The organism is Pseudomonas sp. Rh2 (genome assembly GCF_040762985.1).
GTDB classification, from domain to species: Bacteria; Pseudomonadota; Gammaproteobacteria; order Pseudomonadales; family Pseudomonadaceae; genus Aquipseudomonas; species Aquipseudomonas taiwanensis.
Window position 1 is genome coordinate 5,172,501 of sequence record NZ_CP142890.1, and the last position, 57,493, is coordinate 5,229,993.

Below are 57,493 nucleotides of genomic sequence, written 5' to 3' on the forward strand. Positions count from 1 at the left end.
GCGGTAGCCACGGCCATCGACCACCAGTTTGGCACCAGCGGCAACGCCGTCGTCGATATAACCGACCACCTTGTCGCGAGCCGCAGCGGTTACCAGCGGGCCCATGTCCAGACCGCAAGCAGTGCCGGCACCAATCTTCAGTGCCTTGATCTGCGGCTCCAGTTTGGCAATCAGCGCATCGGCCACCTGGTCACCCACGCAGACCGCGACCGAAATCGCCATGCAACGCTCGCCGCACGAACCATACGCCGCGCCCATAAGTGCACTGACCGCGTTGTCCAGGTCGGCATCCGGCATCAGTACCGCATGGTTCTTGGCTCCGCCCAGCGCCTGCACACGCTTGCCGCGCTTGGTGCCTTCAGCGTAGATGTACTCGGCGATCGGGGTCGAACCCACGAAGCTCAGCGCCTTGACCTCAGGCGCCTCGATCAGCGCATCCACGGCTTCCTTGTCACCGTGGACCACGTTGAGGATGCCTTTTGGCAAACCGGCCTCAAGCAGCAACTGGGCAATGAACAGCGTGGAACTCGGGTCGCGCTCGGAGGGTTTGAGGATGAATGCGTTACCGCAAGCGATGGCCAATGGATACATCCACAGCGGAACCATGGCCGGGAAGTTGAATGGGGTGATACCGGCAACCACACCCAGCGGCTGGAAGTCGGACCAGGCATCGATATTCGGGCCAACGTTGCGGCTGTACTCGCCTTTCAACACTTCAGGGGCAGCACAGGCGAACTCCACGTTCTCGATACCGCGCTTCAGTTCACCAGCGGCGTCTTCCAGGGTCTTGCCGTGCTCTTCGCTGATCATCTGCGAGATCTTGGCTTCGTTCTGCTCCAGCAACTGCTTGAAGCGGAACATGACCTGAGCACGCTTGGCAGGCGGGGTGTTGCGCCAGGCCGGGAAGGCAGCCTTGGCCGAATCGATGGCTTGCTGAACGGTTGCACGACTGGCCAGCTCGACCTTTCGAACTGCCTGGCCAGTGGACGGGTTGAACACATCGGCAGTGCGCTCGCCTTTAGTAACCAGCTCGCCGTGGATCAGGTGCTGAACAATGCTCATGCATAACTCCAGATAAAGAGGGTTGAGCCAGGCGCGTGCTGAGCACGCGCCCTACGTCAAAGTCGGAAAGGTCAGTCGATCTGGTTCAGGGCTTCGCCTACCGCATCGAACAGGCTGTCCAGCTCCTGCGGCTTGGTGTTGAAGGTTGGCCCGAACTGCAGGGTGTCGCCCCCGAAGCGCACATAGAAGCCGGCTTTCCACAGTTTCATCGCCGCCTCGTACGGACGGACGATGGCATCGCCATCACGGGCAGCGATCTGGATCGCGCCAGCCAGGCCGTAGTTGCGGATATCGACGATATTCTTGGTGCCCTTGACGCCATGCAGCAGCTTCTCGAAGTGCGGCGCCAGCTCGGCAGCCGATTGCACCAGGTTTTCCTTCTGCAGCAAGTCGAGCGCGGCGATACCGGCGGCACAGGCCACTGGATGAGCCGAGTAGGTGTAGCCGTGTGGGAATTCCACGGCGTATTCCGGGGTCGGCTGGTTCATGAAGGTCTGGTAGATCTCGCTGCTGGCGATCACCGCGCCCATCGGGATGGCACCATTGGTGACCTGCTTGGCGATGCACATCAGGTCAGGGGTCACGCCGAAGGCCTCGGAGCCGGTCATGGCGCCCATGCGGCCGAAGCCGGTGATCACTTCGTCGAAGATCAGCAGGATGTTGTGCTGGGTGCAGATTTCGCGCAGACGCTTGAGATACCCCTTCGGTGGCGGCAACACGCCAGCCGAACCGGCCAGGGGCTCGACGATGACTGCGGCGATGTTCGAGGCATCGTGCAGTTCGATCAGCTTGAGCATCTCGTCGGCCAGGGCGATTCCGCCCTCCTCCGGCAAGCCCTTGGAGAAGGCGTTGGCCGGCAGCACGGTGTGAGGCAGGTGGTCGACGTCCAGCAGCTGGCCGAACATCTTGCGGTTGCCGTTGACGCCACCGAGGCTGGTGCCAGCGATGTTCACACCATGGTAGCCACGGGCGCGGCCGATGATCTTGGTCTTGGTGGCCTGGCCCTTCAGGCGCCAGTAGGCACGTACCATCTTCAGCGCGGTGTCGCAGCACTCGGAACCGGAGTTGGTATAGAAGACATGGTTCAGGTCGCCCGGGGTCAGCTCGGCGATTTTCTCAGCCAACTGGAACGACAGCGGGTGCCCGAACTGAAACGCGGGGGAGTAATCCAGGGTGCCGAGCTGACGTGCGACCGCCTCGGTGATTTCCTGACGCGTGTGACCGGCGCCGCAGGTCCACAGGCCCGACAGGGCGTCGAAAATCTTGCGGCCCTTGTCATCGGTCAGGTAGTTGCCCGATGCAGCCACGATCAGACGCGGGTCGCGCTGGAAGTTGCGGTTGGCGGTGTAAGGCATCCAGTGCGCATCCAGCTTGAGCTGGCTGGCCATTCCTGCAGGGGCGGTTTCCGGCATGTTCATCGGCGGTTCCTCGAGAGACGATTAGGCAACGATGGATGTTGTTGCAGCTAAGTTGGCACGGCGATAAAGTCTGAAAAAGCCAACATTTCTAATCTTCAGATTGAACAAGACTAAACTTATGAGCCGACGTCCCGACCCTCTCGCACAAGTCAGCGATTTCGACATTCGTCTGCTGAAGATCTACCGCAGCGTAGTCGAGTGCGGTGGTTTCTCTGCCGCCGAGAACGTCTTGGGCATCGGGCGCTCGGCCATCAGCCAGCAGATGAACGATCTGGAGCAACGCCTGGGCTTGCGCCTGTGCCAGCGCGGACGCGCCGGCTTCTCGCTTACCGAGGAGGGACGCGAGGTGTATCACTCGGCGCTGCAGTTGCTCAGCGCCCTGGAGACCTTTCGTACCGAGGTCAACGGGTTGCACCAGCACCTGCGTGGCGAGCTGAACATCGGCCTGACCGACAACCTGGTGACCCTGCCGCACATGCGCATCACCCACGCCCTGGCAGAACTGAAGGACCGGGGCCCCGACGTGCGCATCAACATCCGTATGATCGCCCCCAGCCAGGTCGAGCAGGGTGTGCTCGACGGCAGCCTGCATGTCGGCGTGGTACCGCAGACCAGCCCTCTTTCAGGATTGGAATACGAACCCCTGTACAGCGAGCGTTCGCTGCTTTATTGCGCGGTGGGGCACCCACTGTTCTACGCCGATGACCAGCAAATCGACGACGCACGCCTCAACAGCCAGGAAGCTATCGCCCCTACGTTCCGCCTGCCAAGCGACATCCAGGCTCACTATCAGGCCCTGCACTGCACCGCTAGTGCATCGGATCGCGAAGGCATGGCCTTTCTGATCCTGACCGGACGCTACATCGGCTACCTGCCCGACCACTACGCCAGCTTCTGGGTCCAGCAGGGCCGACTGCGCGCGCTGAAACCCGGCCAACGCTTCTATGACCTGAGCCTGAGCTGGGTGACCCGCAAGGGACGCCGGCCGAATCTGGTACTGGAAAGCTTCCTCGAAAGCCTGGCAGCGACGCGCTGATGCCTGTCTCTGACGCTAACGCTTGTCAGTTCGGCGCAGGAAGGTAATCTTGTCCGACAGCCGCAGCCACTGACCCGTACGGAATCGTCCATGACCCTTGAAGTCCCTGCGCATCGCCTCTCTGCCTCAGGCAAGCCCGCTGGCCGCATCCGCCAGAAAAACGAACAGGCCATCATCCAGGCAGCCGAAGACGAATTCGCGCGCCATGGTTTCAAAGGCACCAGCATGAATACCATCGCGCTGAAAGCCGGGCTGCCCAAGGCTAACCTGCATTATTACTTCACCAACAAGCTTGGCCTTTATATCGCGGTGCTCAGCAACATCATCGAGTTGTGGGACAGCACCTTCAACGCCCTCAGCGTCGATGACGACCCGGCTGTGGCGCTGAGCCAGTACATCCGCACCAAGATGGAGTTCTCCCGGCGCAACCCACAAGCGTCGAGAATCTTCGCCATGGAAGTGATCAGCGGCGGTACTTGCCTCACCGAGTATTTCAGCGCCGACTACCGTGAGTGGTTCCGAGGCCGGGCCGCGGTGTTCCAGGCCTGGATCGACGCCGGCAAGATGGACCCGGTCGATCCGGTACACCTGATCTTCCTGCTGTGGGGCAGCACCCAGCACTATGCCGACTTCGCCACACAGATCTGCCAGGTCACCGGCCGCAGCCGCCTGACCAAGCAAGACATGGAAGACGCCAGCAACAACCTTATCCACATCATTCTCAAGGGCTGCGGCATCACGCCGAGCGCCTCATAGCCACTTATGCCTTCTACCCTGCTTGACCTCTGCGAGTTTCGCGAGGAAATCCGCAAGAGCCGCTTCATCACCCTCGCCGGCCCCATCTCTAGCCCCGCCGAGGCGATGAGTTTCATCGAACGCCACAGCGACCTGGCCGCCACCCACAACTGCTGGGCCTGGAAACTGGGCGCGCAATACCGCAGCAGCGACGACGGCGAACCTGGCGGCACGGCCGGGCGGCCGATCCTGGCGGCCATCGAGGCGCAGGACTGCGACCAAGTGGTGGTGCTGGTCATTCGGTGGTACGGCGGTATCCAGCTCGGCACAGGCGGCCTGGCCCGGGCCTACGGCGGAGGTGCCAACAAATGCTTGCAACAAGCGCCGAAAAGGTTGTTGGTCCAACGCAGTGAATACACCTGCAGTTGCACCTTCAGCGAGCTGGCCTTGGTGAAACTGCGCCTGGCCGAAGTGGATGGGCTGGTGCTGGACGAACAGTTCACCGCCAATGGAGTCGACCTGCGCATCGCCGCAGGCCAGGCACACATACCCACCTTGCAGCAGCAACTGGCAGACCTGAGCCGCGGCCGGATCATTCTGGAAATCGGCTGAAGCTTGCTCACAACAACTGTGGGCCTGCCTGTGGATAAGCTATGAGCACTCCCCGGCAGCGCCCGTTATCAAAGGGCTCCAGCGCTTTGATCATATTTTGATCACCGTTTGATGACAGCTGCAAACGTCTGAAGGGTCAAGACTTATCCCCAGCACTTTGCCACCGGTCTCGAATCATACCCCGATCGGTTGCACACATTAACTGTGGAGCAGCCTGTGGATAACCCGTTAGCCAATGAGTGCAGTGCCCGGCGGCACACGGCCTGGCAAAGGTGGCCATTTTTTAACCAAATTCAGATCGGGCAGCTTCTGCCCGGCTGAATTATGCTCAATATCCCTCTCCTCCAACGCTCAAGGAGTCCCCAATGTCCCTTCAAAAAACCGCCCTTGTCATTGGCGCTTCGCGTGGACTGGGCCTAGGCCTGGTACAGCGTCTGCACGAAAAGGGCTGGAAGGTCATCGCAACGGTGCGTGATCCGCAGAAGGCCGACACACTGCGCCAGGTGCCCGGCGTACGCATCGAACAACTGGAGATGAACGACACCACCCAGCTCGATGCGCTCAAGCAAAGCCTTCAGGGTGAGGTGTTCGATCTTGTATTCGTCAATGCGGGCGTCATGGGGCCTCTGCCCCAGGATGTGGACGGCGTGCAGGCAGCCGATGTTGGCGACCTGTTCATGACCAATGCCGTTGCGCCCATCCGTGTCGCCCGCCGTTTGGTTGGCCAAGTGCGCGAAGGGAGCGGTGTACTGGCCTTCATGAGTTCGATCCTGGGCAGCGTGACCATTCCCGATGGCAGCGAACTGTGCTTGTACAAGGCCAGCAAGGCTGCGCTGAATTCGATGATCAACAGCTTCCTGGTGGTCGAGGCGCAGCGTCCCGATCTTTGCGTGCTGGCCATGCATCCGGGCTGGGTAAAAACCGACATGGGTGGCGAAAACGCCGAAATCGACGTGCTGACCAGCACCCGTGGCATGGTCGAGCAAATCGAAGCTCAACGTGGCAATGCCGGTCTGCGCTTCATCAACTACAAAGGCGAGAGCCTGACCTGGTGAATTGAAAGCCGCGAGGCGAGGCAGTAGACTCGGAGCCTCGCCCACGCGGCGGACCTGGATCAGCAGACAGGGCAACACTGAGCTGGCTAACCTGAACCCACTTTCAGAGGAGCCGGCACCATGCCTGCGACCCGTATCTGGTTGAAATCCCCCCTTGCCATCTTCACCGCCAACACCCTCGACGCCCGCGGCGGACTGGTGATCGAAGACGGCCGTATCCGCGAACTCCTGGCCCTTGGTGAAAGCCCCAGCCAACCTTGCGAGCAGGTTTTCGACGCCCGCGAGCACGTCGTACTGCCCGGCCTGATCAATACCCACCACCACTTCTACCAAACCCTCACCCGGGCCTGGGCGCCAGTGGTGAACCAACCATTGTTCCCCTGGCTGAAGACCCTTTACCCGGTCTGGGCACGCTTGACACCGGCCAAGCTGGAACTGGCAAGCCAGGTAGCATTGGCAGAGTTGCTGCTGTCCGGTTGCACCACCGCGGCCGACCATCACTACCTGTTCCCCCAAGGCCTGGACAACGCCATCGACGTGCAGGTCGAGGCCGTGCGTAAGCTGGGCATGCGCGCCATGCTGACCCGAGGCTCAATGAGCCTGGGCGAAGCCGACGGGGGCCTGCCGCCTCAGCAGACGGTGCAACAAGGTGAAGTGATCCTGGCCGATAGCCAACGGCTTATCCACAGCTACCACGAGCGCGGTGACGGCGCGCAGATCCAGATCGCCCTGGCGCCTTGCTCGCCGTTCTCGGTCACCCCGGAAATCATGCGTGCCAGCGCAACCCTTGCCGAAGAGCTGGACGTGCGCCTGCACACGCACCTGGCCGAGACCCTCGACGAAGAAGACTTCTGCCTGCAGCGCTTTGGCCTGCGTACCGTCGACTACCTGGACAGCGTCGGCTGGCTCGGTCCACGCACCTGGCTGGCCCATGGTATTCATTTCAACGGCGATGAAATGGCCCGCCTGGGCGCTGCAGGCACCGGTATCTGCCACTGCCCCAGCTCGAACATGCGCCTGGCATCGGGCATCTGTCCGACCGTGGAGCTCGAGACCTCCGGTGCTCCGGTGGGCCTGGGCGTGGACGGATCGGCGTCCAACGATGCCTCGAACATGATCCTGGAAGCTCGCCAGGCGCTTTACCTGCAGCGCCTGCGCTACGGTGCCGAACAGATCACCCCCGAACGCGCCCTCGGCTGGGCCACCCAAGGCTCCGCACGCCTGCTGGGCCGCCAGGATATCGGTGAGCTGGCCCCCGGCAGACAGGCCGACCTGGCCCTGTTCAAACTCGATGAGCTGCGCTTCTCAGGCAGCCACGACCCGCTCTCGGCGCTGCTGCTCTGCGGCGCCGACCGTGCCGACCGGGTCATGGTCGGCGGCCAGTGGCGCGTCATCGACGGCCAGATCGAGGGCCTGGACATCCAGGGCCTCATCGCCGACCACCGCCAGGCAGCCGCCCAACTGATCGCTGGTTGAGGCAACACAGGCCTGGCTGGGCGCATTGCCCGGCCAGGCCCTGTAGAATGGCGGCAACCGTACCTGATTGAGATAACCCCCTATGTATGAATGGTTGAACGCCCTGCCCAAGGCCGAACTGCACCTGCACCTTGAAGGATCGCTGGAGCCCGAACTGCTGTTCGCCCTGGCCGAGCGCAACAAGATCGCCCTGCCCTGGGGGGATGTGGAGGCGCTGCGCAGTGCCTATGCCTTCAACAACCTGCAAGAATTCCTCGACCTCTATTACCAAGGCGCGGACGTGCTACGCACCGAACAGGACTTCTACGACCTGACCTGGGCTTACCTGCAACGCTGCAAAGCCCAGAACGTAATCCACACCGAGCCTTTCTTCGACCCACAGACCCACACCGACCGAGGTATCCCCTTCGAAGTGGTGCTCAATGGCATCAACCAGGCGCTCAAGGATGGCCGTGAGCAACTGGGGATTTCCAGCGGGCTGATCCTCAGCTTCCTGCGCCACCTCAGCGAGGAAGAAGCGCAAAAGACCCTCGACCAGGCCCTGCCATTCCGCGATGCGTTCATCGCTGTTGGCCTGGACAGCTCGGAGAAAGGCCACCCACCCAGCAAGTTCCAGCGCGTCTTCGACCGCGCCCGCGCCGAGGGCTTCTTGACCGTGGCACACGCAGGCGAGGAAGGCCCACCCGAGTACATCTGGGAAGCCATCGACCTGTTGAAGATCCAGCGTATCGACCATGGCGTACGCGCCATCGAGGACGAACGCCTGATGCAACGCATCATCGACGAACAGATTCCGCTCACCGTCTGCCCACTGTCGAACATCAAGCTTTGCGTGTTCGAACACATGGGCCAACACAACATCCTCGACATGCTGGAGCGCGGCGTGAAGGTCACGGTCAATTCGGATGACCCGGCCTACTTCGGCGGTTATGTCACCGAAAACTTCCATGCCCTGCACACACACTTGGGCATGACCGAAGACCAGGCCCGTCGCCTGGCGCAGAACAGCCTCGACGCCCGCCTCGTTCGCTGATCGACCACACCTGGCATTGCAGGTGGTTGATTACCCCACCTGCAACGTCTTCACCCGGGCGATCTGATTGATGTGCTGAATGCCCATGGCGGATATGTGCAACGCTCGTGTGCCTTTCGGCTCGCGAATCCACCCCGACTGCAGGAACAGCTTGAACATCGCCTGACCCAGGCTTCCGCCGATATGCGGCCCCTGGTCGCTCCATTCGTTGCAGTGACAGAGTGCGCTTGCGCGCTGCTGGCACGGCGCCAAGGCCTCGATATAGACGCCAATGGCGGCCAGTTCCGCCCGGCCCTGCTCGCTGACGAGCAACTGCTGCCCTGCCCCCTCCAGCCAGCCCGCGACCACCAGCCGATGGTACAGCTCGCTTGCCAGTTCTCCGCCAAGGTGATCGCCACAACGGCGTGCCCTGCGCATTGACAACGGTACCTGCAATGGCGCCGCCTTCGCCCCGGCGCCCCTGGCGCTTTCCAGTTGCACGCTGGCCAAGGCCTCGACCGCCGCCCCCACCTGAGGCGTCGCCAGCCGGAAATAGCGCTTGCGCCCCCTGGCTTCCAACCTGAGCAACCCTGCCGAGGACAACAGGGAAAGGTGCGCGCACGCCGAGGATGAGGTCAGCCCAGTCATCACTGCCAGCTCATCGGCTGGCCGCGGTATGCCGTCTATCAGCGCCCATAGCATGGCGCTGCGCTTAGGGTCTGCCATCAGGCCGGCGATCTGGCTTATGCTGCTGGCTGCTTTCATGTCCTGGTAACTCCCTGCAAGCTCACTTTGGTTTCCAATGGCCAACCGTGGCAACACGCATCACCAGCACTTCGTCTGCCCCCCCTGGCAGGGAAACATGACTCACTGCCGCTGGCCCCGCCGCCAGTATATGCCCGGCAAACACCCATTCAGGATTGCCAGGTACGGGGGCCGTGCCGTGGGTGCACCGACCCTGGAAACCCCTGGGTTATCCACAGCAGACCCGGCCAGCGCCTGATGGGGCGTGACAAAACCGCAAGCTAGAAGGATTACAGACGAAGCTGGAGGAAAGATCGCCCGCTGCCTTCGCAGATACTGCCGACAACAGGCTTCCCAAAGTAGCGCAAACAAAAGCGAAGGTTCGACATGATTCCAGGCATTGCACCTGGCATTGCAAGGGGCACGGAGGTGGCACCTCAGGACCGTCAGTCAGGACACCATAGCCGGTCATGGCATGCGCTCGGCACAGCGCTACACTGATCCGGCCCCCTCAGAGGTATGCCGCGATGAAGATTGTCGTCACTGCATCAAGCCGAAACCCCAACTGCCCTTGGCAGGTTCAACTCGATCAGCACAAGGTGAGTTTCCGCAGTGAAGCCGAGGCGCGTGCCTTCGTCGCCACGTTGGAAACCCGCCTGAAGGCACCTCACACGCTCATGCCGGACGCCTGGCCTGCAAGTACCGGGTCAGCAGCGCGACACTGACCACCAGTGCGCCACACAAGCTGATCACCATGGCCATCGGTACCGCGCTGCCATCATGCAACAGCCCGACCAGTGCCGCCGCGCCTGCGGCGACACTGAACTGCAAGCACCCCATCAGGGCCGAGGCGCTGCCTGCCCGCGCGCCCTGACCGTTCATGGCGCAAGCCGACGCATTGGGAATGATGCACCCCAGGCTGGCAATGCACACGAACAAAGGCACCAGCAGCGGCCACAACTGCGTCGGCCGCGTGGCCGCCACGCCCAGCAACACCAAACCTGCCGCCAGATACATCCAGACGGCGCGCACCAGCAGGAAGGCAGGACCACGCTTGGCCAGCAAGCGGGCATTGACCTGTGCAACCAGGATGAAGCCCGCGGCGTTGGCACCGAAGAACCAGCCGTAATGCTCGGCAGGCACGCCGTAGAGCTTGATGAATACGAACGGAGAACCTGCAATGTAGGCGAACATCCCAGCGATGGCGATGCCTCCCGTCAGGGCATGCCCCAGGAACACCCGGTCGCTGAGCAACCGGAAATACTGACGCAAGGCGCCAGACAGCGGCTGCCGGGGTATGTGCGCAGGCAGGCTTTCCGGCAGGCCCATGCCAACTGCCAGCAGGCAGGCCGCGCTGAACAGGCTCAAGGTCAGGAAGATTGACTGCCAGCCGGCAAGGTTCACCAGCACCCCACCGAGCATCGGCGCAAGGATCGGTGCCAGGCCCATGACCAACATCAACTGCGAGAACACCTTGGCCGACGCCACCGCATCGCACTTGTCGCTGACGATGGCGCGCGACAGGACCATACCGGCACAGCCCCCCAACGCTTGGACGAAACGCGCCAGGATCAGCGTGTCGAGGTTGGGCGCGAACGCGCAGGCCAAGGACGCAACGGTGAACAACGCCACACCGAACAGCAGCGGTTTGCGCCGGCCAAAGCGGTCGGCGATCGGGCCGTAGGCCAACTGGCCAATGGACAGCCCGAGGAAATAGGCCGCCAGGGTAGTCTGGACATGTTGTTCATCGGTGGCGAAAGCCTGCGCCATGGCCGGGAAGGCGGGCAGGTAGAAGTCGATCGCCAAGGGCCCGAACGCACTCAATGCGCCCAGGATCAGCACCATTCTCAGGTTCATCAGGAATCCATAGCAGGCTAAGCAAGCGCGTAAGTCTACCTGCTGCGGATGGCCTGAGTATGAAAACATTTGCAACAAAAACCCGGCGATTTGGCGTCGATTACTCTGTGTTGTCGCTGGCAGGCCGCCTCCAGGGTGGGGCGCGGTGCGCCCCCATCCTCACGCCATCTCGGCCTGATAACCCTCTTCGCGGATCGCTTGCAGAATCCGTTCGCTCCCCAGCTCGCTCTGCACACGCACCTGCTTGCCAGCCAGGTCGACTTCAACACGCGCCTGTGGGTCCTGTTCCTGCACCGCTCGGGTCACCGCTTTCACGCAGTGGCCGCAGGTCATGCCTTGTACGTTGAACACTTGCATCGAGGTTACCTCCTTTCAGGATTTGCCTCAGTTTCAACCTTGCCATCGGGTCAAGGTCAAGTTCTGCGGTAAACGGCCGGGCTGGAAATCTGCCTTGACCTCGGCCAAGCTGCGCCTTTGATGATTTGGCAAGTAGGAGATTTCTCATGTTCAGGGCAGCAGTGGGCGTTGTCGGGTTGCTGGGCGCATTGGCCGCCACGCCCCCCGCTTACGCCGAGGGCAACTCGGACTACAGCGTGTTGATCATTTCCCGCGAGCGCCTGGAGGTGGCCACCAGCTGCGAAATCGGCATCTACCTCAACGATCAGCTCTCTGGACGTGTATTCCAGGAACAATCGACCTCCTTCAACCTGCCACCCGGCCCGGTGGACGTGCGCTTGCGTCTGTTGCCAGGGCAAGCGCCTGGCTGCGCCCCGGGTATCGAGGACCAACGCAGCACCCGCTTGAACCTGCAGGCTGGGCAGATCAACAAATACCGCATCGCCATGGGGCACAATGGGCTTGAGTTGAAGCGAGCCGGCCTGGGCTATTGACCTTCCCCACGTGGCAAGGTTGATGCTGGAGGCCAGTCCAAGGAGTGAGCCATGCCCGCATCCACCACGTTCGACCTGCCGATCTCCGGCATGACCTGTGCCAGCTGTGCTGGCCGTGTCGAGCGCGCCCTGCGCAAAGTCGCTGGCGCTGAACAGGTCAGTGTCAACCTCGCCACCGAACAGGCCCGCGTCCTCGCGCCGGCCGACAGCCTGCACGCCCTGGTCGACGCCGTGCGCGAAGCAGGCTATGCCGTCCCTACCCGTACCGTAGAGCTGGAAATCAGCGGCATGACCTGCGCCAGTTGCGTAGGCCGTGTCGAGCGCGCCTTGGGCAAACTGCCAGGCGTCGAGGAGGTCAGCGTCAACCTGGCCAGTGAGCGAGCCCATCTGCGTGTGCTGCAGGCGCTGGATGATCGCCAACTGATCGAGGCGGTGGAGAAAGCCGGCTACAGTGCCCGCCTGCCCCAGGCCGGCGCGGATGAGCAGAGCGATGCGCTCCACACTCTGCGCAAGGAGCGTTTGGCGGTCGGCCTGGCACTATTGCTCGCCCTGCCCCTGGTAGTACCGATGCTGGTGCAGCCATTCGGCATTCACTGGATGCTGCCTGCCTGGGTGCAGTTCCTGCTCGCCACACCGGTGCAGTTCGTCCTCGGCGCACGTTTCTACGTAGCCGCCTGGAAAGCCGTTCGCGCCGGCACTGGCAACATGGACCTGCTGGTGGCGCTGGGCACCAGCGCCGGTTATGGGCTGAGCCTTTACCAGTGGGCGAATGCCTCGGGGGAAATGGCGCCGCATCTGTACTTCGAGGCCTCGGCGGTGGTGATTGCCCTGGTGCTGTTGGGCAAGTACCTGGAAAGCCGCGCCAAACGCCAGACCGCCAGCGCCATCCGCGCCCTCGAAGCCTTGCGCCCCGACCGCGCCGTACGATGGGTCGATGGCCTGGAGCAAGACGTGGCTATCGACCAGTTGCGCATCGACGACCTGGTCGTGGTCAAACCTGGCGAACGCTTCCCGGTCGATGGCCTGGTGGAGGACGGCAGCAGCCATGCCGACGAGGCCCTGATCAGTGGCGAAAGCCTGCCGGTGCCCAAACAGCCAGGCGATACAGTCACCGGAGGTGCCATCAACGGTGAAGGCCGCTTGCTGGTACGCACCCAGGCACTGGGCACGGAAACCGTACTGGCCCGGATCATCCGTCTGGTCGAAGACGCCCAGGCGGCCAAGGCCCCTATCCAGAAGCTGGTGGACCGCGTCAGCCAGGTGTTCGTCCCGGCGGTGCTGGTGCTGGCACTGATCACGCTGGTGGGCTGGTGGTTGGCCGGTGCGCCGCTGGAAACCGCGCTGATCAATGCCGTCGCGGTGCTGGTCATCGCCTGCCCTTGCGCCTTGGGCCTGGCCACGCCAGCGGCGATCATGGCCGGCACCGGTGTCGCTGCCCGAAATGGCATCCTGATCAAAGACGCCGAAGCCCTGGAGCGTGCCCATGCGGTCAACCGCGTGGTGTTCGACAAGACCGGCACCCTGACATCCGGCAGCCCCCGTGTCGTCCACAGCCAGGCGCTGGTCGGGGACAGCGCAGAACTGCACCGCCTGGCCGGCGCCCTGCAACGCGGCAGCGAACACCCCTTGGCCAAGGCTGTGCTGCAGGCCTGCGCCGAGCAGAATCTGGATGTTCCGACAGTGACCAACAGCCAGTCCCTGACCGGGCGCGGTATCGCCGGGCAGGTACAAGGCCGCGAACTGGCCCTGGGTAACCGACGCCTGCTCGATGAAAGCGGCCTGCAGCCCGGCGCACTGGCCACCCAGGCCCAGGCTTGGGAAACCGAAGGCCGTACCTTGTCGTGGCTCATCGAGCGCGGCGAACAGCCCCGTGTCATTGGCCTGTTCGCCTTCGGTGACAGCCTCAAGCCCGGCGCCGAACTGGCCGTCGCGGCCCTACGGGCACGCCACATCAGCAGCCATTTGCTGACCGGTGATAACCGTGGCAGCGCCAAAGTGGTCGCCGCTGCCCTTGGCATCGATGACGTTCACGCCGAAGTGCTGCCAGCCGACAAAGCCGCCACTGTCGCCGCACTCAAGCAGGATGGCGTGGTGGCGATGGTAGGCGATGGCATCAACGACGCGCCGGCCCTGGCCGCCGCCGATATCGGCATCGCCATGGGCGGTGGCACCGATGTCGCCATGCAGGCGGCCGGCATCACCTTGATGCGTGGCGACCCGCGCCTGGTGCCCGCTGCCCTGGAAATCAGCCGCAAGACCTACGCCAAGATTCGCCAGAACCTGTTCTGGGCCTTTATCTACAACCTCATCGGCATTCCGCTGGCAGCGCTGGGCTACCTCAATCCGGTACTGGCCGGCGCCGCCATGGCGCTGTCGAGCGTCAGCGTGGTCAGCAATGCCCTTTGGCTGAAAACCTGGAAACCCACCACCACCTCGCAGGAGGCCCCATGAACATCGGCCAGGCCGCCCGCCGCAGCGGGCTCAGCACCAAGATGATTCGCTACTACGAGTCCATCGGCCTGCTCAAGCCCGCTACCCGCAGCGACAGTGGCTATCGCCTGTACCACCAGGACGACCTGCACCGCCTGGCCTTCATCAAACGCTCACGCGACCTGGGCTTCTCGCTGGACGAAGTCGCCAAGCTGCTGACCCTGTGGCAAGACCGCCAACGCGCCAGTGCCGATGTGAAGGCCCTGGCCATGCAACACATCGACGAACTGAACCGCCGGATCGAAGAGTTGGTCAGCCTGCGCGATACCCTCGATGAGCTGGTCGCGCACTGCCAGGGCGACGACCGGCCAGACTGCCCAATACTCAAGGATCTGGCCAACGGTGGCGCTTGCTGCCCCTGAAAGCACACCGCTGCTGGCATTTTGGTATGCCATATTAGCCTAAACCCGACCGAATAGTCGCCAAATACGACTTTATCCAATAAATACGGGGGTTTCCCCTCAAAAAGCCGACGCTCCTGCCGATACAACGCTTACTGCCTCGTGTGTCGATAAAGAAAAAAATTCCGGGAGCGTCGATGAACATCAAACAGAAACTGACCTGGGCATTCGCGGTCATCGCCGCCTTGCCCATTGTGCTGGTAGCCACGTTAGTGGTCCTGAACCTGCGAGGCGAAGCCCGCGAAGGTTTCCTCGACGGCAGTAGCCGGGAAATCCGCCAGGTCAGCAATGCGATGAATATCTTCTTCCAGGGCATCGACCAAAACGTGGAGTTTCTGGCCGCGCAGCCCATGGTAGCCGCGACCGGTAACGAGCTGAACAAGTTCATGAGTGCCAATCCGTCCTATGAACTGGGTGCACAGGCGCAGCAGCTGCTCGACTTTTTCACCCGTCTGGCTGACGCTCACCCTGGCTACGCCTACATCTCCTACGGCGTCAGCGACGGCGGCTATGTCGGTTGGCCTGCCGGCCAGAAGTTCGTCAACTACGACCCACGCCCACGCCCGTGGTACCAGCAGGCCATGGCCAACCCCGGCAAGACCGTACGCACCGGGGCCTATTACTGGGCTCCCGACGATGCCGTGCTGGTCAGCACCGTACGCGCTGTCGCCAACAAACTGGGCAACCCAGGCGGTGTGGTCAACATCGACGTCTCGCTCAAAGGCCTGACCGAGATCGTCAAGCAGATCAAAGTGGGCGAAAGCGGTTACCTGATGCTGGTGGAAAGCAACGGTAACGTGATGGTCGACCCGCGCGATGCCAGCCACAACTTCAAGCAACTGGCCAGCTTTGGTGACGGCTACGCCGAACTGGCCAAGGCCGGCAAAGGCCTGGTGGAGATCGAGCTCAACGGCACCCGCTACATGGCCAACGTCTACCCGGACGAAAAGCTGGGCTGGACTTTCATCGGCCTGATCGAACAAAGCGAAGTGATGCAGACCACTACCCGCCTGACTTGGCTGATCGGCACCATCGCCCTGGTGCTGGCGGCGCTGTTCGCGGTCGTCGGCGCGGCGTTCGCCAAGCTCATCGTGCGCCCGATCAACAGCGTGACCAGCGGTCTGGAAGACATCGCCCAGGGCGAAGGCGACCTGACCCGGAACCTGGAAATCCGCGGCCGCGACGAAACCGCACAACTGGCCAGCTGGTTCAACCAGTTCCTCGGCGCGATCCGCAGCCTGATTCAGCACATCGGTGCCGCCGCCGCCAAGATTCTCAGCACCTCCAGCAGTTCCACCCGGGTTTCCAGCGACATGGCCGAAGCCGCCGGGCGCCAGCGTGAAGCCGTGGACATGGTGTCCACCGCCTTCCACGAAATGGTCGCGACCGCCAACGAAGTGGCCCGCTCGTGCAGCCAGGCCGCGCAATCGGCCGACAGCGGCCAGCAGCAAGCGCGTGAAGGCCAGCAGCAGATCGATGCGGCGGTGCACAGCGTCGATCGCCTGAGCCAGGAGATCGAGCAGTCGGCGCAGTCGATCCAGCAACTGGAGCGTGACAGCAACGCCATTCAGTCGATCCTCGGCACCATCCGCTCGATTGCCGAGCAGACCAACCTGCTGGCCCTTAACGCCGCCATCGAGGCCGCGCGTGCCGGCGAGCAGGGCCGTGGTTTCGCCGTGGTCGCCGACGAAGTACGGGCCCTGGCCAAGCGCACCGCCGATTCCACCGCTGAGATCGACGGCCTGCTGGGCAACCTGGCCAGCCGTACCGCCGAGGTGGCCGAGCAGATGCACGCCAGCCTGGAGGTGTCGCAGCAGTCGGTCAGCCGGATCGGGCTGGCCCGCGACAGCTTTGGCCAGATTCGCGAGTCGGTGGACATCATCCGCGACATGAATACCCAGATCGCGACGGCAGCGGAAGAGCAGCACCAAGTGGCAGAGGACATCAACCGCCACATCAGCCAGATCCATGGCGATGCGCAACTGGTGGCCGAGCTGGCCCAAGCCGCCCGTCAGGACTCCGAGAGCCTGGCCGGCCTTTCCAACGAGCTGGATGCGCTGGTACGCCGCTTCCGCACCTGACCGCTAGAGCCGCAACTCGCCGGGGGTCGACCCGAACAGCTGCTTGAAGGCGGCGATGTAGGCTGAGGTGGAGTCATAACCACAGCCCAGCGCCGCCTCGGTCACACTCTCTCCCGCTTCCAGCAGGGCCAGGGACGACAACAGGCGCATGCGCTGGCGCCAGTTGCGAAAGCTCAGGCCCGTCTCCCGCTGGAACAGGCGCATCAGGGTTTTCTCCGAACACGCCAGCTGTCTGGCCCATTCCTGCAGGGTCTGCGGCTGCTCGGGTGTGGCGATCAGGCCGTTGCACAAGGCCAGCAGCCCGGGATGACGCGGCAACGGCAGTGAGAACCCAACCTCAGGCAATGTACGCAACTGATCGAGTAGCACAGACACCAGCCGTGCTTCGGGACTGTCGCCTTCGGGGTAATCCACGGGGAACAGGCAGAACTGCTTGATGAGTTCACGCGCCAGCGGCGTCACTTCCAGGACCCGGCACTGCGTCGGCGCCCACGGGCAGGCATCGCGGCGCACATAAAGGCTGCGCATTTCAGCCTGCATCGAGGTAACGACTTCGTGTTCGGCATCAGCGGGAATCCACACGCCCCATTGCGGCGGCGCGAAATAGCTGCCATCCGCGGTGTAGACGCCGAGCACTCCGCTGATGGCATAGGAGAACTGCACCCAGTCATGGCGGTGCCGCGTGGTCCAGGAGCCGGCGCCAAGGCTTTCGGCACGGGCGTAGAGCGGCCTGGGCAGGTGATCCAGCACTGGGATGGGGCGTGGGTGTCCGATGGTCGGCATGTGGGTTTCTTGTAGTTCTGACCAGACAAGCCTAACACGGGACTATCGGGCTCATCGCCGGCCAGCCGGCGATGGGATGCCTGAACCGTGGGCTTGTCGTGCAAATGCTCAACGTTCGACGATGGCCGTGACCCCCTGCCCACCCGCCGCGCAGATCGAGATCAAGCCCCGGCCCTTGCCTGCCGTCGCCAGCAACTTGGCCATGTTGGCCAGAATCCGCCCGCCCGTCGCGGCGAAGGGGTGGCCGGCGGCCAACGAACTGCCCTTGACGTTGAGCTTGCTGCGGTCGATCGCCCCCAGCGGGCCATCGAGACCCAGTCGTTCACGGCAGTAGTCGGTGTCCTCCCAGGCCTTGAGCGTGCACAGCACCTGGGCGGCGAATGCCTCGTGAATTTCGTAGTAGTCGAAGTCCTGCAGGGTCAGGCCATTGCGCGCCAGCAGACGCGGCACGGCGTACGCTGGCGCCATCAGCAGCCCCTCCTTGCCAGTGACGAAGTCCACCGCGGCCGCCTCGCCATCGACGAGATACGCCAACACCGGGAGGCCTTGCGCCTGTGCCCACTCCTCGCTGCCCAGCAACACCAGCGAGGCGCCATCGGTCAGCGGGGTGGCATTACCCGGCGTCAGCGTGCCTTGGCCGCTTCGGTCGAACACCGGTTTCAGCGCACCGAGTTGTTCGAGCGTCAGGTCCCCACGCAGGTTGTTGTCGCGGGCCAGCCCCATGAACGGCGTCAGCAGATCATCCTGCCAACCTTCGGTATAGGACGCAGCCAGGCGCTGGTGACTGAGCAGCGCCAGTTCGTCCTGTTCGGCGCGGCCAATCTGCCAGGTCTGAGCCATGCGTTCGCAATGCTCGCCCATCGACAGGCCGGTGCGTGGCTCTTCGTTACGCGGCAGTTCTGGCTTCAGGTGGCCGGGGCGCAGCTTGAGGAACGGTTTGAGCCGCTCCCCCAGCGTCCTGCCCCGGTGAGCCTGCAGCAGAATCCGGCGCAAGCCTTCGCCGACGGCGATGGGCGCATCGGACGTGGTGTCCACCCCGCCGGCGATCGCGCTGTCGATCTGCCCCAAGGCAATCTTGTTGGCCACCAGCAACGCCGCCTCAAGGCCGGTGGCACAGGCTTGCTGGATGTCATAGGCAGGCGTCTGCGGCGACAGCCGTGAGCCCAGCACACACTCGCGGGTAAGGGCCATCTCGCGGGAGTGCTTCAGTACCGCCCCGGCAACGACCTCCCCCAGCTTCAATCCATGCAGCCGGTAGCGTTCGATCAGGCCTTCCAGAGTGATGGTGAGCATCGCCTGGTTGCTGGCATTGGCATAGGCACCGTTGGAGCGGGCGAAGGGAATTCGGTTGCCGCCCAGGATCGCGACCCGGCGAGTTGAACGCATGCGCATGTTCCTCCTGAAACAATTTGATCCGTACAGCCTAGGTGTTTTTACCGCATTCGAACGACCTTGCCACAAACTTGGTCCACACTTGCAAGCTTGCATTCAGGGAGACCCGCACATGAGTGATCGCTATCTAGGCTTCGCCAACTCCAACCTCGGTCGACGCCTCGTGGATGCCTTGGGCCTGCCCCACCCCGCGCCCCTGGAGCGCTGGCAACCCGGCCGCCTGCGCCCGGTCGAAGGCGCATTGGTGCTCGGCGGTGGTCCGCTGGCGAACCAGGTCGAGTCTATCGCCCCGCGCCTGACCGACGATTTCTATAGCTTCAATGGCGAAGACCTGCAGGCACCCGCCTGGGTCGCCGGCCTTGGGCCAAAGTTGAAGGCTGTGGTGTTCGATGCCAGTCATCTGTCCGACAGCGACGGGCTGAAGCAGTTGCGTGAGTTCTTCCAGCCGCTGCTGCGCAGCCTGGCCTCCTGTGCCCATGTAGTGATCCTCGGGCGTGCGCCGGAAAGCCTCGACGACCCGATGGCCAGCGTCGCACAACGCGCCTTGGAGGGCTTCAGCCGCTCGTTGGCCAAAGAGCTGCGCAACGGCGCCACTGCACAATTGCTGTACGTGGCCCCCGGAGCACAAGATCAACTTGAAGGGGCCCTGCGCTTCTTCCTTTCGCCCAAGAGTGCATTCATCTCCGGTCAGGTACTGCGTCTTGAGCCCTGCGCCAGCCAGGTCCAGGACTGGACGCGGCCTCTAGGTGGGCGCCGGGCCCTGGTCACCGGGGCCGCACGCGGGATTGGCGCAGCCATCGCCGAAACCCTCGCGCGCGACGGCGCAGAAGTCGTGCTGCTGGATGTGCCCCAGGCCCAGAAGGACCTCGACGCCCTGGCCGCACGGCTCGGCGGCAAGGCGCTGGGCCTGGACATCTGCGCCAGCGATGCCGCTGCGCGATTGCTTGAAGCCTTGCCCGGCGGAATCGATATCGTCGTGCACAACGCCGGTATCACCCGCGACAAGACCCTGGCCAACATGACGCCGGAATACTGGGACGCAGTACTGGCGGTCAACCTCAAGGCCCCGCAGGTACTGACTCAGGCGCTGTATGACGCCGGCGCCCTGGGCGAAGAGGCTCGCATCACGCTGCTGGCGTCGGTCAGCGGTATCGCCGGCAACCGTGGCCAGTCCAACTATGCAGCAAGCAAGGCCGGGCTGATCGGGCTTGCCCAGGCCTGGGCGCCGAAGCTCGCCGAGCGAGGCGCCAGCATCAATGCCGTGGCCCCCGGTTTCATCGAAACCCATATGACCGCCGCCATGCCCATGGGGCTTCGCGAAGCCGGCCGACGCCTGAGCTCCCTGGGCCAGGGCGGGCGTCCACAAGATGTCGCCGAGGCGATTGCCTGGCTCAGCCAGCCTGGCTCCGGAGCGATCAATGGCCAGGTGCTTCGGGTTTGCGGCCAGGCGCTGATGGGAGCGTGAACATGGATCGACAGTGGCACGACCTGCACAGTCCAGACGCGCGCGCCAGCCTCTATCTGCGCGCGGCGAGCAAGCGCAAGATCAGCGGCGACACGCTTCCGGCCACGGGCTTGCGTTGTTTCCTTCATGTACAGCACGACAACCTGGCGGCCTACCGCCGGCTCTGCCACTTCCCCGATGACGGCCGCTTGCCGGGTACCTACCCGCACATCATGGCGTTCACCCTGCAACTGCAGTTGCTGACCGCCCATGACTTTCCCTTCCCGCTGCTGGGGCTGGTGCATGTGCACAACCGCATCGACGTGTTGCGGCCGCTTGGCGGCATCGACGGTCTGCGGTTTGCCGTTCACGCCGAGAACCTTCAGCCGCACGCCAAAGGCGGCACCTTCGACCTGATCACCGAGGCCGAAGACAGTCTCGGCCTGCTATGGCGCGAAACCAGCCGCATGCTGGTACGCGGCTTGCGCCTCGATGGGCAGCCCGAAGAAGCACCTGCCCCCGACACCGCCCCATTGCCAGAAGCCACCCGCTGGTACGCCGACAGCGACATCGGCCGGCGATATGCCAGGGTCTGCGGCGATTACAATCCGATCCACCTCAGCGCTGCCAGTGCGCGCCTGTTCGGCTTCCCCAAGGCCATCGCCCATGGCATGTGGAGCAAGGCCATGGCCCTGGCGGCACTGCGTACGCACCTGCCCAGCAGCGGCTACCGCTTCGAGGTGGATTTCTTGAAACCGGTACGGTTGCCGTCCGAGGTGGTGCTCAGTGCCAGTGAAGCGGGGGCAAGCGGTGAACTGCGGCTAGACGGGCATGGCGATCTGCTGCACATGGTCGGGTGCTGGGCGCCACGGTAGGAGCAAACCCCATGGCAAGGTTGCGAGAGGGCCGCACAGCGGCTCCCGCGCCCGGCGTCACTGCATCAATGACAGGTCGAGGCTGGAAGCCTCCCGAATCCACTTGCTTTGCACCGGGCCTCCACCGAAGCTATGCAGCATTAGGAGACCCCGATGAACCTGCAAGAACTCACCGAACGCCTGCACCAGATTCGCGACAACAACGACTGGCGCGGCTTCCACAGCCCGAAGAACCTGGCCATGGCCGCCAGCGTGGAAATGGCCGAACTGGTGGAAATCTTCCAGTGGCTGAGCGAAGACCAATCACGCCAACTGCCCGCGGACAAACTCGCCCACGCCGGCCAGGAAGTGGGCGACGTGGTTCTCTATCTGTTGCTGCTGTGCAGCGAACTGGGCCTGGACATGGAACAGGTGGTGCGCGCCAAGCTGGCCGACAGCGAGAGGCGCTTCGCCAAATGAACGACCGTCACTTCGATGAGCTCGCCACGCGTTTTGCCGAAAAGATCTACGGCGGCGCCAAAGGTGCGATTCGCCTGGCCGTGCTCCAGGCCGACCTGGCCGACGCCCTGCCCGACCGCCCGCTGCGGGTGCTCGACATCGGCGCAGGCCTTGGCCACATGGCACTGTGGCTGGCCCAACGCGGCCACCACCTTACCCTGGCCGAACCCGCCGCCCCGATGCTCGAAGGCGCCCAGGCGCGTTTTGCCGAAGCCGGGCAACAAGCCACCTTCATCCAGGCCCCCTGGCAAGACCTGCTGGGCCAATTGACCGAGCCTTACGACCTGGTGCTGTGCCACGCGGTGCTCGAATGGCTGGCCGAACCCGAAAGCATCCTGCCGGTACTGCACCAGTTGACCGCCCCAGGCGGCTGGTTGTCGCTGGCGTTCTACAACCGTGATGCGCTGGTCTACCGCAACCTGCTCAAAGGCCATTTCCGCAAGTTGCGCAGCAACAGATTGCAAGGTGAAAAGCAGAGCCTGACGCCGCAGAAACCACTTGATCCCCGTGAGCTCAAGGTTCACCTTGATCCTGTGTGGCAGGTAGAAAGTGAAAGTGGTGTCAGGGTGTTCCACGACTACATGCCCAAGGAATTCCAGGACAAGGCCGAGCTGCTGGACCTTCTGGAAATGGAACTGGCCCACCGTCGTCACCCAGCCTTTGCCGGCTTGGGCCGTTACCTGCACTGGATCTGCCGCCCCCGCTGACCCCGCCCGCCGGGAGGACTACATGCCGTATCGCTTGCTGTGCCTGGCCTTGCTGCCGTTAGCCCTGGCCGCCTGCCAGGGTGCCAACCCGTATGTCGCCAGCAGCCGCCCGCTGCCCCCCGCACCACCCCAGGCCGCAACGACCTACGATGCCAGTGCCTACCCGGCACCGACACGGGACTACGGGCATTACCGCAGCTGGAGCTGGCGCAACGGCCAATTGCCCAGCAGCAGTGCCAACGCCGACCCCAGCCAACTGGCCGACGCTGTCAGCGGTGCCCTCGACCAGCACGGGCTACGCCCGGCCAGAGGTGGTACCGGCGACTTGCTGGTGAGCGCCGACATCCGGCTGGAACGGCGCCTGCGCCAGGTTCGCGATTACGACTATGACCCCTACTACGGCCCCTACCCCTATAGCGGCGTCGGCTTCGGCGGTTACCGCAATGGCTATGGGGCCTATGGCAGCGTGCCCATCGTGCGCACCTACGAGGTCGAGGTGATGGTGGTACGCATCGACCTGTTCGACGCCCGCAACGGCCAGCCCGTCTGGAGCGCCAGCGCCGAAAGCGGCAGCGACCAGGACTCACCACGTGATCGCGAGCAAGCCCTGCGCGAATCGGTGCACAAGGCGCTCAGCGGCTATCCTCCTAGTTAACGTTCAACGGAGAACCATCATGTTGCGCCGTCTCGTTGTGCTGTCATTCGCGCTGTTGCTCGCCGCTTGTGCAAGCAACAACGTCCAACAGGATTTCGACGCGAGCCGCGATTTTGCTGCCTATCGCAGCTGGGCATGGCAAGAGCCAGGCTTGCAGTACCGACCCGATGACCCTCGCATCAAGAGCGACCTGACCGAGCAGCGCATCCGTCAGGCAGTTGCCAGCGAGCTGGATCAACGTGGTCTGCGTCCTGCGCAGGGCAGCGCCCGGCCTGATCTGAAGGTCCAGGCCTACCTGATCGTCGAGCAACGCCAGCAACAGATCACCACCAACTATGGCGGCGGCTGGGGTGGTTACTGGGGAGGCTATTGGGGTGGCCCGATGTACAACGAGACCCGCAGCGTCGACTACAAGGTGGCCACCCTCCAAGTCGACATGTTCGATGGCCACGATGGCAAGCTGGTGTGGCGCGGCAGTGCCGAACAAATCATGAACAACTACCCACCAAGCCCCGAGGAACGCAACTCCGCGATCCAGAAGACCATTTCCCAGGTGCTGAGCAAGTACCCACCGGGTAGCAAGCAATAAGACTGCGCCGGCCTCGACATCCGTGACCGCCTCACTGTGCGTGGACGGTCATGGATGAAACCTTTTTTCCCTCACGCCACGCCCGTTCGTCGGATTCCGTCTACCCTGACTATTGAAACCTGACTGCCTGGATAGATCAGTTCAACGAATAGGGATGGCGACCTGCCCATGCAAAGCATTGTTCTCCTGATGTGGCTTGCCTTGTGCGCCGAACAAGATGTCCGCGAACGGCAGATCTCCAACATGCTTACCCTGGGTGTGGCCGCTTGTGCCCTGGTGTGGCTGTTCGCAACCGGACACAGCTGGATCGGCGCCGACGCCAGCGATGCCGGCTGGGCGCTGGCCATCGTCATGCTGCTTACCCTGCCCGGCTACATGCTCGGCCGCTTCGGCGCTGATGACGTCAAGTTGATGGGCGCCCTGGCGCTGGCCACCAGCTACCAGTATGTACTCGGCACCTTCATTGGTGCCGGGATCAGCGTCCTGATGTGGTTGCTCGCCCGGCGACGCTTGTGGACCCTGATGAATCCGAAGGTCAAGAAACGACTGCAAGCGCTGACTGAGCAAATGGGCGACAAGCAAGCGTTCGTGCCTTACGTGCTGGCCGGCTTCATGCTCACTGCCGTATGGATCCAATAGTCATTTCCATGGTCCGAAGTGTTGTACAAAACTTGTACAAAGTTGGGAAGTAGGACTACTTTTCTAACTGCCAGAGCGTCTGGCCCGGGAGCAGGGCCAATTACGAACAGGGAGTTGATCGTGAGCAAGCCAACGAGTGAGGTAAAGGTGCTGGTTGTCGATGACCAGCAGTTGATCGTCGAACAGTTGTGTGAATTCCTCGAAAGCCATGGCCATCGCTGCGTGCCGGCTTTTTCAACCGACCAGGCCATCGAATGCTACGTGGCGGACCAAGCCATTGGCCTTGTGCTGTGCGACCTGCACATGCCCAAACGCGATGGCATCGAGTTGGTTCACGCACTCAAGGAAGTCGCCGGACGTGAGCGTCTGTTCGAGGCGATCATGCTGACCGGGCGAGCCGAGAAACAGGATGTGGTCCGCGCGCTGCGCGAAGGTTTTGCCGACTACTACCAAAAACCCGTGGACCTCGATGAGTTGCTCGAAGGTGTACGCCGCCAGGAGCAATCGTTACTCGAACGCCAGAACAACTTCCGCGACCTGGGCAGCCTGAACCGACGCCTGCAGGAGCTGGCCGAATCGATCGACGAACTTTACCAAGACCTGGAAAAAGCCCGCGGCCAGGGCGTGCACCGTCGAGCCAGCGATGCCGAGGAAAACGAAGCCGAGCTGCCAGCTGCCTTCGAGAAGCTTTCGCCACGCCAGCTGGAAGTGGCCCGCCTGGTGAGCAAGGGTAAGACCAACTACCAGATCGCCTGCGAGCTCGGTATCACCGAGAACACCGTGAAGCTCTATGTATCCCAGGTACTGCGCCTGACCCATATGCACAACCGCACCCAGCTGGCGTTGGCCCTGACGCCTAGTTCGTCTCCTGTGCACCAGCGATTCACCACGCACTGAGGGCATCGAAACCGGCCAGGCTCAGGGCTGGAAGCTGAAGGTCAGGGTCCAACGCGGCCCGCGATCGAGACTGTCCAGCGCCACATCCGCCAACGGCTTGGCCACTTCCAGCGCGACACTGCCACGGCGACCGTCACCCAGGCGCACACCCAGTGCCACAGCGCTCAGCGTTGAATCCTCGAGGTGCCCGCTGTTGTACCAGGCACGCGCGCTGTCGAGCACACCATAGGGTTGCACCTGGCGGAGCAGCGCACCATCGAGCTGAAAGCTGTAGTTCAGCTCGTAGGCCATGCCCCAGCCCCTGTCGCCCGCCGCCTGGTCCCGAGGGTAACCCCTGCCGAAATTCTGTCCGCCGAACACCGCCCTTTCGCTGTCGGGCAGCCGGTCATCGCTCCAGTACAACGCCCCAGAAAGCACACCCTGCCAGTTGTCCATCAGCCGATCGCTTTGCAGCCCCGCGACGCGCATACGCAAGAAGTTGAGGTCGTAGTCGCCATCGCTATGGCCCCCCAGATAATCCAGGCCTTGGTAGACCCCTGCAGTGACGATCCGCAATCGACGCGGGTCGGCATGGCGCCAGTCGCCGCCGAACGACAAGGCCCGTAGCGAGGTCGCGTTGTTTCGAGAAGGCACGCCCTGCCCTGGCCGGTCTTCGATGTGCTCGCTGACGGCATAGAAATGCCCAGCCACCGTCATCCACTCATCCGCCGCGACGATCACCGGCTGACGCAGCCCTACTGCGTAGCGATCGCTCTCCCGGCGTTGCGTCATGGTCCGGCCATGGTCCAGGCGAACGCGTGTATTCGGCTCGCTACGGTAGCGCGTGGCAGACACCAGCAGTTGGCTGCCTTCGGCATCGAGGTACTGGCTGTACTCCAGATGCTGGTATCGGGTCTGCTCGTCGCCTTTGGGCTGGATGACGCTGGCCGCGACGCGTTCGGCAAAGCGGGTCTGCGATCGGCTGGAAACCCTGAGCAATGCTTGCGGCTCGTCACGGTTGCCATCGCTAAGGGTCAACGCCGCGTCGAAGGGCCTGCGCCGGGCACGAACGGTCAATTGGGTCGCACCGTCCGCTTGATCGGTGGCAGGCAGTTCGGCCTCGATGGACACACCGGGCATCCGCTCGGCCAGGCCGAGGTAACGGTCGAGGGTCTTGCCGGTCAAGGGGCGCTCGGCCTTGAGCCGCGTCAGCAACTGCTCGAGGTAGGCGGCGGCAGGTCCGATATCGCCTACCAGCCGGTAGTCGCGGATATAGCCCTCGACCAGCACCACCTGCACCCGGCCTTCGCTGACGTCCTGGGGCGGTAGGTATGCGTAGGACAGCAGGTAGCCGTCACCCCGATAACGCTCAGTCAGGCGATCGGTGAACTGTTGCAGTTCGCCGAAGGTGGTTTGCCGCCCCATCAGCGGCTGGAAATGCTCGCGCAGTTCACTGAGCGGGTAGACGGTCCCCCCTTCGAAACGCACCTTGTGCAGCATCAGCGGAGTATTCGTCGGCAGCGATGCGCGTTGCTTGGCGAGCGGAGCCCACACCCGCAGCCCAGGTGCCAAGGGGCGATAAACATCCAGCGGCAGGTTGGCGGCGGGCAGGCGGCGCTCATTTTCGTGGCCGTCGAGAAAGCCAGGCAACGGCTCGGCATGAGCCAGGTTGGCCCAAGACAGCAGCAACAGGGGCACGACCAGAGGACGCATAGGACACTCCATGATCCCTTGGGTACCAGGGCGCCAGCCGGTCACCCCAGTCACTTGCAAGCGTAGGTGCTGGACCTGCAAACGTCGACCGTCACTCGTTGACCTCAAATGCCACCCGCGCGGTCTCGCCGCTTTCGTCCAGGGCGCTCAGCTCGATCTGTCCGGCCTTGTCGAAACGCACCAGCAAGCTGTTCTGCCCCTCGGTCTCGCCCAAGGGCTGGCCGTTGAGGAACCACCAGCGGCGCCCGCCTCCGCCCAATGCCCAGACATGCAGTTGCAGTGGCTCGCTGCTGGTCGAAGGCCTGCGCAGGTTGTCCCCAGGGCGCACCCCCACGATCGACAACGGCGGCACCCGCGCCGCGAGCTGCGGCGGGCAACCAGGGTCCACGGCTGGCAACCGGGCAGCGCGACGCTCCTGACGCCCCAACCAAGGCTCGAGCGGGGCGGGCCACAGGGCGACCTCTCGCGCCTTGGCACCGGGGCAGGTGCTGTCGACGCGCAGGCCCTGGTCGTTGACCCAGACCGTTTCCCGCAGCCCAAGCCCGATCGGCTGGTCGGCCGCCTGTAAGGTGGGTGGCGTGGTGCCTTCCAGGGTCCAGGCGAAGCGCTGGCGACGGCAGTTGGGGTCTTGCCGCTTCATTGGCTGGCCCAAAGGCCAACAGATCGCCGCCACGCCAACGCTTTGCGGCATCTGCTCCACCGGCGCGGCAATGCCACGTTGGCTGTCGCGATTGCTCAACAGGTCATGAACCTGCAGCATCAGCGGCGCTGCCGAGGCCAGGCCAAACTGCCCAGGCACCGGCGTACCGTCGGGGCGACCGATCCACACACCGATCAGGTAACGCGGCCCTACCCCGATCGACCAGGCATCGCGAAAGCCATAACTGGTCCCGGTCTTCCAGGCCAGCAGCGGCCGTTGGACCAGTTCGGCATGTGGGTCACGGTCAGGGCGGGCCTGGCCGCTGAGAATGCGGCGGATGATCCAGGCCGCCCCCGGCGACAGCAGGCGTCGTTCCACCAGCGGGTCCTGCGGCCGCAGGCGTACCTGGGCACTGTTGCCCGCCCTGGCCAACGCCGCGTAGCCTGCGACCAGGTCTTCCAGGCGACTGCCGGCGCCCCCGAGAATCAGCGACAGGTTGGGCTCTGCCAGGGGCGGCAGCACCAGCGGTATGCCCGCATTTCGCAGCTCCGCCGCAAAGCGTTTGGGGCCGTAGGCTTCAAGCAGTTGCACGGCTGGCAAGTTCAAGGACAGGGCCAGCGCCGAACTGGCTGCCACCGGCCCGCTGAACCCCATCGAGAAATTGCCGGGACGGTAGTCACCATAGCGGCGCGGCACGTCCTGCAGCAGCGACTCGGAATGAATCAGGCCGTCGTCCAGCGCCATGCCGTAGAGAAATGGCTTGAGGGTCGAGCCGGGCGAGCGCAGGGATCGCACCATGTCGACATGGCCGAATCGGCGCTCGTCGGCCAGGTCGATTGAGCCCAGGTAGGCCCTGACGGCCATGGTCTGCGATTCCACCACCAGCACCGCGGCCGAGGTGCGCTCCGGCAGGCGTGCACGCCAGCCTAGCAGCAGGTCTTCCAAACGCCGCTGCAGGTTCGCGTCCAGGGTGGTACGAATGAGCGGCGGACTGTTGGCCGTGTTCAGCCGGCGCGCCAGCAACGGCGCCAGCGCAGGCTCCTGGCGCGGGGCCAGCAACAGGGGCTCCTCGGTAGCCTCCTTGATCTGCAAGGCAGGCCACACGTGATATTCGCCCAGGCGCTGCAGCACTTTGTCCCGCGCCCGCTGGGCACGCGCCGGATGACGGTCCGGGCGCAAACGGCTGGGCGCCTGCGGCAACACCGCCAGCAGCGCCGCCTCGGCAGGGGTCAAATGCATCGGCGACTTGCCCAGGTAAGCCCAACTGGCCGCCGCTACGCCCTGCAAGGTGCCGCCAAATGGAGCACGGTTCAGGTAAAGCTGCAGGATCTCGCGCTTGGACAGGTGCCATTCGAGTTGCCCGGTGCGCCACAGTTGCCGCAGCTTGCCGGCCAGCGTTCGATCATGCGGGTCGAGCAGCCGGGCCACTTGCATCGACAGGGTGCTGCCACCCGAGACCACGCGCCCACCGCGCAGGTTGAGCCAGGCCGCACGGGCCAGGGCCAAGGGGTTGATACCCGGGTGGCTGTAGAACCAACGGTCTTCATAGGTCAGCAGCGCCTGCAGGTATAGCGGCGAAACTTCCTCGGGGCTGACCGGGTAACGCCACACGCCATCGGCATCGGCGAAACGCCACATCGGCGTGCCGTCTTCGGCCAGCACCACCCGTGCCAGATCATCCGCAGGCATGGGCAACGGCCAGAGGCGGTCGGCCAGCCACAACAGGCCCGCCGTCATCGCCAACGCCAAGGCAGAACCGCACAGCAAGCGCCCCGCACGGGTATGCAGGCGGGTTAAGCTTGGCATTGGGAACCGACCTGGCCAGGTGATGGCCAAAGGCTTGGAATCGGTAACCTCGCCGATTCGATCATCAGGAAGCAACTATGCATGTAGAAGGTTTTTTCGAGTGGCTGGGGCAGGCGCTGGGGTCGTTGATCCGCTTCATCGTCGACGCGTTGAGCGGCCTGTTCAACCTGCTGGCCAATGCCGGGGGTAATTTCATAGATGGCCTGGCGCGCACATTGGGCATGGACACCTCGCTGATCAGCATCCTGGCCCTGATCGTTGGCCTGATGCTGCTGTACTCGGCAATCCGCGCCTTCATGCGCGCCTCGATCATCGCTGGGATCATCTGGTTGCTGCTGGGGTTGTGGGTGTTGAGCTGGATCATCCACTGACGTGGGGCCGCTTCGCGGCCCATCGCTAGCTCCCACGGATAACCGCTACCTGTGGGAGCCAGCCCGCATCTCAACGCGCCTTCACAACCATCTCACCCTGCCCATCCCCCACTGCTTGAAGGTTTGGCCGGTACATCGACTCGACCTGCGGCGGCGGCACGCGATAGGTGCCCGGCGTCACGGCCCGCGCCAGGTACAGCAAGTGCGTGGTCCCATAGCTGTCGAGCTTGAGCGCCGCCACGTAGCGATCGTCACGATACTCCTGGTGCACCACGCTGGCGTTCTGCATCGACTCACGCCACTGCTTGACCGCACTGCTGGCGTTGTCCAGGCTCGCCGCGCTCTGCGCCAGGTTCTGGTTTTCCAGCTCCAGGCCCGCAGGCAACAAGTCCGCCACCAGCGCATCCGGCACGGCGGTCTCGGCCTTGAGTGCCAGGTGCACCAGCACCAGGTCACCACTGCGCAGGTTGTGCAGGTCAAGTGCCTGGCCGTTCATGCCCAGGTACTCGCGGCGGATCTGCAGGCCGTTGCCGCCAGCGGCCGGTGCCTGACGCGGATACCCCGACAGCGTCAGTTGCTGGTAGAGCGTTTCGCTGCCTTCGTTCTGCACGCTCAGCGGCGCGGCCAGCAGCGGCCCTTCGAGCTTCATGCCCGATTCGGTGTTGCTGAACACGCGAATCTCGCCCGCGCTGTCCAGGCGCGCCTTCCACTGCCCTTCCGGCTTGTCGAGCAAGCCACGGCCTGCCAGATACAGCGCATTGCGCTCCTGGGTCGAAAGCCAACGGTTGGCGGCCAGTTCGTCCGACAAGGCGAACAGACGCTGGTCGACCTGATTACTGGCCAGTTTGTTCTCCTGCAACAGCGCCAGAATCAGTGCCTGGTCGCGCAATGCGCTGCCGTAGTCAGCCATCCAGCCCTTGCCACGGCTGATGCCTAGGCCGGCCTGCAAGGCCTGATCGGCGCGTGGTTTGTCGCCCATTTTGTCCAGCGCTACCGCCAGTTGCACCAGCGGCAGCCCGGAACGCGCATCGGCCCGTCGTTCGAACAGACTGCGCAATGCGCCCAAGGGTGCCTGCTGGCTGCGCGACAGCACCAGGGCGGCATAGGCCTGCACGGCAAAACGGGTGTGCTCGGCATTGTCGCTGTAATCAACCTCGATCAGGTTGCGCTCCTGCACGTAACGCAACAACCGCTCACTGGCCTTTTTCAGGGACTCGGCCGGGACGCCGTAGCCTTGGTCGCGGGCACGCATCAGGAAGTCGGTGACATAGGCGGTCAGCCAGTACTCCTCCTCACTGTCCGAACTCCACAGGCCGAAGCTGCCGTTGTGGCGTTGCATGCCCAGCAAGTGCTCGATGCCCATCTCGATCTTGCGCTTGCGGACCTCGGCGGCTTCGCCCTTGATGCCCAGGCGCTTGAGACTCTCCGCATCGGCATACAGCGAGGGGTAGAGCCCGCTGGTGGTCTGTTCCAGGCAGCCATAAGGGTAGGCTTCCAGCGCACGAATCTGCTCGGCCAGGTTCAACGGCGGGCGACTCGACAAGGCCAGGCTGGCCTCCAGGCCGGCGGGCTCGAAGGCGGCCAGGTCGCCCTCCGGCAGCGTCCAGGGTTGCTCCTTCAGGGCCACACGGTAGTGCTTGAGCATGGCCGGGTAGGCGGGGCGAACACCCAAGGTCCATTCCCGCTCGAAAGTGTTGGTCGGCTCACCCGGCAGTTGCAGGCCGTTGACGCGCACGGTCACCTTGCCCTGACCGAGGCCTCCCTGGGCCTGGACCGGAATCATCAGCGTGGTGCGCTGACCTTCCGCCAGCGCGACGCTTTGCAGGGCATCCGCTTGCAGGCTTAATTGGCCCTCGGTACGCAGCTCGACACTCAACTGCTGCGCGCGCCCCGACAGGTTGGCCAAGTCCAGCGCCAGGCTGGTGCGATCACCACCGGCCAGGAAGCGCGGCGCCGCCAGTTCGGCAATCAATGGCGCGGCGACCACGGTCTTGCCCTCGGCCATGCCGAAGTGCTCATCGCTCCAGGCTTGAGCCATCAGGCGCAGCTCACCGTTGAAGTCGGGGATCTCGACCGTTGCCTGACCCTCGCCCTTCTCGTCAAGGGTCACCGGCACGCTCTGCTGAGCGACGATGGTCACCGTGGTATTGGGGCGCTTGCCGCCCTTGGCCATGGCCGCATCGCCACCGAATGCCAGGCTCGCCAGACGGCCCTGGCCGGCTTCGATCAACTGCCCGTAGATGTCCAGTTGGTCGGCACCGTAGGCCTTGCGACCGAACAGGCTGGCGAACGGGTCCGGGGTTTTGAAGTCGGTGATGTTGAGGATGCCCACGTCTACCGCGGACAGCAGCACATGCACTTGTTTCGGGTGGCTGCCATCAGCGTTGGCGGCCTTGAGTTTCACGGTCAGTGGCTGTTTCGGCCGCATCTTCTCAGGGGCCTGCAAGGTGACGGCAAGCTTGCGCTCGGCGCGGTCCAGCGGCAGGTGCAGCACGCCCACCGCGCGCTTGGGCGTGGCATTGGCCTTGCGTTCGCCGGGGCGGATCACCAAGGCGCTGACATACAGGTCATGGCGTGCCCACTGCTTGTCGAGTTTCACCTCGAAGGTCTTGCCCTCGGCGGGAACGTCGATCTCCTGCCACCACAGCGGGCCCTCGCTGGACTCGACCATCAAATAACCACTGCCTGGCGCCGGTGGCGTGACGGTGACATTGGCCGTGGCACCATCGGCGTACGAAGGCTTGTCCAGCGCCAACTTGACCTGGTCCGGACGCACAGCGCCGCCTTCGGCGTTGTCCTGGGCGCGATAACCGGCCCAGAAGCGTTCGCTGGAAACCAGTCCGGTTTCCGGGTCTTCCACTTCCACGCGATACGGCCCCCACTCGACCTGGAAGGTCAGCTTGGCCGTGGAGCCTGCCTTGACGCTGAGCGTTTCCTCGCTTTGCGTGAGGAATTTCTCGTTGTAGTTGTAACTCCAGCCATCACTCTGCGAATAGTTCCAGTAGTAGTCGCGGCGCTCGCGAATCAGCCTGACCTTGAGGTCGTTCGCCGCCAGCTTGTTGCCGTCCCGGTCCGCCACCAGGAACTCGAATTCCACCGGGCCATCGCTGTCGGTCTCGTCACCGTCGAACAGGCCACGCAGGCCCGGCAAACGCTCGGCAGGCCAGATCGGCTGTTCCAGACGCCGGGTGATCGGTCGGCCGCCGGACTCCTGCAGGCTGGCCTGCACGGTCAGTTGCAGCGGCGAACGGGCCTCGGCCCAGCGGCTTTCGATGTCGACCACCGCTTTACCGGCCTGGTCGAGGGTCACTTCATCGAGCTCCAGGTCCTGGTTCAGCTCGGTCTCGGTCACCGAGCCGAACTGGTAGCCCGGCAAGGCGGGTACGGCTTCTCGCAGCGGGCGGACATAGGCCTGACCACTCAGGCGATTGCCGGCAGCCGGGGCGCCATAAAGGTAGCGGCCATTGACCTGGATACGCGCATCCTGCTCTGGTGCGAGCGGCTGACTGCTGCCCTTGAGCTCCAGTGCCAGGCGCTCGGGCAGGAAGTCTTCGACCAGGAACTCATACACCTGCTTGCGCCCGCCGCCGAGGTCGAGCAGCAACTGCCAACGGCCCGTCGGAGCTTCGGTGGCCAGTTGCAATTGGTACTGGTAAAGACCGTTGGCGTCAGCCTCCCAGACGAACTTGCGGCTCACCTGCTCATCGGGGCGACGGACCTCCACGCTGACCGGCTGGGCCTTGACCGGCTTGCCATCCTGATCGCGCAACAGGCCATTGAGCAGCACCGTTTCGCCAGGGCGATACAGGTCTCGCGGGCCGAAGATGAAGAACTGCAGCGGGTTGGCCTGGGGCCCGGTGATGTCGAACTCGGCCAGGTCCAGCGCCGCCGTGTTCAGGCGCAGCAGCGTGGTGTGCACGCCCTGGGTGGCAATCAGGGTGTCGGCCTTGGCGGTGATGGGCAGTTGGGCATGACCCTGGCTATCTGTCTTGGCCTGGGCCAGCAGCTTGCCCTTGTCATCGTGCAGTTCGAGGTTGACGTCTTTCAACGCCTTGCCGCCTTCCAGCGCCTGGGCGAATACATCCAGGCGGTCGTGGTAGCGATGGGCGGATACGCCGATGTCGCTGAGGGTGAACAACGTTGCCGGTTGCGAATAGTCGTAGGTGCCCGAGGCACGCATCACGGCCAGGTACACGCCCGGCTCCTGCAGCGGCTTGATACCGGCAATCGGCAGCAGCATGGTCTCGCGGGTGTTGCGCGCAGGGTTGAGGTCGAAACGGCCGCTGTAGACCAGCTCAGCCATCTCCAGGGTTTCCTTGGACTGGTAGTAGTACAGGCTGCTGTTGCGACCCCAGTTGACCAGGAAGCTGGAGAGCATGTCCGGCTTGATGCGGAAGAATTCGACATCGACCTTGTTGACGTTCAGGGCGATGACCGGCAGGCCTTCGGCCAGGCGCGTCGGCAGCAGCGAGCCGCGGCTGGCGAAGCCCACGGTGGGCTGCATGTCGCGGGTTTCCAGGCGGCTCACCGACTCGCTGTCCAGCGTCTTGCCGTTCACCGCCAGCAGGCTTTTGTCGATGGTCAGCACCAGCTTGCGCTGTGGCTCAAGATGGCGCAGGCGCAGTTCCATCTGGTTGTCGGAGAGCTCCCAGGCGCCATCGACCTTGCCTTTGACCGTATCCACCAGGTGCAACGTGTTGGCGAAGTCCTGCTTGGCATCCAGTGGCACCGAGAAGCTCACCGACAAGGTAGCGGCTCCGTCGAGCTGGACTTCGGAGACGTCCAGCACGCTCAGCTCGCGGCCCTCGTAACGTTTGGCGAGCACAGCCGGGTCTTCGCGTTTGGGTGCCGCCGCCTCGACCGCCGCGCTCGCGGCAGGAGACTCGGTCGGCTTGGTTTTTTCCGGCGAGGCGCCGTCACAAGCACTGAGCAACGCCAGCGCGCAGGCCAGCAACAATCCTTTGTTGAACATGGAGTGGGAACTCTTTGGCAGCGTGTACGTAAGGGCAGCAACTATAGCGCAATGGCAGCAGGGACACCTGAGGTCGAGCGTATTGGCTGGCTGGCCGTTACACTGTTGCCCTCAGAAAAGCGCGGCGCACGGCCGTTCCCGGACCCGCAATCGTTGGGAGCGGCCCGGTGACGCGAAACGGCCGCAACGCAGCCGCAGATTCAACAGGAACCCGATGACTTCACTGACGACCGACTGGCGCGACCGCCCCACCCACCGCAAGGTCTGGGGCCTGGCCGCACCGATGATTCTCTCCAACGTTTCGGTGCCACTGGTGGCGCTGGTCGACAGCACGGTGATTGGTCACCTGCCCCATGCCCACCAGCTGGGTGCGGTCGCCGTGGGCGCCACCCTGTTCACCTTCATGGTCGGCCTGATGGGCTTTCTGCGCATGGGCTCCACCGGTTTCGCCGCCCAGGCTGCCGGGCGCGCCGACGGTGCTGCGCTGCGCCAGGTGCTGGTACAGGGGCTGTTGCTGGCGGTCGGCTTCGCCCTGCTCATCGGCCTGCTCGCCGTACCCTTCAGCCAGTTGGCGTTGCAGGCCATGCAGCCGAGCGAAGCCTTGCAGCAAGCCACCGAAGACTTCTTCCACACGCGGCTGCTTGGCCTGCCGGCCGCGCTTGCCAGCTATGCCTTGGTGGGCTGGTTCCTCGGCACCCAGAACGCCAGGGCACCGCTGGCCATTCTGCTGACCACCAACCTGCTCAACATCGTGCTCAACCTGTGGTTCGTCCTTGGCCTCGACTGGGGGGTGCTGGGCTCGGCGCGGGCGTCGGTGATTGCCGAATGGAGCGCCGCGCTATTGGGCTTGGCCCTCACCCGCCCTGCCCTGCGCGCCTATCCGGGGCAGATCGCCTGGGCGGCGCTCAAGCGCTGGCAAGCCTGGCGGCCACTGTTGGCGGTGAACCGCGACATCTTCCTGCGCAGCCTTGCGCTGCAGCTGGTGTTCCTGCTGATTACCGTGCAGGGCGCGCGCCTGGGTGAGGCCACGGTGGCCGCTAACGCCCTCCTGCTCAATGGCCTGCTGTTGACCGCCTATGCCCTGGACGGCCTGGCTCACGCCGTGGAGGCCCTGTGCGGCCACGCCATCGGCGCCCGCGACCGCGACACGCTGCGCCGCTCGTTGGTGGTGGCCTGTGGCTGGTCGCTGATCACCAGCCTGGGGTTTGCCGTGTTGTTCCTGATCGGCGGGCACCTGTTCATCGACCTGCAAACCGACATCGACAGTGTGCGGGCAGCGGCTTATCCGTATCTGCCGTACCTGGCGGTGCTGCCGCTGATCGCGGTGTGGAGTTATCTGCTCGACGGGCTGTTCATCGGTGCGACAAGGGCGCGAGAGATGCGCAATGCAATGCTGGTTTCGGTACTGGTCGCGCTGCCTCTGGCGCTGGTGTTGAGTGGCTCCGGCAACCATGGGTTATGGCTGGCGTTTCTGGGGTTCATGGCGTTGCGGGCAGTGACGTTGGGGTGGGTGGGATGGAAATTGCAGCAGAGAGGCAAGTGGGTCGGAGTGGAAAACAATATGAAAAATAGATTCGATTGACTGTGAGAATCACTTTGGTAAATGCAGCGCCCACGGAGGGGACTCTTCTTAATTACTTAAGAGCAAGGAGCCTTTATGTACCCTCCAACCGCATCTGTTGATAGCGACATGAATGCTGCCAGCAAGGCGCGTAACTACTTTAAAAACGGCGGCAGTGCTTTTCTAGTGCCGTGGTTTTACTCGATGGTCAGAAATCGAGGTGAGTGGGACTATAAACAGCAAGGAAGGCAGTACGAAGCCTTTGGCAACTTCAATTACGGAGCTACGGGAACCGCCGCAGGTCTATCGCAAGAATTCTTGTTGAGAGGTGCTGGATGGGCACAGCGTCGGGCTGGCACCTGCAATTCGGCATTTGGATCGTAGTGCAATGATGCCCCTTATGGAGACGCCCCCGAAGATCAGGCATGGATCAAAGCAGGTATTGAGTATGCGAAGTCAAGGGGCTACTCAGTGCCTGATAGCAGTCTTGCTTCTACTTGCCGTCGGACAAGGCATATGGATGCTCAGCACAGACTCAAAGCCCGTACTGAGCAGGGTTGTTGTGTATAGGCAGTTGGGGCTGCTACGCAGCCCTTTCGCGACACAAGGCCGCTCCCGCCCCACACAGGGCAGGAGCGGCCCCTGGCGATCAGGACGACAGGTATGAAGACCGGGTCAGGCCAAGACGCAGCGCATCGAGGAACTGGGTCCGCTCGCGGGCGCTGATCCTGGCGCTGGCCACCTTGTCGCGGTAGTGGGTCATCAACTCCTCCGGCGACAGGTGCACGTAGCGCAGCATGTCCTCGATAGTGTCGTGGGTCTCGATACCGGCGTGGTACACGCTGCCATCGGCATTCTGATAGATGTTCACCGAGTCGGTGTCACCGAACAGGTTGTGCATGTCGCCCAGGATCTCCTGGTAGGCGCCGACCAGGAACACACCCAGCAGGTAGTCTTCGCCTTCCTTGACCGCATGCACCGGCATGCTGGTCTCGATGCTCTGCTCGTCGACGTACTGGTTGATCTTGCCGTCGGAATCGCAGGTCAGGTCCTGCAGCACCGCGCGACGCATCGGCTCTTCATCCAGGCGATGCAGCGGAATGATCGGCAGCACCTGGCCGATGGCCCAGGTATCCGGCAGGCTCTGGAACACCGAGAAGTTGCAGATGTACTTGTCGGCCAGCTTGTCGTTGAGCTCGTCCAGCACTTGGCGGTGCGAGCGCTGGCGGGCTTTGAGCGAGTTGTGCAGGCGACGGCACACGGCGAAGTAGCACTGCTCGGCCAGGGCTTTCTCGGCCAGGCTGATCTTGCCATCGGCATACTGCGCTGCCACGTCACCCATGTAGTGGGTGGCGCGCCAGTAAGTCTCGGTCACCATCTCGATGTCGGTCGGGCCAAGCAGGTCGGCCAGCCACTGCACGGTCTCCGGCAACGACTCCTTGTTCTCGATGGTCGGCACGTCGTCGTTGTGTTTCTCGACGTCGGTCACCTGGATCACCAGCATGGCGTGGTGCGCGGTCAGCGAACGGCCGCTCTCGGAGAAGATGTGCGGGTGTGGCAGGCCCTGCGCGTCGCAGAACTCCTTGAGCATGCCCACCACCACGCCGGCATAGTCATCCATGTCGTAGTTGATGGAGCTGGCATTGCGCGAGTGAGTGCCGTCGTAGTCGACACCCAGGCCGCCGCCGACGTCGATATGGTCGACCGGCAGGCCCAGGGCCCGTAGTTCGCCATAGTAACGGATGGCTTCCTTGAAACCGTGCTGGTAGTCGGCCAGGTTGGCGATCTGCGACCCCATGTGAAAGTGCAGCAGGCGGATGCCCTGGTCCAGGCCCGCGTCGCGGAAACGCTGAACCACCGAGATCAGCTGGGCCGCGGACAAACCGAACTTGGACTTTTCGCCACCCGTGTCTGCCCACTTGCTCGATGCCAGCGACGACAGACGCACGCGCAGGCCTACCTGAGGCTTGACCTTGAGCTCGGCGGCCTCCTCGATCACCAGAGCCACTTCGGACTCTTTCTCGATGACGATGAACACGTTGTGGCCGAGTTTCTGCCCCATCAGCGCCAGGCGAATGAACTCACGGTCCTTGTAGCCGTTGCAGACGATGGTCCCGCCCTTGGGCGCCAGCGCCAGCACCGCCAGCAGCTCGGGCTTGGAGCCGGCCTCAAGGCCGATGGACACGTTCTGGGTGGCGATGATGTTTTCCACCACCGCTTCCTGCTGGTTGACCTTGATCGGGTACAGCGCGGTGTACTTGCTCTGGTACTCAAGGCGCGCGATGTTGGCGTCGAAGGCGCCGGTCAGCTGGCGCACGCGGTCCTGCAGAATGTCTGGGAAGCGCACCAGCAGTGGCAGCGACAGGCCGCTCTGGCGCAGCTCCTGGACTTGCTCGAACAGGTCGATCGGGGCACTGCTCGGCCCGTTGGGGCGCACTTCGACGCGCCCGGCTTCATTGATGGCGAAATAACCAGCGCCCCAATGGCGGATGCCATAAACACTGCGGCTGTCGGCCACGGTCCATTGGCTACCATCGTCTTTGCGTGTGCGTCGTACGGACATTCACGTCCCCTATAGATAAGTCGAAGACACTGCCCCACGAGGCGGCGGGCGCAGTGTAAAAGCTGAAAATGACGATTATTCCGTATTCAGGGATAGACCCCTGCTACGGAAACGAGTTTAGAAAGCGCTGGGGAAAAAATCGCGCGGCCGTATCAACCGCCGGATTTCTTCGCCTTGAAGCCTTGCTTGGTCAGCTCGCCGATGAGTAACTCGACGTGATCGCCCTGGATCTCGATCACGCCCTCTTTCAAGGCGCCACCGGTACCACATCGGCGCTTGAGGGTGGAGGCCAGCTCCTTGAGCTGGTCGAGCGGCAGCGGGACGCCGGTGACGGTGGTCACGGTCTTGCCGCCACGGCCTTTGCTTTCACGACGAACGCGGGCGATACCGTCCCCCTCGGGGATGACGGATTGCTTACAGGTGCAGGCGTCCACCGGCTGGCCACAGTCGGGGCAATGCCGACCGGAATCGGTGGAGTACACGAGACCGCCAAGGGCGGAGAGGGAAGAAGCTTTCTTGGCCACTTTTGTTCCTCTTGCTGAGGACAAAAACTGGTCGACGGGAGCCGACCGCGAAGCCCCACTCTGGCAGGGGCGGCGCTACTGCCACAAGACCTGCGGCAGCCCGAAAAGGGCGCGCAGTGTAACGATAAAACCGGCGTTTGCTAAGTACTGGAATGCGCCATTTTTCGAATGTTTTGCGACCCCTCACAGGCAAGCCCGCTGCAACGGCTATTTCACTGGACTCACTGGCAGTGAATCACCTGCTGGAGCGGGTTAACCCGCGAAAAGGCCAGCACCGGGAAGCCTACCTCAGAGACTGGCCTTGTAGCGCTGCAACGCCGCCAGCGAGTCCGGGCAATAGGGCTTGCTCAGGCTCTCGGCCTCCGCTTGCTCGATGCGAACGAACTTCGCCTCTATCACTTCTTCCGGCTGCAAGCGCAACGGCGCATCCGACACCGCCGAATACACCGCGCACCACAAGCGGTTGTCCGGCTGGTCGAAGTAGAACCGCTCATGGAAGCGCAAGTCGACGCCTTCGATCCCCAACTCTTCGGCCAGCTCGCGCGCGGCGGACTCGGCATACGCCTCTCCCGCCGTCACCATGCCGCCTGCCGCCACATCCCAGTAGCCTGGGTAGAGCGCCTTGCTCAGGGTACGGCGGTGCACGCACAGTTCACCGGCACTGTTGAACAGCAGGATGAAGGTGCAGCGACCGATCAGGCCGCGCTCACGCAACTGAGCCCTGGGCAAGGCGCCGAGGACCTGATCGGCTTCGTCCACCCAGGCGACCAGCTCACGGTCGGAAGCTGCCCGGTGGGCAGCCTCCTTGGGATCGATGGCCATGATCAGCCCTGGGACAGCAGCTGACGCAGGTCGATCACCGCTGCGTTGGCTCGGGAGATATAGTTGGCCATCACCAGCGAGTGGTTGGCCCACATGCCGAAGCCACTGCCGTTGAGCACCATCGGGCTCCACAGCGCCTCCTGGGACGCCTCCAGTTCACGGATGATCTGGCGGACGCTGACGGTAGCGTTCTTCTTCGCCAGTACATCGGCGAAGTCCACCTCGATGGCACGCAGCAGATGCGACAGCGCCCAGGCCTGGCCACGGGCTTCGTAGAACACGTTGTCGATCTGCAGCCAAGGCGTTTCCACCAGTTCCTCGTCAACCTGCGGCGCCTGGCCGGGCTGCACCGACTCGGTCTTCAGGGTGCTGTTGAGCTTGACCCGGCCGACACTGGCCGACAGGCGCTGGGACAGCGAACCCAGACGGGTCGCCACGTCACCCAGCCAGTTGTTGAGGTTGTCGGCACGAGTATAGAAGATCGCGCCCTGATCACCCTTGGCCAGGCGAGCCTGGTAGCGGCTCAGCGACTTGATGCCTTCCTCGAACTCCGACTCGCTCGATGGCAGGATCCAGCTCTTGTTGTCGAAGTTGAAGCGCGGCTCGGCCTTGGCCAAGTCGGCGTCTTCGGTGGATTGCGACTGCGAACGGGCGAAGTCCTTGCGCAGTGCGCGCGACAGGTCGCGCACCTGGACCAGCACGCCGTATTCCCAACTCGGCATGTTGTCCATCCACAGCCCCGGTGGGAAGCGGTCGTTGGAAATGTAGCCGCCCGGCTTGTCCAGCAAGGTCTGCGCGACCGTCTTGAGGGTTTCGATGGTGGTGTAGCCAACGACCATCTGCTGGCCATTCTTCTCGGCCGCCGCCTGGGCGTTCTGCTGCACCGGGAACAGTTCGGGCTCCTGGCTCCAGTACCAACCAAGGCCAATGCAGACCAGCAGGTAAAGGCCAATCAACGTGCCCAGCGCACGGCTCCAGAGGCCACCAAGGTAGCTGCGGGCCGCAGCACCGCGACCATCGACACGCTCGCGGGGCTCGGCTTTGGCCTCGCGGTTTTTCCAATCCAGCATGGCTTTGTCCTTAATTCAGTCACGACGGTTCAGGGGCTTGGACCACAGGCCTGCGCCAGGGTGCCACGGCAAGCCCGCGTGGCTGCACTATAAAGCAGACACCGCCGTACGCATAAGCGACCAATGAGTCAGTAACTGAATATTCGTTCGGAACCCTTTGTTGATTCAGGGCACTCACTCGTCGGAAAAGAACTGCTAGCATAGAGCCATCATTGCACCTGCACATCCCCAACTAATAAGTAGTCAGGACATGAGCCAAACAGCCGAGCCGAGCCACGAGCGTCTCAAGCAGCACTTCGCCCAGCGTGTGATCCTCCAGGCCAGGCAGATCCTCGAGATCTGGCAGCGTCTGCAGCGTGGCGAATGGTCGGACGGCGACCTGGGCGAACTGTGCGAGGCCAACCTACGCCTGCAACGCTACGCCGAACGCTTCGAGCAGCCTGAGCACAGCGACCTGTCGACCGCCATCGGCCAGACCCTGCAGGCCATCGAAGCCAACAGCGCACGGCTCAACTCACAACTGATCGGCGAGCTCAACCGCCTGATGCAACGTCTGTCGCGCACCGGGCTGCGCAAGGGCGACCAACTCGACCAAGTGCCCCTGCCGCCCTTGCGCAAGCCGGTGTACATCCTGCTGCAGGACCATGACCGGGCCGAGCGCCTGGCCCAGCAGTTGGAGTTCTTCGGCCTGGGCGTCGAAGCCCTGTTCAGTGCAGACGCTTTCCAGGCCTCGATGAAAGAGCGCCTACCGTCAGCCATTGTCATGGATGTCGACTTCACCGGCCCAGGTCTGGGCCTGCAACTGGCTGCTCAGGCCCAGCAGGGCCTGGAGCAACACATCCCGCTGCTGTTCTTCAGCCATCAGGAAACCGACACGCCGACCCGGCTGGCCGCTGTGCGCGCCGGAGGCCAGGAGTTTCTCACCGGCACCCTTGAGGCCTCCAGCCTGCTGGAGAAAGTCGAGCTGCTGACCAGCGCCACCCAGTACGACCCGTTTCGCGTGCTGATCATCGACGACTCACGCGCCCAGGCCCTGCACACCGAACGCCTGCTCAACAGCGCCGGCATGATCACCCGCAGCCTGAACGATCCGATCCGGACCATGGCCGAGCTGGCCGACTTCCAGCCCGACCTGGTGATCCTCGACATGTACATGCCGGCCTGCACCGGCACCGAGCTGGCCAAGGTGATCCGACATAACGACCGCTATGTGAGCGTGCCGATCATCTACCTGTCGGCCGAGGACGACCTGGATAAGCAGCTCGATGCCATGAGCGAAGGCGGCGACGACTTCCTGACCAAGCCGATCCGCTCGCGCCACCTGATCACCACCGTGCGCAACCGCGCCGCCCGTGCCCGTCACCTGAAAGCGCGCATGGTCCGCGACAGCCTGACCGGGCTGTACAACCACACGCACATCCTGCAATTGCTCGAAGACTGCAGCTTCCGCGCGCGCCGCGAAGAGCAGCCGTTGAGCTTCGCCATGCTCGACATCGACCACTTCAAGAAGATCAACGACCGCCACGGCCATCCCATGGGCGACCGGGTAATCAAGAGCCTGGCGCTGTTTCTCAAGCAACGTCTGCGCAAGACCGATTTCATCGGCCGCTACGGCGGCGAGGAATTCGCCATCGTGATGCCTAACACTGGCCTGGAGGCGGCGCACAAGGTGCTCGATGAAATCCGCAGGCGCTTTGCCGAGATTCTCTACCCCGCGCAGCCCCACGACCTGCAATGCACGTTCAGTGCAGGTGTGGTTCAACTCGACGACGACCTGGATGCGCTGACCATGGCCAGCGCCGCCGATGAGGCGCTATATCGCGCCAAGCATGCCGGACGCAATTGTGTGGTGCGCGTGGAGCCCTGAGGCAGGGCTTTGCCTGTGCTGTGCCCTTCGCACCGACCTTGAATTCGCAGCAGTCCCTGTGGGAGCGGCTTCACCCGTGAAGGCGTCGGCACGGCCAAAACCAATGCCGGCACTGTGCCACTTTTTTTTGTGCCACGCCGCCCCGTCGTCATCACCACGTCACAAAACCGCAATAACTTCAGGCACCTACCTCTCCACTCCCCCGCAGGAAGTTCGCGGCTATGCGCCTGAAGTGGCTGACCAATTTCAACACCTTGTTGCTGGTGACCGTGTGTATCGCCCTGGGCGCGACCCTGTGGTGGTCGCAACGCGCCCTGGAACGTCCCTACCAGTTGATGGAGCGCTACCTTGGCCTGTCGCGGCAGTTCCAGAACGACGCCGTGGGCAATATCCAGGCCTACCTCGGCAGCGGTGACGCATTGCGCCACGCGGCGGCCGTGCAAGCCAATACCCAGTTGCAGGCCGCCCTCGCCGAGTGGCCGGAAGACCTGGCTGGCCGACTGCGCCCAAGCCTTGGCAGCCTTCAGGCCTTCACCCGCAACGAACTGCTTGCCGCCGGCAAGCTGGCCGGCGACCCACAGGCCTTGCTGCTGCAAGCCGAACGCGAACTGGGGGCGAACCTCGAACAATTGGCAGGCTATGCCCGCGACAGCGCGAGCGCCGAAGCCGAGCATTACCTGACGCCGATCCTCGACGCCACGCTGCACCTGGGCCGCCTGTCGTTGGCCCGGGACAAACTGGTCAGCAGTGGACGCGCCGAACTGGCCGACGAAGTCGATCGCGAGCTGCAGCTCATTCGCGCCCAGGCCCAGGTCATCGACGGCCTGCCACTGCTGGGCGTGACTCGCGCCGCCGCATCCGGCGCCGATGACTTCGCTGCCATGATGGGCCTGCAGACCCAAGCCAGCGAGCAACAGGAAGACATTGCCGTCGGCCTGAAACGCGAGTTGCTGAGTCTGCTAAACCGGTACCCCGCGGAACTGCAGCGCACCCGAGAGCTGATCGAACGCCGCACGGTCCTGGCCGCCAATACCAACGAACGCCTCGATGCCGTCCAACAGGCCATCGCCGCCGTGGAGCCGGCGGTGCGCAGCCAGCATGGCACGATCGCCAACGAAGTGCGCATCATCCAAGGCCTGATGATCGCTGTGATCCTGCTCATCGCCCTGCTCATCGATACCCTGCAGCGCCGCCTGGCCCGCACCCTCACCAGCCTGGCGCCGGCCTTGTCACGCTGGGCCGAGGGTGACTTCGCCAAGGCCATCGTCCTGGGCAAGAGCAACCGGGAGCTGCAGGACATACAGGAATCGCTCAACCGCCTGCGCCAGTATCTGGTGGAGCTGGTCGGCACCATCCGCCACAACGCCGAGCAGGTGGCGGGCAGCAGCCATGCCCTAGCCGGGATGAGTGCGGCCCTGCACGACGGTGCCGAGCGCCAGGCGGGCGATACCGGGCAGATTCGCGATGCGCTCGGTGAGCTTGAAGCGACCATCGTGCAGGTTGCCAGCGATGCCAGCTCGGCTGCCGATGCCAGCCGCGATGCCGGCCGTGCCGTCGAACAGGGCCAGGCCGTGATTGGCCAGAGCCTGACGGGCTTGCGCGAACTGGTGGACGAGGTGCACGGCAATGCCCGCATGATCGAGCAGTTGGCCGAAGAGTCAGCCACCATTGGTGGTGTACTGACGGTTATTCGCTCGATTGCCGAGCAGACCAATCTGCTGGCCCTCAACGCCGCCATCGAAGCGGCCCGAGCCGGCGAGATGGGTCGAGGCTTTGCTGTGGTCGCCGATGAAGTGCGCTCACTGGCCCAACGTACCACTGGCGCCACGGGCGAAATCCAGGCTTTGATCGACCGCCTGCAACAGGCGGCGCGTGAGTCGGTGGCGGGCATGCGGGCCCAGCTCGAACATGCCGAGGCTACCGCCGACCAGGCCCAGGCCGCCGACGGCGCGCTGGACGAGATCGTCAGTGCGATCCGCACGATTTCTGCCACGGCCATCCGGATTGCCGACGCCACCGCCCAGCAAAGCGGCGCCGTGGGCGAGATCCGCGACCACAGTGAGCGAATCCACGCCCTGGGCGAAGACAACCTGCAGCGCATCGGCGAAGGGCGCGAACAAGGGGAGCAGTTGCTGGCGCTGGGTGGCGAGTTGAACCGGGCGGTGGGGGCATTCAGGGTCTGAGATCGCACGCGAACTGGCCCGAAACAACCGGAGGAGCGAGCCTTGCTCGCGATGCGCCGCGCCGGCGGCGCTCGCTCCCCCAACGCTGAAGATATCCCGACAAACCCCCGCCCCCAACGCCCATCAACTCCGCTATCATGCCCAGCACGTTCCACCTCGCGAGTCCGCCATGCGCCGCCTGTTTTTCCTGCTGTTCCTGCTGCTGGCCAGCCCCGCCTTCGCCTCAGGCCTGCTCGACAACCGCCCCAGCGCCACCCTCGGTGCCGCCTCGCTGTCCAACAGCGCCGATTTCCTGCCTGTCCATGAAGCCTTCAAGCTCAGCCTGATCCAGGGCGACGCCCAGACCATCAAGTTGCGCTTCGTCGCCACCGACGGCTACTACCTCTACCGCCACCGCTTCCAGTTCCGCAGCGAGCCGGCCGACATTGCCTTGGGCGCACCACGAATCCCCAAGGGCGAGCCCAAGCACGACGAGTTTTTCGGCGATGTCGAGGTCTACCACGGCGTGCTCGACATCGAGATACCGCGCTCGACCAGCGACCAGCGCGCCTTCACCTTGCTGGTGAGCTACCAGGGCTGCGCCGACAAAGGCCTGTGCTACCCACCGGAAACCGAACGCCTGACCATCGACGGTACCGGCAGCGCCACCGCGCCAGTCCCTGACCAGGCTTGGAACTGGAAATCGCTGCTACTGTTCTTCCTCGCCGGCATCGGCCTGACCTTCACTCCTTGCGTGCTGCCGATGCTGCCGATCCTCTCGGGCGTCGTGCTGCGCGGCCAGGTAGGTGGCTGGCGTGGGCTCAGCCTGTCGTTGGCCTATGTGTTGCCAATGGCCGCCTCCTTCGCCGCGCTGGGTGCCTTGATGGGTGTGTTCGGTGCCAGCCTCAACTTGCAGGCGCGCCTGCAATCGGCATGGGTACTGGTGCCGTTCGCGCTGTTCTTCGTGCTGTTCGCCCTGGCCATGTTCGGTCTGTTCGAGCTGAAACTGCCGCAGGCGCTGAGCAGCCGCCTGAACAACTTCGCCAATGGTGTCAGGGGCGGCTCGCTACTGGGCGCGGCGGTGCTGGGCGTCCTGTCCAGCCTGCTGGTGTCACCGTGCGTATCGGCGCCGCTGGCCGGCGCGTTGCTGTACATCAGCGCCAGCGGCGATGCCCTGGGCGGCGCACTCAAACTGTTCACCCTGGGCCTGGGCATGGGGGCGCCGCTGTTGCTGGTCGCCACTGGCGGTGCAGCCTGGCTACCGAAGAGTGGCCCTTGGCTGAACACGGTGAAGAATGCCATCGGTGTATTGCTGCTGGGCCTGGCCATTGGCTTGCTCAGCCGCATTCTCCCGGGGCCGGTCACCTTGCTACTGGTCGGTTTCCTGGCCGCCGGCGTGGCGCTATTCCTCGGCGCCCTGGAGTTCGTGGTCAAGACACCACGCCAGCGTCTGGTACAACTGCTGGGCCTGGCGCTGCTGGTGTACGCCCTGGCCTGCTGGTACGGCGCCCTGAGCGGACGCGGCGACCCGCTACGCCCACTGCCACCGCCTGCGGTCGTCGGTGCAGGCCCGACCAGCCCCGCCACTCAATCGGATGCCTGGCAAACCCTGACCACCCCTGCCGCGCTCGATGCAGCGCTGGCCGAGGCCAAGGCCGCCGGCCAGCCGGTGCTGTTGGACTGGTATGCCGACTGGTGCATCAGCTGCAAGGTGATCGAACATGAAGTGCTCAATGCGCCCCACGTGCAACCACAGCTGAGCGCCTTCCGCCTGCTGCGCTTCGACATCACCGACAGCAATGCCGAACAGCGCAGCCTGCTCGACCGCTACCAGCTGTTCGGGCCGCCTGCGCTGATGTTCTTTGCCGCGAACGGCAGCGAAATTACCGCTGATCGGGTGATTGGCGAGATAAATGCCGGCGATTTTGCGCAGGTTCTGGCGCGCGTACGCGGCAAACTCGGTCTATAACTTCCCGCGGGCTGTAAAAAAACCTCAGTAGAGTGACCAGATTGAATTATTTGGTCACATACTTCGCGCGAACCTCGGACATCGTGCTGGCTATTGCCGGGAACTGGACACTTGCTCCCGCTTTGCGGCACACTCGCCGCGCTGTGTCGAATTGCCCTACAAATTCAAGGAATCCGCAGATGGCAACCCTACTGGTGCTCCACGGCCCCAACCTGAACCTGCTCGGGACCCGCGAACCGGGCCACTACGGCGCCGTGACCCTGGCCCAGATCAACCAGGACCTGGAGCAGCGCGCTCGCGCCGCTGGCCACCATCTGCAGTACCTGCAGAGCAATGCCGAGTACGAACTGATCGACCGTATTCACGCCGCACGCAACGAGGGTGTGGACTTCATCCTGATCAATCCGGCTGCTTTTACGCACACAAGCGTCGCATTACGTGACGCATTGCTTGCGGTGAGCATCCCATTCATCGAAGTGCACCTGTCCAACGTGCACAAACGCGAACCGTTCCGTCACCACTCCTACTTCTCCGATGTAGCCGTAGGGGTGATCTGCGGTCTGGGCGCCAGCGGTTATCGCCTGGCCCTGGAGTCCGCGCTGGAACAACTGGCTGCCAACGCACAGCCCTGATGATAGAGACCTCGGCCTAAGTGGGCCGGGGTTCGAGAGAAACGTTTTCAAACACGTTTTCAATTACGCCCCCTGACCGAACCTTGGGAGTTGATGATTAATGGATATCCGTAAAGTCAAGAAACTGATCGAACTGCTGGAAGAGTCTGGCATCGACGAACTGGAGATCAAGGAAGGCGAAGAGTCGGTCCGTATCAGCCGTCACAGCAAGGCCCCAGCCGGCCAGCAGTACTTCGCTCCGGCACCGGTTGCCGCCGCGCCTGTTGCCGCGCCGGTCGCTGCCGCCGCTGCCCCGGTTGCCGAAGCCGCTGCCGCCGCTCCAGCCCTCAAAGGCACCGTGATTCGCTCGCCGATGGTGGGTACCTTCTACCGCAAGCCTTCGCCGACCTCGCCGAACTTCGCTGAAGTTGGCCAGACCGTGAAGAAAGGCGACACCCTGTGCATCGTCGAAGCCATGAAGATGATGAACCACATCGAAGCCGATGTCGGCGGCGTTATCGACGCCATCCTGGTGGAAGACGGTCAGCCGGTTGAGTTCGACCAGCCGCTGTTCACCATCGTTTGATTCGCGGAGAGCCAACGATGTCTGGGAAGCTGGAAAAAGTCCTGATCGCCAACCGTGGGGAAATTGCCCTGCGGATCCTGCGTGCCTGCAAAGAGCTGGGCATCAAGACCGTCGCCGTACACTCCACGGCCGACCGTGAACTGATGCACCTGGGCCTGGCAGACGAGTCGGTCTGCATTGGTCCTGCTTCGTCCAAAGATTCGTACCTGCACATCCCGGCGATCATCGCTGCCGCTGAAGTGACAGGCGCTACCGCCATCCACCCTGGCTACGGCTTCCTGGCGGAAAACGCCGATTTCGCCGAGCAGGTCGAGAAGTCCGGTTTTGCTTTCATCGGCCCGAAAGCCGACACCATTCGCCTGATGGGCGACAAGGTCTCGGCCAAGGACGCGATGATCAAGTCGGGCGTTCCGACCGTTCCGGGTTCCGACGGTCCGCTGCCGGAAGACGAAGAGGTTGCCCTGGCAATCGCCCGTGACGTCGGCTACCCGGTGATCATCAAGGCCGCCGGTGGCGGTGGTGGTCGCGGCATGCGCGTGGTGCACAAGGAAGAAGACCTGATTGCCTCGGCCAAGCTGACCCGTACCGAAGCCGGTGCGGCCTTCGGCAACCCGATGGTCTACCTGGAGAAGTTCCTGACCAACCCACGTCACGTGGAAGTTCAGGTGCTGTCCGACGGCCAGGGCAACGCCATTCACCTGGGCGACCGTGACTGCTCGCTGCAACGCCGTCACCAGAAAGTCCTGGAAGAAGCACCTGCCCCGGGCATCGACGAGAAAGCCCGTCAGGAAGTCTTCAAGCGTTGCGTCGATGCGTGCATCGAGATCGGCTACCGCGGTGCCGGTACCTTCGAGTTCCTGTACGAAAACGGCCGTTTCTACTTCATCGAGATGAACACCCGTGTGCAGGTTGAGCACCCGGTGTCGGAGATGGTCACCGGTATCGACATCGTCAAGGAGATGCTCAGCATCGCCGCTGGCAACAAGCTGTCGATCCGCCAGGAAGACGTGGTCATCCGTGGTCATGCGCTGGAATGCCGTATCAACGCCGAAGACCCGAAGAAGTTCATCCCGAGCCCAGGCAAGGTGAAGCACTTCCACGCGCCAGGCGGCAACGGCGTTCGCGTCGATTCGCACCTGTACAGCGGTTATTCGGTTCCGCCGAACTACGACTCGCTGATCGGCAAGCTGATCACCTACGGCAAGGACCGTGACGAAGCCATGGCGCGCATGCGCAATGCCCTGGACGAGATCGTCGTCGACGGCATCAAGACCAACATCCCACTGCACCGCGACCTGGTGCGGGATGAAGGTTTCTGCAAAGGCGGCGTCAACATCCACTACCTTGAGCACAAACTGGCTAGCCAGGAGTGATCGCGTAGCGTGATGTACCCAAACCCCGGACATGTGCCGGGGTTTTTTTTGGGTTGTCTTTAGAGGGTTGGTGACTGAGCCTTGCTGGCGATGCGCCGCGCAGGCGACGCTCGATCCCAAACAGCTGGCTTGCCGACGATGGGGCCGCAAGGCAGCCCCAAAATCACCCCTTCATCCGCGGCATCTCGATCCGGTGCTCATGCACCCGCCGATACAGGGTGGCTCGCGAAATCCCCAACGCCCGCGCCGCCTCGGCCGGCTTCCAGCGATGGCGAATCAAGGCATCGAGCAACAGTTGCCGGGCCGGGCTCGACGTCCCGACATCCGCCGAAGGCGCTGCATCGCCACGCACCTCCTGTGGCAGGCTCTCCAGACACACCTGCCCCCCTTCACTGACCGCACAGGCATAGCGCAACACCTGCCGCAGCTGGCGCAGATTACCCGGCCAGCGATACACCAGCAGCGCCTGCAACGCATCGTCGGCCAACGTCACCTCGACACCACACGCCTTGGCCTCTTCGGCCAGCAACTGGTGAATCAAGCCCAAGCGATCATCGCGCTCACGCAGCGGCGGCAACTCGAAGCGGGCGTTGGCCAGGCGAAAATACAGGTCCTCACGAAAACGCCCTTCACTCACCATCACAGCCAAGTCCCGGTGGGTGGCACAGATCACCTGGATATCCACGCGCTCGCGCCGTGCAGCGCCCAAAGGTGCCACCTCGCCTTCAGCCAGCACCCGCAGCAATCGGGTCTGCAGATTGAGTGGCATGTCACCGATTTCATCGAGGAACAAGGTGCCGCCATCGGCCTGCTGCAACAGTCCTTGCATACCTTTGCTCGATGCACCGGTAAAGGCGCCGGCCACATAGCCGAACAGCTCGCTCTCGATCAGGCTCTCAGGGATCGCCGCGCAGTTGAGCGTAACGAAGGGTCCGGTACAGCGCTGGCTCTGCTGATGCAACTGGCGGGCGAAAACTTCCTTGCCCGCGCCAGTCTCACCCTGCACCAGCACTGCAAGGTTGCAGTCCTTGACCCGCGTGGCCAGGCGCAAATGCTGCTCGATTCGAGGGTCCTGGGCCTGCTGCACGGCGCGCACTGGCTCGCGTCGCCGGGGCGCACTCACCCGGCCATACAAACCGCCCCACCCCGGCAGCCGCTGGGCAGAGGCCTCGTTGGCGCGGCGCAGCTGATCCAGGTCGAACAACTCGCCGATGTGCTCGGGCAAGCGTCCATGGCGGGCCAGCAGGCGCTCGCGGGCCAGGCTGTTGATCGCCCGCAGGCGCCCGTCGGCATCCCAGGCCAGCAGGTAGTCCGGCTGGCTCTCGACATACCCCGGCGTGCCATGAGCGCGCATCACCCAATGGCCTTGGGCGCTGTGCATGAAAAAGGCGTTTTCGATCTCCCGCGCAGTCTGCTCCACCAACTGGCGGATCAAGTGCTGGCTACGACGGTCGTCCGGCGATTGCAGGGCGGAAACATCCACTACCCCCAGCAACTCCCCTTGGGGGTCGAACACAGGGGCCGCCGTGCAGGTCAGGCCGATGAAGGCCGCGCGAAAGTGGTCACGCTTGTGCACCGTGACCGGCGCCTTGCTGGTCAGGACGGCCGCCACGCCGCAAGTCCCCTCCTCGCCTTCCGACCAGCAGGTACCCAGGTACAGCCCGGCCTTGCGGCAGTCGTTGCGAATAGCGGATTCAACCCGATAGTCGATGGTGCGCCCGAGGGCGTCGGTGAGCAGCACACAGTAGTCGGCACCGCGCACACGCTCATGCAGGCGCGCCACGGCATCGCCGGCGATACGCAGAAACAGTTCGGCACGTTCGCGGCATTCGTTGAGCACGCTTTGGGAAAGGATGCGCGGCCCCTGCTGGGAGCCTGGGTCGAGGCGGTACAGCTCCATGGAACGGCGCCATGAATCGAGAATCAGCGGCGGCACCGGTGCCTGCGGCAGGCGGTCGGCATTCTTCAGCACCCGGCTGACGCAGTCGACATGGGCTCGGGAGTTCGCGGCAAGCATTCAGGCCCTCCGGTTCTCGTTGCTGTTTTTATCGTTGTCCGGCCATTAAGCGCTTCCGGACATCCCCCGACAAGCACTGAGTGATTACCGGCAGGCTTGAGACGCAGCGTCTCAGCGTCTCGTCGAAACCGGCCGAGCCCTGGCACCGGGCGTCTCGCCAGTGCCACCGAGGGCACCCGCCGGAAGACGCCGGAACCGCTCTGGAGCAAGCTTCTCAGCCAACCCCGAAAAAGCTGGCACCCACCTTGCTCTTGCCTTGGCAAACAAGAATACGAGGTGCGCCATGCCGCAACCTGCCCCGACTGTCGGGATCATTGCCAACCCTGCCTCTGGCCGAGACCTGCGTCGCCTGACCGCCAACGCCGGGCTCTACTCGAGCACCGACAAGGCCTCGGCCATCCAGCGACTGCTCGCAGCCTTCGGTGCCACCGGTGTGAGCCAAGTGCTGATGCCCACGGACATGACGGGTATCGCTGCCGCTGTACTCAAGGCCAGCCATGGCCCGATAGCTCGCGACCAGCATTGGCCGGCACTGGAACTGCTCGACCTGCCCCTGACCCAGACGGTCGCCGATACCCGCCTGGCCACCCGTCTGATGGTCGAGCGTGGCGTGGCCATGATCGCCGTGCTCGGTGGCGACGGCACCCACAAGGCGGTTGCTGCCCATGCCGGGGACGTACCGCTGCTGACACTGTCCACCGGCACCAATAACGCTTTCCCCGAGCTGCGCGAAGCCACCAGTGCCGGCCTGGCCGGAGGCCTGTTCGCCAGCGGCCAAGTGCCGAACACGATCAGCCTGCGCCGCAACAAGCGCCTGCTGGTGAACGTAGCGCGGCAGAACCTCTGTGAATGGGCCCTGGTGGAAGTCGCGGTGTCGCCTCAGCGCTTCGTCGGTGCCCGCGCCTTGAGCCGCAGCGAAGACCTGAGCGAAGTCTTTGCCTGCTTCGCCGAACCCCATGCCATTGGCCTCTCGTCCCTGTGCGGCCTGTGGTGCCCAGTGTCGCGCCACGCGGCGCAGGGTGCCTGGGTACGCCTGAACCCCGGCGCCGAACATGCCTTGCTGGCCCCCCTGGCGCCAGGACTGCTGCAAGGTTGCGGCATCACCGCTTCGGGCTTTCTGGCCCCCGGCGTGCCCCATGGCCTGAGCCTCGCCAGCGGCACCCTGGCCCTGGACGGCGAGCGCGAAATCGAGTTTGCCGAAGGCGACAACCCCACCATTACCCTCGATCACCAAGGCCCCCTGACCGTGGATGTCGAGGCCGTGCTGGCCCATGCCGCACGGCACCACCTGCTGGCCGTCCCGCGCGGTCATCGGCTGCACCCTGCAAACCCGTGTTGAGACAACCCTGGAGAACAACAAGATGTCCACTCACCTGAGCTGCGAACAGTTGCTACATGCCTACGAAGTGATGCGTACCATCCGCGCCTTCGAAGAACGCCTGCACGTGGAGTTCGCCACCGGCGAGATCCCCGGTTTCGTCCACCTTTACGCTGGCGAAGAAGCCTCCGCCGCCGGGGTCATGGCCCACCTGCGCGACAGCGACTGCATCGCCTCCACCCATCGCGGCCACGGTCACTGCATTGCCAAGGGCGTGGATGTGTACGGCATGATGGCCGAGATCTACGGCAAGAAGACCGGCGTGTGCGGCGGCAAGGGCGGCTCGATGCACATTGCCGACCTGGAAAAAGGCATGCTCGGCGCCAACGGCATCGTCGGTGCCGGTGCCCCGCTGGTGGCCGGCGCCGCTCTGGCCGCCAAGCTCAAGGGACGCGACGACGTTTCGGTGGCCTTCTTCGGCGACGGCGCCTCCAACGAAGGCGCGGTGTTCGAAGCGATGAACCTGGCTTCGATCATGAACCTGCCGTGCATCTTCGTCGCCGAGAACAATGGCTACGCCGAAGCCACCGCCTCGACCTGGTCGGTGGCCTGCGACCACATCGCCGACCGCGCCGCCGGTTTCGGCATGCCCGGGGTCACCATCGATGGCTTCGACTTCTTCGCCGTGCACGAGGCTGCCGCTGCCGCCATCGAACGCGCCCGTTCCGGGCAAGGCCCGTCGCTGATCGAGGTCAAGCTCAGCCGCTACTACGGCCACTTCGAGGGCGATGCGCAGACCTACCGCGCCCCGGACGAGGTGAAGCACCTGCGCGAACAGCGCGACTGCCTGTTGCAGTTCCGCAACAAGACCACCCGCGCCGGATTGCTTACCAACGAGCAGCTCGACGCCATCGACGCCCGCGTCGAAGACCTGATCGAAGACGCCGTGCGCCGTGCCAAGTCCGATCCCAAGCCACAGCCTGCAGACCTGCTCACCGACGTCTACGTCACCTACCCCTGAGCCCGGACAACAAGAACAACAGGAGAACCACCATGGCAAGAAAGATCAGCTACCAGCAGGCCATCAACGAAGCCCTGGCCCAGGAAATGCGTCGCGACAGCAGCGTGTTCATCATCGGCGAAGACGTTGCCGGCGGTGCCGGCGCGCCCGGCGAAGACGATGCCTGGGGCGGCGTGCTGGGCGTAACCAAAGGTCTTTACCACCAATTCCCTGGCCGGGTACTCGACGCACCGCTGTCGGAAATCGGCTATGTCGGGGCCGCCGTCGGGGCCGCCACCCAAGGCCTGCGCCCGGTCTGCGAACTGATGTTCGTCGACTTCGCTGGTTGCTGCCTGGACCAAATCCTCAACCAGGCGGCCAAGTTCCGCTATATGTTCGGCGGCAAGGCCGTCACTCCGCTGGTGATGCGCACCATGTACGGCGCCGGACTGCGTGCGGCGGCACAGCACTCGCAGATGCTCACCTCGCTGTGGACCCACATCCCAGGACTCAAGGTGGTCTGCCCCGCCTCGCCCTATGACGCCAAGGGGCTGTTGATCCAGGCCATCCGTGACAACGACCCGGTGATCTTCTGCGAGCACAAGTTGCTCTACAGCATGCAGGGCGAGGTGCCGGAAGAGGTCTACACGGTGCCCTTCGGCGAGGCCAACTTCCTGCGCGACGGCGACGACGTGACGCTGGTGACCTACGGGCGCATGGTCCATGTGGCGCTTGAGGCAGCCAACAACTTGGCTCGTCAGGGCATCGACTGCGAAGTGCTGGACCTGCGCACCACCAGCCCACTGGACGAAGACAGCATTCTCGAAAGCGTGGAGAAGACCGGCCGCCTGGTGGTTATCGACGAAGCCAACCCGCGCTGCTCCATGGCCACCGACATTAGCGCACTGGTTGCGCAGAAAGCGTTCGGCTCGCTCAAAGGCCCGATCGAGATGGTCACCGCGCCCCATACACCCGTGCCGTTTTCCGACGCCCTCGAAGACTTGTACATCCCGGATGCCGCGAAGATCGAGGCCGCTGTGCGCAAGGTAATCGAAGCTGCAAGGAGCGCCGCATGAGCCAGATCCATACCCTGACCATGCCCAAGTGGGGCTTGTCGATGACCGAGGGCCGGGTCGATGCCTGGCTCAAGCAGGAAGGCGACGAGATCAACAAGGGCGATGAAGTGCTGGACGTTGAAACCGACAAGATCAGCAGCAGCGTCGAGGCGCCTTTCAGTGGCGTGTTACGCCGCCTGATCGCCCAACCCGACGAAACCCTGCCGGTGGGTGCGTTGCTTGCCGTGGTGGTGGAAGGTCAGGCCAGCGAGGCTGAAATCGACGCGGTGGTGCAGCAGTTCCAGGCCGAGTTCGTCGCCGAAGGGGCCGCCGACCAGGCTCAAGGGCCCGCACCTCAGAAGGCCGAAGTGGGTGGCCGCCTGCTGCGCTGGTTCGAACTGGGTGAAGGTGGCACCCCGCTGCTGCTGGTTCACGGTTTCGGCGGCGACCTCAACAACTGGCTGTTCAACCATCCGGCCCTGGCCGCCGAACGCCGGGTAATTGCGCTGGACCTGCCTGGCCATGGCGAGTCGGCCAAGGCACTGCAGCGGGGCGACCTGGATGAGCTGAGCGAGACAGTGCTCGCCCTGCTCGACCATTTGGACATCCCACGCGCCCATCTGGCCGGGCATTCAATGGGCGGCGCGGTCAGCCTGAACGTGGCGCGCCTGGCGCCGCAACGGGTGGCGAGCCTGAGCCTGGTCGCCAGCGCCGGGCTGGGCGATGCGATCAACGGGCAATACCTTCACGGCTTCGTCGAGGCGGCCAACCGCAACGCCCTCAAGCCACAGCTGACCCAGCTGTTCGCCGACCCCGCGCTGGTCACCCGGCAGATGCTCGAAGACATGCTCAAGTTCAAGCGCCTGGAAGGCGTGGACCAGGCACTGAGACAGCTGCGCTCGGCCATCGCCGAAGGTGACCGGCAACGGCACGACCTGCGTAGCGTGCTTGGCCAGCACCCGGCTATGGTGGTCTGGGGCGCCGAGGACGCGATCATCCCAGCCGCCCATGCCGAAGGATTGGAGGCCGAGGTCCTGGTCGTGCCTGGCGTTGGTCACATGGTGCAGATGGAGGCAGCCGAACAGGTCAACGAACGACTGTTGGCGTTCCTGCGCAAGCACTGATCCCGTTGCGTGAGTCTGGAGACAATCATCATGAATGACCTGAGCCACACCCATATGCGCGCCGCCGTCTGGCATGGCCGCCATGACATCCGTGTCGAACAGGTCCCCCTGCCTGCCGACCCGCCTCCTGGCTGGGTGCAAATCAAGGTGGACTGGTGCGGCATCTGTGGTTCCGATCTACACGAATACGTGGCGGGCCCAGTGTTCATCCCGGTCGAGGCGCCGCATCCTCTGACCGGCATCCAGGGCCAGTGCATCCTCGGCCACGAGTTCTGCGGTGAAATCGCCAAGCTCGGCGAGGGAGTCGAAGGCTATGCCGTGGGCGACCCGGTGGCGGCGGATGCCTGCCAGCATTGCGGGACCTGCTACTACTGCACCCATGGCCTGTACAACATCTGCGAGCGCCTGGCCTTCACCGGGCTTATGAACAACGGTGCCTTCGCCGAACGGGTCAATGTGCCCGCCAACTTGCTGTATCGGTTGCCACAGGGCTTCCCACGGGAGGCCGGGGCACTGATCGAGCCGTTGGCGGTGGGCATGCACGCGGTGAAGAAGGCCGGCAGCCTGCTGGGACAGAACGTGGTGGTGGTAGGCGCAGGCACCATCGGCCTTTGCACCATCATGTGCGCCAAGGCTGCCGGTGCGGCTCAGGTGATCGCGCTGGAAATGTCCTCGGCACGCAAAGCCAAGGCCAAGGAAGTGGGAGCCAGCGTGGTGCTCGACCCCAGCCAGTGCGATGCCCTGGCCGAGATTCGCGCGCTCACTGGCGGGCTTGGGGCCGATGTGAGCTTCGAGTGCATCGGCAACAAGCACACGGCCAAGCTGGCCATCGATGCCATTCGCAAGGCCGGTAAGTGCGTGTTGGTGGGTATTTTCGAGGAGCCCAGCGAGTTCAACTTCTTCGAACTGGTGTCCACCGAGAAACAGGTGATCGGGGCATTGGCCTACAATGGCGAGTTCGCTGATGTGATCGCATTCATTGCCGATGGGCGTCTGGATATTCGACCGCTGGTGACTGGGCGAATCGGGCTGGAGCAAATTG

48 protein-coding genes (2 of these 48 only partly in view) are annotated in these 57,493 nt (G+C 63.7%); 33 read left to right on the plus strand and 15 right to left on the minus strand.

Going from position 1 to position 57,493, the window contains the following annotated elements; genetic code table 11:
* Positions 1-1,062: the 5' portion of a CoA-acylating methylmalonate-semialdehyde dehydrogenase gene (locus VXM67_RS23645; protein ID WP_023382475.1), read on the minus strand. 432 nt of this gene lie to the left of the window's left edge; 1,062 of the gene's 1,494 nt are visible here — the first part of the coding sequence; it begins with the start codon at positions 1,060-1,062; its stop codon lies beyond the left edge, outside the window.
* 71 nt (positions 1,063-1,133) lie between these two features.
* A complete protein-coding gene (locus tag VXM67_RS23650; protein WP_023382476.1) occupies positions 1,134-2,480 on the minus strand; it encodes an aspartate aminotransferase family protein in 1,347 nt (448 codons plus the stop codon).
* A 118-nt stretch (positions 2,481-2,598) separates the two neighbouring features.
* Between VXM67_RS23650 and VXM67_RS23655 the strand changes: the two genes are divergently transcribed.
* The 6 genes from VXM67_RS23655 (at position 2,599) to VXM67_RS23680 (ending at position 8,427) form a co-directional block, all read left to right on the plus strand.
* Entirely contained in the window at positions 2,599-3,516 is a 918-nt protein-coding gene (locus VXM67_RS23655) for a LysR family transcriptional regulator (protein ID WP_023382477.1), read from the plus strand.
* Between the two features lie 90 nt (positions 3,517-3,606).
* On the plus strand, positions 3,607-4,272 hold the full coding sequence (locus VXM67_RS23660) for a TetR/AcrR family transcriptional regulator (protein WP_023382478.1): 666 nt from the start codon (positions 3,607-3,609) through the stop codon (positions 4,270-4,272).
* Between the two features lie 6 nt (positions 4,273-4,278).
* On the plus strand, positions 4,279-4,863 hold the full coding sequence (locus VXM67_RS23665) for a YigZ family protein (protein WP_023382479.1): 585 nt from the start codon (positions 4,279-4,281) through the stop codon (positions 4,861-4,863).
* Between the two features lie 365 nt (positions 4,864-5,228).
* Entirely contained in the window at positions 5,229-5,918 is a 690-nt protein-coding gene (locus VXM67_RS23670) for an SDR family oxidoreductase (protein WP_023382480.1), read from the plus strand.
* Positions 5,919-6,038: 120 nt separating this feature from the next.
* Positions 6,039-7,394: an 8-oxoguanine deaminase gene (locus VXM67_RS23675; protein WP_023382481.1), complete on the plus strand. Its 1,356-nt coding sequence runs from the start codon at positions 6,039-6,041 to the stop codon at positions 7,392-7,394.
* 82 nt (positions 7,395-7,476) lie between these two features.
* Complete coding sequence (locus VXM67_RS23680) at positions 7,477-8,427, plus strand: adenosine deaminase (RefSeq protein WP_023382482.1); 951 nt, start codon at positions 7,477-7,479, stop codon at positions 8,425-8,427.
* 30 nt (positions 8,428-8,457) lie between these two features.
* Here the strand turns inward: VXM67_RS23680 and VXM67_RS23685 are convergent, their stop codons facing one another.
* Positions 8,458-9,171, minus strand: a complete 714-nt coding sequence (locus VXM67_RS23685) for a helix-turn-helix transcriptional regulator (RefSeq protein WP_027907509.1) — start codon at positions 9,169-9,171, stop codon at positions 8,458-8,460.
* A 506-nt stretch (positions 9,172-9,677) separates the two neighbouring features.
* Between VXM67_RS23685 and VXM67_RS23690 the strand changes: the two genes are divergently transcribed.
* Positions 9,678-9,875, plus strand: coding sequence for a hypothetical protein (locus tag VXM67_RS23690; RefSeq protein WP_081669694.1), 198 nt, complete (start codon positions 9,678-9,680; stop codon positions 9,873-9,875).
* Here the strand turns inward: VXM67_RS23690 and VXM67_RS23695 are convergent.
* Positions 9,826-11,007, minus strand: a complete 1,182-nt coding sequence (locus VXM67_RS23695; protein ID WP_186599070.1) for a multidrug effflux MFS transporter — start codon at positions 11,005-11,007, stop codon at positions 9,826-9,828. The two genes, VXM67_RS23690 and VXM67_RS23695, sit on opposite strands and share 50 nt — an antisense overlap.
* A 159-nt stretch (positions 11,008-11,166) precedes the next feature.
* Positions 11,167-11,364, minus strand: a complete 198-nt coding sequence (locus tag VXM67_RS23700) for a heavy-metal-associated domain-containing protein (RefSeq protein WP_023382486.1) — start codon at positions 11,362-11,364, stop codon at positions 11,167-11,169.
* Between the two features lie 146 nt (positions 11,365-11,510).
* Between VXM67_RS23700 and VXM67_RS23705 the strand changes: the two genes are divergently transcribed.
* The 4 genes from VXM67_RS23705 (at position 11,511) to VXM67_RS23720 (ending at position 16,869) form a co-directional block, all read left to right on the plus strand.
* Positions 11,511-11,897 (plus strand): hypothetical protein, encoded by a 387-nt coding sequence (locus tag VXM67_RS23705; protein ID WP_023382487.1) that lies wholly within the window; start codon positions 11,511-11,513, stop codon positions 11,895-11,897.
* Between the two features lie 51 nt (positions 11,898-11,948).
* Positions 11,949-14,348, plus strand: a complete 2,400-nt coding sequence (locus VXM67_RS23710) for a heavy metal translocating P-type ATPase (RefSeq protein WP_367237410.1) — start codon at positions 11,949-11,951, stop codon at positions 14,346-14,348.
* Positions 14,345-14,749 (plus strand): Cu(I)-responsive transcriptional regulator, encoded by a 405-nt coding sequence (cueR, locus tag VXM67_RS23715; RefSeq protein ID WP_023382489.1) that lies wholly within the window; start codon positions 14,345-14,347, stop codon positions 14,747-14,749. The genes VXM67_RS23710 and cueR overlap by 4 nt, the downstream gene beginning before the upstream one ends.
* Positions 14,750-14,925: 176 nt before the next feature.
* Positions 14,926-16,869: a methyl-accepting chemotaxis protein gene (locus VXM67_RS23720; RefSeq protein ID WP_023382490.1), complete on the plus strand. Its 1,944-nt coding sequence runs from the start codon at positions 14,926-14,928 to the stop codon at positions 16,867-16,869.
* Between the two features lie 3 nt (positions 16,870-16,872).
* On the opposite strand, the gene VXM67_RS23725 is transcribed toward VXM67_RS23720, so the two are convergent.
* Positions 16,873-17,652, minus strand: a complete 780-nt coding sequence (locus VXM67_RS23725) for a helix-turn-helix transcriptional regulator (protein WP_023382491.1) — start codon at positions 17,650-17,652, stop codon at positions 16,873-16,875.
* A 108-nt stretch (positions 17,653-17,760) separates the two neighbouring features.
* Entirely contained in the window at positions 17,761-19,038 is a 1,278-nt protein-coding gene (locus VXM67_RS23730; protein WP_023382492.1) for an acetyl-CoA C-acetyltransferase, read from the minus strand.
* 118 nt (positions 19,039-19,156) lie between these two features.
* On the opposite strand from VXM67_RS23730, the gene VXM67_RS23735 reads away from it, so the two are divergent.
* From VXM67_RS23735 to VXM67_RS23770, 8 genes are all read left to right on the plus strand, one after another.
* Positions 19,157-20,509 (plus strand): 3-oxoacyl-ACP reductase, encoded by a 1,353-nt coding sequence (locus VXM67_RS23735; protein ID WP_023382493.1) that lies wholly within the window; start codon positions 19,157-19,159, stop codon positions 20,507-20,509.
* 2 nt (positions 20,510-20,511) lie between these two features.
* A complete protein-coding gene (locus tag VXM67_RS23740; protein WP_023382494.1) occupies positions 20,512-21,363 on the plus strand; it encodes a MaoC/PaaZ C-terminal domain-containing protein in 852 nt (283 codons plus the stop codon).
* Positions 21,364-21,516: 153 nt separating this feature from the next.
* The gene (locus VXM67_RS23745) at positions 21,517-21,822 is read left to right on the plus strand and encodes a MazG-like family protein (protein ID WP_023382495.1); all 306 of its coding nucleotides are present in this window, start codon (positions 21,517-21,519) and stop codon (positions 21,820-21,822) included.
* Positions 21,819-22,568, plus strand: coding sequence for a methyltransferase domain-containing protein (locus VXM67_RS23750; protein ID WP_023382496.1), 750 nt, complete (start codon positions 21,819-21,821; stop codon positions 22,566-22,568). The genes VXM67_RS23745 and VXM67_RS23750 overlap by 4 nt, the downstream gene beginning before the upstream one ends.
* 22 nt (positions 22,569-22,590) lie before the next feature.
* Positions 22,591-23,223, plus strand: coding sequence for a DUF4136 domain-containing protein (locus tag VXM67_RS23755; RefSeq protein WP_367237411.1), 633 nt, complete (start codon positions 22,591-22,593; stop codon positions 23,221-23,223).
* A gap of 19 nt (positions 23,224-23,242) precedes the next feature.
* Entirely contained in the window at positions 23,243-23,812 is a 570-nt protein-coding gene (locus VXM67_RS23760; protein ID WP_023382498.1) for a DUF4136 domain-containing protein, read from the plus strand.
* Between the two features lie 168 nt (positions 23,813-23,980).
* Positions 23,981-24,451, plus strand: coding sequence for a prepilin peptidase (locus tag VXM67_RS23765; protein ID WP_104883264.1), 471 nt, complete (start codon positions 23,981-23,983; stop codon positions 24,449-24,451).
* A gap of 120 nt (positions 24,452-24,571) precedes the next feature.
* Positions 24,572-25,348, plus strand: coding sequence for a response regulator transcription factor (locus VXM67_RS23770; protein WP_027907504.1), 777 nt, complete (start codon positions 24,572-24,574; stop codon positions 25,346-25,348).
* A gap of 21 nt (positions 25,349-25,369) precedes the next feature.
* Here the strand turns inward: VXM67_RS23770 and VXM67_RS23775 are convergent, their stop codons facing one another.
* Together VXM67_RS23775 and pbpC are read right to left on the minus strand one after the other, a co-directional pair.
* A complete protein-coding gene (locus VXM67_RS23775; RefSeq protein ID WP_027907503.1) occupies positions 25,370-27,040 on the minus strand; it encodes a ShlB/FhaC/HecB family hemolysin secretion/activation protein in 1,671 nt (556 codons plus the stop codon).
* A gap of 91 nt (positions 27,041-27,131) precedes the next feature.
* Positions 27,132-29,486 (minus strand): peptidoglycan glycosyltransferase PbpC, encoded by a 2,355-nt coding sequence (gene pbpC, locus VXM67_RS23780; RefSeq protein WP_027907502.1) that lies wholly within the window; start codon positions 29,484-29,486, stop codon positions 27,132-27,134.
* Positions 29,487-29,563: 77 nt separating this feature from the next.
* Between pbpC and VXM67_RS23785 the strand changes: the two genes are divergently transcribed.
* Positions 29,564-29,857 (plus strand): hypothetical protein, encoded by a 294-nt coding sequence (locus VXM67_RS23785; RefSeq protein WP_023382503.1) that lies wholly within the window; start codon positions 29,564-29,566, stop codon positions 29,855-29,857.
* Between the two features lie 70 nt (positions 29,858-29,927).
* Here VXM67_RS23785 and VXM67_RS23790 read toward each other — a convergent pair whose 3' ends face one another.
* Positions 29,928-34,829 (minus strand): alpha-2-macroglobulin, encoded by a 4,902-nt coding sequence (locus VXM67_RS23790; RefSeq protein ID WP_104881216.1) that lies wholly within the window; start codon positions 34,827-34,829, stop codon positions 29,928-29,930.
* A 214-nt stretch (positions 34,830-35,043) separates the two neighbouring features.
* Here VXM67_RS23790 and VXM67_RS23795 point away from each other — a divergent pair, with 214 nt between their 5' ends.
* Positions 35,044-36,411, plus strand: coding sequence for an MATE family efflux transporter (locus tag VXM67_RS23795; protein WP_023382505.1), 1,368 nt, complete (start codon positions 35,044-35,046; stop codon positions 36,409-36,411).
* A gap of 75 nt (positions 36,412-36,486) precedes the next feature.
* Complete coding sequence (locus tag VXM67_RS23800; RefSeq protein ID WP_367237412.1) at positions 36,487-36,774, plus strand: polymorphic toxin type 44 domain-containing protein; 288 nt, start codon at positions 36,487-36,489, stop codon at positions 36,772-36,774.
* Positions 36,775-37,039: 265 nt separating this feature from the next.
* Here the strand turns inward: VXM67_RS23800 and speA are convergent, their stop codons facing one another.
* The 4 genes from speA to VXM67_RS23820 all read right to left on the minus strand — a co-directional run bounded on the left by speA (position 37,040) and on the right by VXM67_RS23820 (position 41,369).
* Positions 37,040-38,953, minus strand: coding sequence for an arginine decarboxylase (gene speA, locus VXM67_RS23805; protein ID WP_023382506.1), 1,914 nt, complete (start codon positions 38,951-38,953; stop codon positions 37,040-37,042).
* Between the two features lie 152 nt (positions 38,954-39,105).
* Entirely contained in the window at positions 39,106-39,477 is a 372-nt protein-coding gene (locus VXM67_RS23810) for a translation initiation factor Sui1 (RefSeq protein WP_367237413.1), read from the minus strand.
* A gap of 288 nt (positions 39,478-39,765) precedes the next feature.
* Positions 39,766-40,299 carry an NUDIX hydrolase gene (locus VXM67_RS23815; protein ID WP_023382508.1) on the minus strand — a complete coding sequence of 178 codons (534 nt, stop codon included), beginning with the start codon at positions 40,297-40,299 and terminating at the stop codon, positions 39,766-39,768.
* A 2-nt stretch (positions 40,300-40,301) separates the two neighbouring features.
* Positions 40,302-41,369: a DUF2333 family protein gene (locus tag VXM67_RS23820; RefSeq protein WP_023382509.1), complete on the minus strand. Its 1,068-nt coding sequence runs from the start codon at positions 41,367-41,369 to the stop codon at positions 40,302-40,304.
* 250 nt (positions 41,370-41,619) lie between these two features.
* Between VXM67_RS23820 and VXM67_RS23825 the strand changes: the two genes are divergently transcribed.
* The 6 genes from VXM67_RS23825 to accC all read left to right on the plus strand — a co-directional run bounded on the left by VXM67_RS23825 (position 41,620) and on the right by accC (position 49,937).
* Positions 41,620-43,236, plus strand: a complete 1,617-nt coding sequence (locus VXM67_RS23825) for a diguanylate cyclase (RefSeq protein ID WP_023382510.1) — start codon at positions 41,620-41,622, stop codon at positions 43,234-43,236.
* Between the two features lie 221 nt (positions 43,237-43,457).
* Entirely contained in the window at positions 43,458-45,419 is a 1,962-nt protein-coding gene (locus VXM67_RS23830; RefSeq protein ID WP_104881213.1) for a methyl-accepting chemotaxis protein, read from the plus strand.
* A gap of 169 nt (positions 45,420-45,588) precedes the next feature.
* Positions 45,589-47,367, plus strand: coding sequence for a protein-disulfide reductase DsbD (locus VXM67_RS23835; RefSeq protein ID WP_104881212.1), 1,779 nt, complete (start codon positions 45,589-45,591; stop codon positions 47,365-47,367).
* Positions 47,368-47,546: 179 nt separating this feature from the next.
* On the plus strand, positions 47,547-47,999 hold the full coding sequence (gene aroQ / locus VXM67_RS23840) for a type II 3-dehydroquinate dehydratase (protein ID WP_008093086.1): 453 nt from the start codon (positions 47,547-47,549) through the stop codon (positions 47,997-47,999).
* Between the two features lie 100 nt (positions 48,000-48,099).
* Positions 48,100-48,564 (plus strand): acetyl-CoA carboxylase biotin carboxyl carrier protein, encoded by a 465-nt coding sequence (gene accB / locus VXM67_RS23845; protein WP_104881211.1) that lies wholly within the window; start codon positions 48,100-48,102, stop codon positions 48,562-48,564.
* 17 nt (positions 48,565-48,581) lie between these two features.
* On the plus strand, positions 48,582-49,937 hold the full coding sequence (gene accC / locus VXM67_RS23850) for an acetyl-CoA carboxylase biotin carboxylase subunit (protein WP_023382514.1): 1,356 nt from the start codon (positions 48,582-48,584) through the stop codon (positions 49,935-49,937).
* A gap of 163 nt (positions 49,938-50,100) precedes the next feature.
* On the opposite strand, the gene VXM67_RS23855 is transcribed toward accC, so the two are convergent.
* Positions 50,101-51,954, minus strand: a complete 1,854-nt coding sequence (locus VXM67_RS23855) for a sigma-54-dependent Fis family transcriptional regulator (protein WP_104883258.1) — start codon at positions 51,952-51,954, stop codon at positions 50,101-50,103.
* Between the two features lie 283 nt (positions 51,955-52,237).
* On the opposite strand from VXM67_RS23855, the gene VXM67_RS23860 reads away from it, so the two are divergent.
* The 5 genes in view from VXM67_RS23860 to VXM67_RS23880 are tightly spaced (at most 54 nt apart) and all read left to right on the plus strand, a layout consistent with a single transcriptional unit that may run on beyond the window.
* On the plus strand, positions 52,238-53,293 hold the full coding sequence (locus VXM67_RS23860) for an NAD(+)/NADH kinase (protein WP_023382516.1): 1,056 nt from the start codon (positions 52,238-52,240) through the stop codon (positions 53,291-53,293).
* A 22-nt stretch (positions 53,294-53,315) separates the two neighbouring features.
* The gene (locus tag VXM67_RS23865) at positions 53,316-54,293 is read left to right on the plus strand and encodes a thiamine pyrophosphate-dependent dehydrogenase E1 component subunit alpha (protein ID WP_027907498.1); all 978 of its coding nucleotides are present in this window, start codon (positions 53,316-53,318) and stop codon (positions 54,291-54,293) included.
* A 32-nt stretch (positions 54,294-54,325) separates the two neighbouring features.
* Entirely contained in the window at positions 54,326-55,348 is a 1,023-nt protein-coding gene (locus tag VXM67_RS23870; protein ID WP_023382518.1) for an alpha-ketoacid dehydrogenase subunit beta, read from the plus strand.
* Entirely contained in the window at positions 55,345-56,451 is a 1,107-nt protein-coding gene (locus tag VXM67_RS23875) for an acetoin dehydrogenase dihydrolipoyllysine-residue acetyltransferase subunit (RefSeq protein ID WP_023382519.1), read from the plus strand. Before VXM67_RS23870 ends, VXM67_RS23875 begins: the two co-directional genes overlap by 4 nt.
* A gap of 54 nt (positions 56,452-56,505) precedes the next feature.
* Positions 56,506-57,493: the 5' portion of a 2,3-butanediol dehydrogenase gene (locus tag VXM67_RS23880; protein WP_238346505.1), read on the plus strand. 77 nt of this gene lie beyond the right edge of the window; only the first 988 of its 1,065 coding nucleotides appear in the window; it begins with the start codon at positions 56,506-56,508; its stop codon lies beyond the right edge, outside the window.

What these genes read in the sequence shown, in the direction of transcription:
- VXM67_RS23650 (WP_023382476.1), bottom strand. Translation starts at nt 2,480, where the DNA reads ATGAACATGCCGGAAACCGCCCCTGCAGGAATGGCCAGCCAGCTCAAG.
- VXM67_RS23655 (WP_023382477.1), top strand. Translation starts at nt 2,599, where the DNA reads ATGAGCCGACGTCCCGACCCTCTCGCACAAGTCAGCGATTTCGACATT.
- VXM67_RS23660 (WP_023382478.1), top strand. Translation starts at nt 3,607, where the DNA reads ATGACCCTTGAAGTCCCTGCGCATCGCCTCTCTGCCTCAGGCAAGCCC.
- VXM67_RS23665 (WP_023382479.1), top strand. Translation starts at nt 4,279, where the DNA reads ATGCCTTCTACCCTGCTTGACCTCTGCGAGTTTCGCGAGGAAATCCGC.
- VXM67_RS23670 (WP_023382480.1), top strand. Translation starts at nt 5,229, where the DNA reads ATGTCCCTTCAAAAAACCGCCCTTGTCATTGGCGCTTCGCGTGGACTG.
- VXM67_RS23675 (WP_023382481.1), top strand. Translation starts at nt 6,039, where the DNA reads ATGCCTGCGACCCGTATCTGGTTGAAATCCCCCCTTGCCATCTTCACC.
- VXM67_RS23680 (WP_023382482.1), top strand. Translation starts at nt 7,477, where the DNA reads ATGTATGAATGGTTGAACGCCCTGCCCAAGGCCGAACTGCACCTGCAC.
- VXM67_RS23685 (WP_027907509.1), bottom strand. Translation starts at nt 9,171, where the DNA reads ATGAAAGCAGCCAGCAGCATAAGCCAGATCGCCGGCCTGATGGCAGAC.
- VXM67_RS23690 (WP_081669694.1), top strand. Translation starts at nt 9,678, where the DNA reads ATGAAGATTGTCGTCACTGCATCAAGCCGAAACCCCAACTGCCCTTGG.
- VXM67_RS23695 (WP_186599070.1), bottom strand. Translation starts at nt 11,007, where the DNA reads ATGAACCTGAGAATGGTGCTGATCCTGGGCGCATTGAGTGCGTTCGGG.
- VXM67_RS23700 (WP_023382486.1), bottom strand. Translation starts at nt 11,364, where the DNA reads ATGCAAGTGTTCAACGTACAAGGCATGACCTGCGGCCACTGCGTGAAA.
- VXM67_RS23705 (WP_023382487.1), top strand. Translation starts at nt 11,511, where the DNA reads ATGTTCAGGGCAGCAGTGGGCGTTGTCGGGTTGCTGGGCGCATTGGCC.
- VXM67_RS23710 (WP_367237410.1), top strand. Translation starts at nt 11,949, where the DNA reads ATGCCCGCATCCACCACGTTCGACCTGCCGATCTCCGGCATGACCTGT.
- cueR (WP_023382489.1), top strand. Translation starts at nt 14,345, where the DNA reads ATGAACATCGGCCAGGCCGCCCGCCGCAGCGGGCTCAGCACCAAGATG.
- VXM67_RS23720 (WP_023382490.1), top strand. Translation starts at nt 14,926, where the DNA reads ATGAACATCAAACAGAAACTGACCTGGGCATTCGCGGTCATCGCCGCC.
- VXM67_RS23725 (WP_023382491.1), bottom strand. Translation starts at nt 17,652, where the DNA reads ATGCCGACCATCGGACACCCACGCCCCATCCCAGTGCTGGATCACCTG.
- VXM67_RS23730 (WP_023382492.1), bottom strand. Translation starts at nt 19,038, where the DNA reads ATGCGTTCAACTCGCCGGGTCGCGATCCTGGGCGGCAACCGAATTCCC.
- VXM67_RS23735 (WP_023382493.1), top strand. Translation starts at nt 19,157, where the DNA reads ATGAGTGATCGCTATCTAGGCTTCGCCAACTCCAACCTCGGTCGACGC.
- VXM67_RS23740 (WP_023382494.1), top strand. Translation starts at nt 20,512, where the DNA reads ATGGATCGACAGTGGCACGACCTGCACAGTCCAGACGCGCGCGCCAGC.
- VXM67_RS23745 (WP_023382495.1), top strand. Translation starts at nt 21,517, where the DNA reads ATGAACCTGCAAGAACTCACCGAACGCCTGCACCAGATTCGCGACAAC.
- VXM67_RS23750 (WP_023382496.1), top strand. Translation starts at nt 21,819, where the DNA reads ATGAACGACCGTCACTTCGATGAGCTCGCCACGCGTTTTGCCGAAAAG.
- VXM67_RS23755 (WP_367237411.1), top strand. Translation starts at nt 22,591, where the DNA reads ATGCCGTATCGCTTGCTGTGCCTGGCCTTGCTGCCGTTAGCCCTGGCC.
- VXM67_RS23760 (WP_023382498.1), top strand. Translation starts at nt 23,243, where the DNA reads ATGTTGCGCCGTCTCGTTGTGCTGTCATTCGCGCTGTTGCTCGCCGCT.
- VXM67_RS23765 (WP_104883264.1), top strand. Translation starts at nt 23,981, where the DNA reads ATGCAAAGCATTGTTCTCCTGATGTGGCTTGCCTTGTGCGCCGAACAA.
- VXM67_RS23775 (WP_027907503.1), bottom strand. Translation starts at nt 27,040, where the DNA reads ATGCGTCCTCTGGTCGTGCCCCTGTTGCTGCTGTCTTGGGCCAACCTG.
- pbpC (WP_027907502.1), bottom strand. Translation starts at nt 29,486, where the DNA reads ATGCCAAGCTTAACCCGCCTGCATACCCGTGCGGGGCGCTTGCTGTGC.
- VXM67_RS23785 (WP_023382503.1), top strand. Translation starts at nt 29,564, where the DNA reads ATGCATGTAGAAGGTTTTTTCGAGTGGCTGGGGCAGGCGCTGGGGTCG.
- VXM67_RS23790 (WP_104881216.1), bottom strand. Translation starts at nt 34,829, where the DNA reads ATGTTCAACAAAGGATTGTTGCTGGCCTGCGCGCTGGCGTTGCTCAGT.
- VXM67_RS23795 (WP_023382505.1), top strand. Translation starts at nt 35,044, where the DNA reads ATGACTTCACTGACGACCGACTGGCGCGACCGCCCCACCCACCGCAAG.
- VXM67_RS23800 (WP_367237412.1), top strand. Translation starts at nt 36,487, where the DNA reads ATGTACCCTCCAACCGCATCTGTTGATAGCGACATGAATGCTGCCAGC.
- speA (WP_023382506.1), bottom strand. Translation starts at nt 38,953, where the DNA reads ATGTCCGTACGACGCACACGCAAAGACGATGGTAGCCAATGGACCGTG.
- VXM67_RS23815 (WP_023382508.1), bottom strand. Translation starts at nt 40,299, where the DNA reads ATGGCCATCGATCCCAAGGAGGCTGCCCACCGGGCAGCTTCCGACCGT.
- VXM67_RS23820 (WP_023382509.1), bottom strand. Translation starts at nt 41,369, where the DNA reads ATGCTGGATTGGAAAAACCGCGAGGCCAAAGCCGAGCCCCGCGAGCGT.
- VXM67_RS23825 (WP_023382510.1), top strand. Translation starts at nt 41,620, where the DNA reads ATGAGCCAAACAGCCGAGCCGAGCCACGAGCGTCTCAAGCAGCACTTC.
- VXM67_RS23830 (WP_104881213.1), top strand. Translation starts at nt 43,458, where the DNA reads ATGCGCCTGAAGTGGCTGACCAATTTCAACACCTTGTTGCTGGTGACC.
- VXM67_RS23835 (WP_104881212.1), top strand. Translation starts at nt 45,589, where the DNA reads ATGCGCCGCCTGTTTTTCCTGCTGTTCCTGCTGCTGGCCAGCCCCGCC.
- aroQ (WP_008093086.1), top strand. Translation starts at nt 47,547, where the DNA reads ATGGCAACCCTACTGGTGCTCCACGGCCCCAACCTGAACCTGCTCGGG.
- accB (WP_104881211.1), top strand. Translation starts at nt 48,100, where the DNA reads ATGGATATCCGTAAAGTCAAGAAACTGATCGAACTGCTGGAAGAGTCT.
- accC (WP_023382514.1), top strand. Translation starts at nt 48,582, where the DNA reads ATGTCTGGGAAGCTGGAAAAAGTCCTGATCGCCAACCGTGGGGAAATT.
- VXM67_RS23855 (WP_104883258.1), bottom strand. Translation starts at nt 51,954, where the DNA reads ATGCTTGCCGCGAACTCCCGAGCCCATGTCGACTGCGTCAGCCGGGTG.
- VXM67_RS23860 (WP_023382516.1), top strand. Translation starts at nt 52,238, where the DNA reads ATGCCGCAACCTGCCCCGACTGTCGGGATCATTGCCAACCCTGCCTCT.
- VXM67_RS23865 (WP_027907498.1), top strand. Translation starts at nt 53,316, where the DNA reads ATGTCCACTCACCTGAGCTGCGAACAGTTGCTACATGCCTACGAAGTG.
- VXM67_RS23870 (WP_023382518.1), top strand. Translation starts at nt 54,326, where the DNA reads ATGGCAAGAAAGATCAGCTACCAGCAGGCCATCAACGAAGCCCTGGCC.
- VXM67_RS23875 (WP_023382519.1), top strand. Translation starts at nt 55,345, where the DNA reads ATGAGCCAGATCCATACCCTGACCATGCCCAAGTGGGGCTTGTCGATG.